Source organism: Negadavirga shengliensis (genome assembly GCF_042652345.1).
Taxonomy (GTDB): domain Bacteria; phylum Bacteroidota; class Bacteroidia; order Cytophagales; family Cyclobacteriaceae; genus Negadavirga; species Negadavirga shengliensis.
Genome location: NZ_JBHSJJ010000011.1, coordinates 115343 through 173013, shown reverse-complemented (window position 1 = coordinate 173013; position 57671 = coordinate 115343). Strand labels below are relative to the sequence as shown.

At 43.4% G+C, this 57671-nt stretch carries 51 protein-coding genes (2 of these 51 running past the window's edge); 38 read left to right on the top strand and 13 right to left on the bottom strand.

What is annotated here, in order from left to right:
• From ACFPFU_RS18155 to ACFPFU_RS18145, 3 genes are all read right to left on the bottom strand, one after another.
• On the bottom strand, positions 1–1783 hold the 5' portion of the coding sequence (locus ACFPFU_RS18155; RefSeq protein ID WP_377066679.1) for a right-handed parallel beta-helix repeat-containing protein. The gene continues 701 nt to the left of window position 1, outside the view; only the first 1783 of its 2484 coding nucleotides appear in the window; the start codon lies at positions 1781–1783; its stop codon lies beyond the left edge, outside the window.
• A 66-nt stretch (positions 1784–1849) separates the two neighbouring features.
• The gene (locus ACFPFU_RS18150; protein WP_377066677.1) at positions 1850–5638 is read right to left on the bottom strand and encodes a malectin domain-containing carbohydrate-binding protein; all 3789 of its coding nucleotides are present in this window, start codon (positions 5636–5638) and stop codon (positions 1850–1852) included.
• A 1485-nt stretch (positions 5639–7123) separates the two neighbouring features.
• On the bottom strand, positions 7124–7921 hold the full coding sequence (locus ACFPFU_RS18145) for an MOSC domain-containing protein (protein WP_377066675.1): 798 nt from the start codon (positions 7919–7921) through the stop codon (positions 7124–7126).
• A gap of 441 nt (positions 7922–8362) precedes the next feature.
• Here ACFPFU_RS18145 and dnaK point away from each other — a divergent pair, with 441 nt between their 5' ends.
• The 3 genes from dnaK (at position 8363) to ACFPFU_RS18130 (ending at position 12069) form a co-directional block, all read left to right on the top strand.
• The gene (dnaK, locus tag ACFPFU_RS18140; RefSeq protein ID WP_377066673.1) at positions 8363–10288 is read left to right on the top strand and encodes a molecular chaperone DnaK; all 1926 of its coding nucleotides are present in this window, start codon (positions 8363–8365) and stop codon (positions 10286–10288) included.
• Between the two features lie 127 nt (positions 10289–10415).
• The gene (locus tag ACFPFU_RS18135; RefSeq protein WP_377066671.1) at positions 10416–10790 is read left to right on the top strand and encodes a co-chaperone GroES; all 375 of its coding nucleotides are present in this window, start codon (positions 10416–10418) and stop codon (positions 10788–10790) included.
• Positions 10791–11310: 520 nt separating this feature from the next.
• Positions 11311–12069, top strand: coding sequence for a DUF6733 family protein (locus ACFPFU_RS18130; protein ID WP_377066669.1), 759 nt, complete (start codon positions 11311–11313; stop codon positions 12067–12069).
• Between the two features lie 82 nt (positions 12070–12151).
• Here ACFPFU_RS18130 and ACFPFU_RS18125 read toward each other — a convergent pair whose 3' ends face one another.
• From ACFPFU_RS18125 to ACFPFU_RS18100, 6 genes are all read right to left on the bottom strand, one after another.
• Positions 12152–12643, bottom strand: coding sequence for a Dps family protein (locus tag ACFPFU_RS18125; protein ID WP_377066667.1), 492 nt, complete (start codon positions 12641–12643; stop codon positions 12152–12154).
• A gap of 170 nt (positions 12644–12813) precedes the next feature.
• A complete protein-coding gene (locus ACFPFU_RS18120; protein WP_377066693.1) occupies positions 12814–13836 on the bottom strand; it encodes a hypothetical protein in 1023 nt (340 codons plus the stop codon).
• 11 nt (positions 13837–13847) lie between these two features.
• A complete protein-coding gene (locus ACFPFU_RS18115; protein ID WP_377066665.1) occupies positions 13848–14171 on the bottom strand; it encodes a DUF3817 domain-containing protein in 324 nt (107 codons plus the stop codon).
• Positions 14172–14190: 19 nt separating this feature from the next.
• Positions 14191–14775: a hypothetical protein gene (locus ACFPFU_RS18110; protein WP_377066663.1), complete on the bottom strand. Its 585-nt coding sequence runs from the start codon at positions 14773–14775 to the stop codon at positions 14191–14193.
• 25 nt (positions 14776–14800) lie between these two features.
• Positions 14801–15337, bottom strand: a complete 537-nt coding sequence (locus tag ACFPFU_RS18105) for an acyl-CoA thioesterase (protein ID WP_377066661.1) — start codon at positions 15335–15337, stop codon at positions 14801–14803.
• Between the two features lie 11 nt (positions 15338–15348).
• Positions 15349–16005: a protein-L-isoaspartate(D-aspartate) O-methyltransferase gene (locus ACFPFU_RS18100; RefSeq protein WP_377066691.1), complete on the bottom strand. Its 657-nt coding sequence runs from the start codon at positions 16003–16005 to the stop codon at positions 15349–15351.
• Between the two features lie 126 nt (positions 16006–16131).
• Between ACFPFU_RS18100 and ACFPFU_RS18095 the strand changes: the two genes are divergently transcribed.
• The 4 genes from ACFPFU_RS18095 to ACFPFU_RS18080 all read left to right on the top strand — a co-directional run bounded on the left by ACFPFU_RS18095 (position 16132) and on the right by ACFPFU_RS18080 (position 18931).
• Positions 16132–16719 carry a riboflavin synthase gene (locus tag ACFPFU_RS18095; RefSeq protein WP_377066659.1) on the top strand — a complete coding sequence of 196 codons (588 nt, stop codon included), beginning with the start codon at positions 16132–16134 and terminating at the stop codon, positions 16717–16719.
• 124 nt (positions 16720–16843) lie between these two features.
• Positions 16844–17224: a (deoxy)nucleoside triphosphate pyrophosphohydrolase gene (locus ACFPFU_RS18090; protein WP_377066657.1), complete on the top strand. Its 381-nt coding sequence runs from the start codon at positions 16844–16846 to the stop codon at positions 17222–17224.
• Positions 17225–17356: 132 nt separating this feature from the next.
• Complete coding sequence (locus ACFPFU_RS18085; RefSeq protein WP_377066655.1) at positions 17357–18661, top strand: S8 family serine peptidase; 1305 nt, start codon at positions 17357–17359, stop codon at positions 18659–18661.
• A 30-nt stretch (positions 18662–18691) separates the two neighbouring features.
• Entirely contained in the window at positions 18692–18931 is a 240-nt protein-coding gene (locus tag ACFPFU_RS18080; protein WP_377066653.1) for a hypothetical protein, read from the top strand.
• A 70-nt stretch (positions 18932–19001) separates the two neighbouring features.
• Here the strand turns inward: ACFPFU_RS18080 and ACFPFU_RS18075 are convergent, their stop codons facing one another.
• Entirely contained in the window at positions 19002–19823 is an 822-nt protein-coding gene (locus ACFPFU_RS18075; protein WP_377066651.1) for a mechanosensitive ion channel family protein, read from the bottom strand.
• A gap of 319 nt (positions 19824–20142) precedes the next feature.
• Here ACFPFU_RS18075 and ku point away from each other — a divergent pair, with 319 nt between their 5' ends.
• Genes ku through ACFPFU_RS18060 form a run of 3 tightly spaced genes read left to right on the top strand, consistent with a single transcriptional unit; the run spans position 20143 to position 24720 of the window.
• On the top strand, positions 20143–20916 hold the full coding sequence (ku, locus tag ACFPFU_RS18070; RefSeq protein ID WP_377066649.1) for a non-homologous end joining protein Ku: 774 nt from the start codon (positions 20143–20145) through the stop codon (positions 20914–20916).
• Entirely contained in the window at positions 20916–23339 is a 2424-nt protein-coding gene (gene ligD, locus ACFPFU_RS18065; RefSeq protein WP_377066647.1) for a DNA ligase D, read from the top strand. Before ku ends, ligD begins: the two co-directional genes overlap by 1 nt.
• Before the next feature lie 40 nt (positions 23340–23379).
• Complete coding sequence (locus ACFPFU_RS18060) at positions 23380–24720, top strand: polysaccharide deacetylase family protein (protein WP_377066645.1); 1341 nt, start codon at positions 23380–23382, stop codon at positions 24718–24720.
• A gap of 1107 nt (positions 24721–25827) precedes the next feature.
• Here ACFPFU_RS18060 and ACFPFU_RS18055 read toward each other — a convergent pair.
• On the bottom strand, positions 25828–26934 hold the full coding sequence (locus ACFPFU_RS18055) for a glycoside hydrolase family 43 protein (protein WP_377066643.1): 1107 nt from the start codon (positions 26932–26934) through the stop codon (positions 25828–25830).
• Between the two features lie 1556 nt (positions 26935–28490).
• Here ACFPFU_RS18055 and ACFPFU_RS18050 point away from each other — a divergent pair.
• The 26 genes from ACFPFU_RS18050 to ACFPFU_RS17925 all read left to right on the top strand — a co-directional run bounded on the left by ACFPFU_RS18050 (position 28491) and on the right by ACFPFU_RS17925 (position 52713).
• Entirely contained in the window at positions 28491–29003 is a 513-nt protein-coding gene (locus tag ACFPFU_RS18050; RefSeq protein ID WP_377066641.1) for an ArsR family transcriptional regulator, read from the top strand.
• Positions 29000–29935 (top strand): glycosyltransferase family 2 protein, encoded by a 936-nt coding sequence (locus tag ACFPFU_RS18045; RefSeq protein WP_377066639.1) that lies wholly within the window; start codon positions 29000–29002, stop codon positions 29933–29935. Before ACFPFU_RS18050 ends, ACFPFU_RS18045 begins: the two co-directional genes overlap by 4 nt.
• The gene (locus tag ACFPFU_RS18040) at positions 29932–30648 is read left to right on the top strand and encodes a GNAT family N-acetyltransferase (RefSeq protein WP_377066637.1); all 717 of its coding nucleotides are present in this window, start codon (positions 29932–29934) and stop codon (positions 30646–30648) included. The genes ACFPFU_RS18045 and ACFPFU_RS18040 overlap by 4 nt, the downstream gene beginning before the upstream one ends.
• 9 nt (positions 30649–30657) lie before the next feature.
• Complete coding sequence (locus tag ACFPFU_RS18035) at positions 30658–31614, top strand: GNAT family N-acetyltransferase (protein ID WP_377066635.1); 957 nt, start codon at positions 30658–30660, stop codon at positions 31612–31614.
• Positions 31615–31725: 111 nt separating this feature from the next.
• Complete coding sequence (locus ACFPFU_RS18030; protein ID WP_377066633.1) at positions 31726–32907, top strand: hypothetical protein; 1182 nt, start codon at positions 31726–31728, stop codon at positions 32905–32907.
• Between the two features lie 208 nt (positions 32908–33115).
• On the top strand, positions 33116–33331 hold the full coding sequence (locus tag ACFPFU_RS18025) for a hypothetical protein (protein WP_377066631.1): 216 nt from the start codon (positions 33116–33118) through the stop codon (positions 33329–33331).
• A complete protein-coding gene (locus ACFPFU_RS18020; RefSeq protein ID WP_377066629.1) occupies positions 33325–33702 on the top strand; it encodes a type II toxin-antitoxin system VapC family toxin in 378 nt (125 codons plus the stop codon). Before ACFPFU_RS18025 ends, ACFPFU_RS18020 begins: the two co-directional genes overlap by 7 nt.
• Before the next feature lie 172 nt (positions 33703–33874).
• Entirely contained in the window at positions 33875–34699 is an 825-nt protein-coding gene (locus tag ACFPFU_RS18015) for an ABC transporter permease (RefSeq protein WP_377066627.1), read from the top strand.
• 983 nt (positions 34700–35682) lie between these two features.
• Positions 35683–36267 (top strand): FkbM family methyltransferase, encoded by a 585-nt coding sequence (locus tag ACFPFU_RS18010; RefSeq protein WP_377066625.1) that lies wholly within the window; start codon positions 35683–35685, stop codon positions 36265–36267.
• Positions 36251–36985, top strand: coding sequence for a hypothetical protein (locus ACFPFU_RS18005; RefSeq protein WP_377066623.1), 735 nt, complete (start codon positions 36251–36253; stop codon positions 36983–36985). The genes ACFPFU_RS18010 and ACFPFU_RS18005 overlap by 17 nt, the downstream gene beginning before the upstream one ends.
• Positions 36986–37049: 64 nt before the next feature.
• Complete coding sequence (locus tag ACFPFU_RS18000) at positions 37050–38300, top strand: ABC transporter ATP-binding protein (protein ID WP_377066621.1); 1251 nt, start codon at positions 37050–37052, stop codon at positions 38298–38300.
• Entirely contained in the window at positions 38297–38962 is a 666-nt protein-coding gene (locus tag ACFPFU_RS17995) for a class I SAM-dependent methyltransferase (protein WP_377066619.1), read from the top strand. Before ACFPFU_RS18000 ends, ACFPFU_RS17995 begins: the two co-directional genes overlap by 4 nt.
• Complete coding sequence (locus ACFPFU_RS17990; protein ID WP_377066617.1) at positions 38955–39812, top strand: glycosyltransferase family 2 protein; 858 nt, start codon at positions 38955–38957, stop codon at positions 39810–39812. The genes ACFPFU_RS17995 and ACFPFU_RS17990 overlap by 8 nt, the downstream gene beginning before the upstream one ends.
• Positions 39805–40515 carry a class I SAM-dependent methyltransferase gene (locus ACFPFU_RS17985; protein WP_377066615.1) on the top strand — a complete coding sequence of 237 codons (711 nt, stop codon included), beginning with the start codon at positions 39805–39807 and terminating at the stop codon, positions 40513–40515. The genes ACFPFU_RS17990 and ACFPFU_RS17985 overlap by 8 nt, the downstream gene beginning before the upstream one ends.
• A 2-nt stretch (positions 40516–40517) precedes the next feature.
• Positions 40518–41408, top strand: a complete 891-nt coding sequence (locus tag ACFPFU_RS17980; protein WP_377066613.1) for a glycosyltransferase family 2 protein — start codon at positions 40518–40520, stop codon at positions 41406–41408.
• A 16-nt stretch (positions 41409–41424) separates the two neighbouring features.
• Positions 41425–42516, top strand: a complete 1092-nt coding sequence (locus ACFPFU_RS17975) for a glycosyltransferase family 2 protein (protein ID WP_377066611.1) — start codon at positions 41425–41427, stop codon at positions 42514–42516.
• Positions 42517–42785: 269 nt separating this feature from the next.
• Positions 42786–43649, top strand: a complete 864-nt coding sequence (locus ACFPFU_RS17970; protein ID WP_377066609.1) for a glycosyltransferase family 4 protein — start codon at positions 42786–42788, stop codon at positions 43647–43649.
• Positions 43650–43697: 48 nt separating this feature from the next.
• On the top strand, positions 43698–44459 hold the full coding sequence (locus ACFPFU_RS17965) for a class I SAM-dependent methyltransferase (RefSeq protein WP_377066607.1): 762 nt from the start codon (positions 43698–43700) through the stop codon (positions 44457–44459).
• 4 nt (positions 44460–44463) lie between these two features.
• Entirely contained in the window at positions 44464–45315 is an 852-nt protein-coding gene (locus ACFPFU_RS17960) for a glycosyltransferase family 2 protein (protein WP_377066605.1), read from the top strand.
• A complete protein-coding gene (locus ACFPFU_RS17955; protein ID WP_377066603.1) occupies positions 45312–46199 on the top strand; it encodes a glycosyltransferase in 888 nt (295 codons plus the stop codon). The genes ACFPFU_RS17960 and ACFPFU_RS17955 overlap by 4 nt, the downstream gene beginning before the upstream one ends.
• Positions 46121–47107, top strand: coding sequence for a glycosyltransferase family 2 protein (locus ACFPFU_RS17950; protein ID WP_377066601.1), 987 nt, complete (start codon positions 46121–46123; stop codon positions 47105–47107). The genes ACFPFU_RS17955 and ACFPFU_RS17950 overlap by 79 nt, the downstream gene beginning before the upstream one ends.
• A 10-nt stretch (positions 47108–47117) precedes the next feature.
• Complete coding sequence (locus tag ACFPFU_RS17945) at positions 47118–47894, top strand: class I SAM-dependent methyltransferase (RefSeq protein WP_377066599.1); 777 nt, start codon at positions 47118–47120, stop codon at positions 47892–47894.
• On the top strand, positions 47891–49216 hold the full coding sequence (locus tag ACFPFU_RS17940) for a glycosyltransferase family 4 protein (RefSeq protein WP_377066597.1): 1326 nt from the start codon (positions 47891–47893) through the stop codon (positions 49214–49216). Before ACFPFU_RS17945 ends, ACFPFU_RS17940 begins: the two co-directional genes overlap by 4 nt.
• A gap of 251 nt (positions 49217–49467) precedes the next feature.
• Entirely contained in the window at positions 49468–50562 is a 1095-nt protein-coding gene (locus tag ACFPFU_RS17935; RefSeq protein WP_377066595.1) for a glycosyltransferase, read from the top strand.
• A 227-nt stretch (positions 50563–50789) separates the two neighbouring features.
• Entirely contained in the window at positions 50790–51347 is a 558-nt protein-coding gene (locus tag ACFPFU_RS17930) for a transposase (RefSeq protein ID WP_377066593.1), read from the top strand.
• Between the two features lie 157 nt (positions 51348–51504).
• Positions 51505–52713: a glycosyltransferase gene (locus ACFPFU_RS17925; protein WP_377066591.1), complete on the top strand. Its 1209-nt coding sequence runs from the start codon at positions 51505–51507 to the stop codon at positions 52711–52713.
• On the opposite strand, the gene ACFPFU_RS17920 is transcribed toward ACFPFU_RS17925, so the two are convergent.
• The gene (locus ACFPFU_RS17920) at positions 52706–53914 is read right to left on the bottom strand and encodes a hypothetical protein (RefSeq protein ID WP_377066589.1); all 1209 of its coding nucleotides are present in this window, start codon (positions 53912–53914) and stop codon (positions 52706–52708) included. The two genes, ACFPFU_RS17925 and ACFPFU_RS17920, sit on opposite strands and share 8 nt — an antisense overlap.
• A gap of 24 nt (positions 53915–53938) precedes the next feature.
• Here ACFPFU_RS17920 and ACFPFU_RS17915 point away from each other — a divergent pair, with 24 nt between their 5' ends.
• Both ACFPFU_RS17915 and ACFPFU_RS17910 read left to right on the top strand, forming a co-directional pair.
• A complete protein-coding gene (locus ACFPFU_RS17915; RefSeq protein WP_377066587.1) occupies positions 53939–54928 on the top strand; it encodes a polysaccharide deacetylase family protein in 990 nt (329 codons plus the stop codon).
• 973 nt (positions 54929–55901) lie between these two features.
• On the top strand, positions 55902–56285 hold the full coding sequence (locus tag ACFPFU_RS17910) for a four helix bundle protein (protein WP_377066585.1): 384 nt from the start codon (positions 55902–55904) through the stop codon (positions 56283–56285).
• Positions 56286–57068: 783 nt separating this feature from the next.
• Here the strand turns inward: ACFPFU_RS17910 and ACFPFU_RS17905 are convergent.
• Positions 57069–57671, bottom strand: partial view of a penicillin acylase family protein gene (locus tag ACFPFU_RS17905; RefSeq protein WP_377066583.1) — the 3' end only. The gene runs 1788 nt beyond the window's last position; the window shows 603 of its 2391 coding nt (coding positions 1789–2391); the start codon falls outside the window, past its right edge; its stop codon occupies positions 57069–57071.

Here is a 57671-nt window from a genome sequence, read left to right as displayed (position 1 = left end):
TGTAATTGATTTCGAATATGTGATCTTGGTTCTCCGGATAGACATACATATTGTTCTTAAGTTTAACCATATCAGGTATGTCATCTTTTATTGATGAAATTTTTAATATTTTTTGATATTCTGATAATGCACAAAATCGATTGCCTTCAATATGGATATTTCTTACAGGATCAGCTAACTGGTCATGTGAAGCGTTTAATTGGTTGGTGCCGTTAATTACTAGGTTGTCGATTATAGATATATTCCTGGCATTATGGAGATTTATTGAACTCCTGGATACGTTGAAAACAGTATTGCCCTTGATAAGAATATTTGAAGCATTATCATCAATATATATTCCATCAGCTTGAGGATGGGTTAATTTGGAGGAATAACGATTTCCTAATCTAGTTCCGATTCCGTTAAGTATTATATTGTTCGAGATAATTCTCTGGCTATAATTTTTATTTTGTTTACCTTCAAAAGTATATATCCCTCCGCCGTCGTTTTTAACTAAGCAAAAATTTTTCACAATATTTTCAGATACTTCTACATTATTCCCGTTAAAAGTTATTCCTGAATAGCCAATATTCTTTAATTTATTACGGTAAATTATTCCTCCATCGGATCTACAAAAAATTCCCATTCCATTTCCATCACCATTTTGGCCCATTCCGTGAAATAGGTGAACATTTTGAATGTTATTATAGCTTACATTGGCGTTTGGTACACCATACCTCAGGTATATACCGCTATTAAGAATGTTGTCTATTTGATTGTTTGTTATTTTTATATTGGGAACGGTCATGGCTGTTATCGCATTCTCCCCTGAAAAATCAATTGAACAATTTTTAATTTCAATATTTTCCGCTTCAATAAGTTGAATAGAAGTTTTGTTTGAGCCGGAAAATTTTATTTTTTCAATTTTTATATTCCGTGTTTTTGGAGTATTGATTAACAAGTTGTTTTGCGAACTAACTTTGATGTCATAGGAATTGGGGGCTTTGTCACCAAAGTAGACAAAAATTTTACCGTCTTTTTCGTCATGAAACCATTCTCCAAATCGATCCAGGGTTTTTATATGGTCTTGAAGAAAGAATCCATACCCGTTAGAAGGAAAGTAACTGTTATCAGCTTTGTATGTGATTTTATTATTTTCAAGTGAGATTATTTGATGGGTGTCTATCACCCATTCATTTTTGCGAATTGCAATTGAAGCATTTTTCCATTCGTGACCCAAGCTACTACTAAGTGGGTTAATTTCATTTTCGGATATTGCTTCATATTCGATATAATCTTCATTGGGAAATCTACCAAGTTCATGGATTTTCCCGTTTATAATTAAAAGATGAGTTTTATGCTTTAACTCGTCCAGTTTATTACAGTATATCCCGTTTCCTACATGAGTCCATTTGCTTAAAGTGGTCCATCCTGAAACTATAGGGGGCTCACCGGAACCATATGAACTTATTACTATCGGTCGCGTTAGCGTACCTCCTCCCTTTAATATTAACATACCATCAAAAACTTCATTGCTTTTTAGCAATACTGTATCTCCTCCTCCTAGATTTACTAATATTGAATTAAGTTTATCTAAAGTTTTCCACGGCGTTTCCGGATTTCTGGCTTCAATCGCTGATCTGGAATCATCTCCCTCCCGATCCGAAAAATAATATGTTGCGGACGAAGCAGTTGTGGTGAAGGTGGCCCAAAAAACAAGGGACAAAAGTACCTTGCAAATAAGGTGGAAATGGAAATGAAAATACATCGTTATGTTGAGAGCTGAGACGTTTGGTTGTTTCATATTCATGTAAAATCAAAAAACCCATAATATTCTATTACGGGTTTTTTGATCTTGGAGTTTAATGGTTTATGGATTTACCATAAGTTTTAACCTTTCAATGCCCCCTTTTTCAGGCGATATTGTTATGATGTAGATCCCTTTTTGTAATTGGTTGACATGGAATTTGTATTCTCCGTTACCATCGTAGATCGTATTTGAATCGTGATATTGTATCATTTGCCCGCTTGCATTGTGAATAAATAGCGTGAATTTTCCTATGTCCTTTTGGATTTTAACGGTTGCGATTTCACTTGCGGGATTTGGATAGATCGTGAAGTCTTGTAACTGTCCAAAAGGGGTTACTTCATTTATTTCTGGATCATCCGAGCTATCCTCTTCAATGATTTCTCTTAAGTTGGCGGAGCTTGCCAGGATTTTATTGGAACTATCTATGATCGCAATACCTGAAATCGTGGCATTGTTTGCAGAAGCGACCATGTCAATGTTCATTTTTCCATCGGCCACTTTTACATCCGTGAATTCCAATGCAATGGGCTTGTTTCCAGACTCCCTATATAAGTCCAGTTTGGTTTTTACCCGTTCACCTTCAATGAAAATGTCGAAAACTCTTCTGCCAGGGCCTGTGTCTGATATCCTTTTTCCGAAATAAGTTTCATTGTGGTAGGTTATTACGGTATATGTTCCGTTTGGAACAGGTATAGCATATTTTAGTTCGTTGGCAAATCGATGCGATTGGAAGATTTTTTCTGAACTGGCATTCGGATAAGATATATAATTTGAATTGGAATAAAAATTGTTATCCGTATCCGACTGAAAAGATATGCCCTTAAATGTGGCTGTTTCATTGCTTCCTGCATTGATGAATATTGACGTTGAACTTGATTTTTCAGAAATAGTATTGTTATCCAACGGGATGACGGCTATTCCTGATAAAGTGGCATTGTTGGCAGACGCTACAAGTTTAATTTCCATTTCGCCATCACGTACCTGGATATTTTCGAAGGCCAAAGTCGTCTCTTTATTTTGGTTTTCCACAAACATATCCAAGCCCTTTTTTACGGTTTTGTTTTCTATAAGAATATCGAAAACCCTTTGTCCTTTTTTGGCAGTTCTGCCCCCGGTGCCAAAATAACTTTCCTTGTGATATGTAATTACCTTGTAATTCCCATTCGGCACGGGAATCTTATAGGTGAGGGTATTGGCAAATCTGTAGGTCTGGAAAAGGGGGCTGCTACTTAAGTTATTGTTTTCACTATTGTTTGAATTGGATGAAAAATATCCTGTGCCGGTGTCGGAAACAAAATTGACTCCTTCATGGGAAACTTGGTTTGTACCTCCCACATTAATGAATATGCCTTCATCACTTAAGGAATTTTTCGCTGATTCAGATTCTATTTTTCCCGATGTTTTAATTAATAATACAGAGGAGTAGGGAGGGATTTCTATTTTTCCTGAATAAGGCTTGTTCCTGCCATCTACATAATTGCCATCCAATGAGACGGTTTTAGGTGATTTTGAATGGTTATATTCAAATAGAAACACTTCTTCGGGTTTAGTGATGTTAACCTTTGCTTCTTTCAGTTCAAAATCATCTATCCAATATGTCCAGTTTCCCTCATCCGAAACCAACATTACCGCCGGTTTTTCAACATTCGTATAGGGCTGAATCAGCACGGAGTATTCTTTTGCGCTTGTGGATATATTTAAAGTTGTACTTGGAGAAACCTGTTGCCATGGGGAGCCAGTGTGTCGCAGAAAAACCCTCAATGTGCCTTGTTTACTCGCAACGGCTTTAAATTTTAATACGTAATTTTTGTCCTTGTTTACCGATCCAACAGATACAGCTGCTGATGAATAGGAGGGGCTTTCAACTTTCAAAGACCCCCCATTTAATTTTCCGGTGACCCAGGATGATTGACAATCATTACACCAAAAACCTGTAATGTTGCGCAGAAAATTAATATTTTCATAAAGGGATTTCCCAATTAGTTCCGTTACTTCAAATGGGGAAACCGGGCTTGGCAAAGTCTTGGAGTTCACATCTTTGTTGTAGGATTTTTGCCAACGTTTAAGATCCAGATATTTCTCTACTTGGCTGCTTCCACTATCGCCATATCTCAAATAAATTGAGTGATTGTCCCCCAAGGGCCGTACAAAGTGATTGTTGTCGAAGCTTCCTATATCTGGAATGTCTTTCTGATTTGACCTAAAAGTGTAAGCCATCTGGTCAGGATGTTTTGAGAAATATACGTTGTTTTTTAGACTGATATTCCGGGTGTCTCCGCCATTATTGCTGTTCCCTAATAGTACATGAGAGTCAGTGTCATAGAAAAGGTTGTTCCTTACGTTGATATTTTTCGCATTGGCTATTTTGATTCCGCTGTATTCTGTGTGTGCGATGGTGTTGTTTATGATATCAACACCATCGACGTTGTCATCCAGGAAAATACCACTGGAATGAGGCTTGGAACTGAATAATTCAGCCCGTGGGGTGCCGTGATTTGTGGCTCTACCATTCAGAATAATATTGTTTTCGACTTTCCTAAATTTTCCACTGGTGTTACCTCCAAATGAGTATATACCCCCTCCATCATTTTTTAACAAACAGTAGCCATCTACAAGATTGTTTTTTATAATGGTTTCATTTCCCATGAAGAAGATACCATTAAATCCTGTGTTCCGAACGATATTGTTTTCTACCAATGCATTATCCGAACGCGTAAAAATACCTACTCCGTTATTGTCTCCGTTTTGGGCTCCCCCCTGAAAGGGAAATGTGTTTTCTACTTTACTGTTGGTAACTTTTGCTCCGACATTTCCATACCTTAAATAAATACCGTTATTTAGCGAATAGGAAACATTACAATTATCTATTTCAAGACGGGTGACGCTCATGGCTATCACTCCATTTTCACCGGCATAATTGATATCGGTATTTATAATTTTAAATCCGTCCCCTCCGGCCAGATGAAGCGCATCCTTATTGGATCCCCTGAAATTTATATTTTCAATCAATATATGGCTTGCATTGTAGGATTTTGTTAACAAATGATCAGCAGTACTCATGAAAACCTTGTTTGCGCCAGGCCCACTGGATCCAAAGAACACGTTGAGCTTCTTGGAAGCCTTACTATAAAACCACTCCCCAAACCGGTCGAGTGTTCCCAAATGTCCCTGAATAAAAAAGCCATAGCCTTTTGAAGGAGAAAACGGTCCGGACCCCGCATAGTTAATGGTGTTCCCTGAATGGGAAGATATAGGATGCCTGTCTATTATCCACTGAATTTTCCTGATGACAACCTCTCCCCCGGAAAAACTTGGGGAAGACGGGAGGTCCTTACTTGTTACCGCACTGTTGCCCGAATTAGAATCAATAGTAAGGTAGCCTCCGTTGGCCGCATCCCTGTTAGGATACCGGCCTTTTTCTTGGATTTTGTCATCCAAAAGTACCACACTTACCTCTGATGGCGAATAACTATTTGTACTCTCATATATCCCATTACCGATTGATTTCCATCCTTTTATTTCTTCCAGCGAGGTGATTATCGGCTTGCTTCCACTGCCATACGCGCCAATTTTAATGGGGTTCCCACTTGATCCCGACGCATTAATATGTATCGTTCCATAGAAAGTCTCTCCTCTACGAAATAACACCGCATCCCCCGGTTTGAGGGTGGAAAATACCGCATTGAGCTTGTTGATGGACTTCCAGGGAGTGCTGGGGTTCTGTGCCTGGGAGGCACTCCTGGAGTCATCGCCGGTTTCGTTGGAAAAGTAATAGTTTGCCGCTTCTGCTTGGAGTCCTGATACTAATAATGCACAGCACAAGATTAGTTTGGATAAAATTGTGTTCATTTAAATTGAATTTAGTTGGTGATTTGATCTTATTATCTCTTTTGGGGATTAAGCAAATCAGTATTTTGTCCCCGCTAGCGGGGATGACCAAGGATTTTGAGGAAATGTTCTGAAAGCCCCCAAGCGCCGGTTGGGGGATATATTCATTCCAAATCCTTCTTCTTGCCAATTGGTGAAATCCGCGAACCAGGACCAGGCATTTTTATAATAAGCCGGCTACTGGATAAGTCGTGCTATGATCCCGTTCCCAACTTTTTCGAATTGATCCTCTTTTTGGCCGGCTGAATCAGTTTATAATGCACCCACAGACATATCCGGCGATGATGATAAGACATGTCAATAACAGCGGAGTTTGATGTGTTCACTCAAACCCCCTCTGAATCTCCCCTACGTAAAATGTGATTAAACCTGACCGCTTAAAATGTTGGGCAATTAAGTTGGCTTATTTCCGCGGTTTAACTTTTAAATTTTATGCCAATTGCCCTACGAAGGTGGGTGATTGGGAGCAAAACGAAGGCAGAAAACGCTTTAACAAATGACAAAGGAGTTGAAAATCTACATTCATGCTTTTAAAATTGTATATTGAATAATGAAAAATGCATTTAAAAATAGAGTCGATCAAAGCATAATTTTTGAGGTAAATTTCTCCTGATGAGTAAAAAAAATTGTTTTTATAAACCAATTAGCCTAAAAAATAAACATCATATGGGCAGTTTTTACACAATATGCGCAAACATTACACAACCAAACTCTTAATCCTGTTTTTTTTTATTGAATATCCTTCAACTTCTCTCAATTTTTAGGCCAGTTTCACCAAAAGATGTTTTCTCATCATTATTTGTTTACAAGTATTTGATTTTTAGAAACTTAAATATTCTTATTTAAGATGCAACCCGCCCGTCATTGCGATCCGCCGGGGCGGAGAAGCAATACCTTCACGATTTCGCTAAGAGATCGATACGACGCGGACAGCGATACGTTAAACCGGACGGACAGGTTCCCATTTCTCGTGACGAAAATCTTCGTCACTGCGAGGCTTAACATTTAGAAAATGCACAAATCAGGATGACGATTACCACCATGCGCAGCTGATATGGCTGTCCAAAACCATTGGAATAATGGTTTTCAAAACAGTTGAATATCAGTAAATTATACAACAAGTTATCGGTAGGAGTTTATCCCGGCCAACCAGGAAAGCAGTCTCTTTTTATACGGACCCGTCATGGGATCGCTTCGGCGCGGAGAACGTCTCCATCAATTAAACCGAAAGGTTGCCGCTTCTCGCGATGACGAAAAAAATCGTCACTGTAGCCCTTTTAGGGGATTGGCTGGCTGGAAAAGGACCTTTCGTAAAGGGATACCCACCGCCCCATCCCACAAGCCGCTCCTCGAAACAGCCTGTCCCGGACACTTTCGGAAACGGCTTTTTTACAAAAACTTCACCGAGTTTCGTTAATTTATTAACGAAAAAAACAGGACTTTTTACTAAGTAGAAACCAGCTGATCCCCCACGCTGACCGTCCCTGCATCCATGGCAATAAGGTTTTGGCCAAACAGGATTTTGTCGTGGGTTTTCCGGTAGGTGGATAAGGAGCGGAGCGGTTCTTTACCCTTTTTTCCGGTTTTTTGATCGATAGTAGTCATTACGCATCTCGCGCAGGGTTTAGATACCCTGAAAGTGACCTCCCCGATTTTCAGCCCCGACCAATCATCCTCTATAAAAGGCATGTCTGAAGAAAATACCAGATTGGGGCGGAACCGGTCCATCCCTATTTTTTTCTCCAGCCTTGTGTTTAAATCATCCAAAGATGCCTGTCCAATGAGCAAGTAAGGCATGCTGTCGGCAAAACTTACCTGCCCGTCATCAACGCGGTATTTTTTCCCGATTTTTCTTGTTGTTCCGGATTTGGGAAAAGCCACCAGCCTTGCATTAAATCCCAATACCTCCGAAAACCATCCGTCAGCATCCGGGCTGACCAGATCCGCTTCCAGGGTGTCATCCCAAATTCTCACCATCAGCTTTTTCCCACTGGTCTGGGAGAGGCCGAATTCAAACTCCAGAGTCTGGCATTGCTTATGAAAAACCTTTAAGGTATCACCGGTCAGCTCTGATTGTAAAAGAGCCATCCCGTGATGGGACCGCTGGCTGAGGAACCTTCCCGATCCGTCCACCAACATCCATCTTCTGTCATATTCAAAGCCCGCCGCCTCGGCTTTACATGCTGACAAGGAGATCCCTCCAAGTGATTTGATGGGGTAGATGTAAATATGGGTGATTTTCATATGATTATAATTTTTTTTTAATAGGCCATATGGAATCTCGCAATCTATAATCATCCCAGTTTATGACGATCCCGTCATGCTCGATTTCATAATTACAAATTTAAGGGTTTCACGGGAAATTATGATTCGAAAAATGCAAGGCCAAATTCCGCTTGTTCCAACATGGCAATGGACAGACGCTTTATAGGTAGGATGAAGGACTTGGTCAGTAGTGTGATGACAAAGGTTAATAATCGTAGGAGATTAGACAGTGCACCTGACATTTCCTGCCGTATATCCCCTGTCAACCTCTCTTTCTAATTAATCATACTGACACAAAACAATGAATTCCTGACACCGATTATGACAATGTGGCATTAAATCAGGCTCTGGTTTTATTGGCACATTGGTTGTTATCCTAGAACAGAAAGCAAAAAGAAAACGAATAAATATTATATAATCATGGGAAAAATTATTGGTATAGACTTGGGTACTACCAACTCTTGCGTAGCCGTAATGGAAGGGAGTGAACCCGTAGTAATTCAAAACAGTGAAGGTAGAAGGACCACGCCTTCTATCGTGGCATTTTTAGACAACGGAAGCGGAGAAAGGAAAGTTGGGGATCCAGCCAAAAGGCAGGCCATTACAAACCCGGCTAATACCATTTCTTCCGTCAAAAGATTCATGGGCAAGAAGTTTTCCGAGATATCAGAGGAACGTAAGCATGCCTCCTACAAAGTAGAGCAAGGCTCAAATGATACCGTAGCCATCAAAATCGGGGACAGGTCTTACACCCCTCAGGAAATTTCGGCCATGATCCTGCAGAAGATGAAGTCCACCGCGGAGGATTTTCTAGGACAGGAAATTACGGAGGCGGTCATCACGGTGCCTGCTTATTTCAATGATTCCGAACGTCAGGCAACCAAGGAAGCAGGACAAATTGCGGGATTGGATGTGAAAAGAATCATCAACGAACCTACTGCCGCCGCCCTTGCCTACGGGTTGGACAAGAAAAACAAGGACATGAAAATAGCGGTGTATGACCTTGGTGGCGGTACATTTGACATCTCTGTCCTGGAATTGGGTGACGGCGTGTTTGAAGTAAAATCCACTAACGGTGATGTTCACCTCGGAGGTGACGATTTCGATCAGGTGATCATCGATTGGTTGGCGGCTGAATTCAAAGCTGAGGAAGACATCGATCTGAGAAAGGACCCCATGGCACTCCAGCGGCTTAAAGAGGCGGCGGAAAAAGCCAAGATCGAATTGTCCAGTTCTTCAGGCACGGAAATCAACCTGCCTTATATCACCGCGACACAAACCGGTCCCAAGCACTTGGTGAGGAGTCTGTCAAGGTCCAAATTTGAGCAATTGGCCGATACGCTGATCAAGAGGTCAATGGCGCCTGTTAAAAAAGCCATGGACGATGCAGGTTTGAACCCCTCAGATATTGACGAGGTGATCCTGGTGGGCGGGTCTACCAGAATCCCCAAAATTCAGGAGGAAGTGGAAAAATTCTTCGGAAAAAAACCTTCCAAGGGCGTTAACCCTGATGAGGTAGTGGCCATAGGTGCCGCCATCCAGGGTGGGGTGCTTACAGGAGAAGTTAAAGATGTCCTGTTGCTGGACGTTACCCCTTTGTCTTTGGGCATAGAAACCATGGGAGGGGTGTTTACCAAGTTGATAGAATCCAACACGACCATCCCGACCAAGAAGTCTGAAGTGTTCTCCACTGCGGCAGACAATCAACCTGCTGTGGATATCCACGTGCTTCAGGGAGAGCGGTCGTTGGCGAAGGACAACAGGAGTATAGGAAGGTTCCAGCTGACGGATATTCCTCCCGCGCCCCGCGGTGTGCCTCAGATTGAGGTAACTTTCGATATCGATGCCAACGGGATTTTGAGCGTGTCAGCCAAGGACAAAGGCACCGGAAAAGAGCAAAAGATTAAAATCGAGGCTTCTTCCGGCCTTTCTCAGGACGAAATCGATAGAATGAAAAAAGAGGCTGAAGCCAATGCCGCTTCTGATAAGGCGGAAAAAGAAAAAATCGATAAGTTGAATCAGGCCGATAGTCTGATTTTCCAAACAGAAAAGCAGCTCAAGGAATTTGGGGACAAGCTTTCTGAAGGCAACAAGACAGCCGTGAACGGTGCTTTGGAAAAACTGAAGGGAGCTCACAAAAGCCAGGATATTGCGGGGATTGATGCAGCCATGCAGGAACTTAACAATGCCTGGAGTGCGGCTTCTCAGGAAATGTACAATGCCACACAAGGCGCGGAAGGCCAGGGAGAAGCTTCCGGCGCTGCCGGCAGTGACGCAGGTGCTTCTTCCGGAGACGGTGTGTCCGATGTGGACTACGAAGAAGTAAACGAAGAAGACAAGAAGTAATGCGTTAGGAAATCAGAAAATGGAGAAATTGGCGTCCCTGAACAGCGAAGGGATGCCTTTCTTTTTTTCTGAAGCACGGATGGGATTGTGAACATAGCTGTGTAGGTACATTTAACTGGATAAAGTCATGCAGTTGACATCTGACAATAAATTAAAAAAACTGATAATAGTAGGGGACAGGCTTTTGATAAAACTCAAGAAGCCCGATCAGAAAACCTCCAGCGGACTTTATCTCCCGCCAGGCGTGCAGGAGAAAGAAAAAGTCCAGCAAGGATATATTATCAAGGCGGGCCCCGGATACCCCATTCCCATTCCTGTGGAGGAGGACGAGCCATGGAAAGAACATGGAGAAAGTATAAAGTACATCCCTCTGCAGGCAAAAGAGGGCGATCTGGCGGTCTTCCTCCTTAATGGGGCATATGAAGTAATATATGAAGGTGAAAAATATTATATCGTACCCCAAAATGCTATCCTGATGCTGGAACGGGAAGAAGATTTATAGATAAGCATTTTTTTTAATGCAAAAGAGCCGAGGGGATAACATTCCCTCGGCTCTTCGTATTTACAGCCCAACTGTTTTGTGCTCCAGGCGTTTTGGGGAGAAATCCCTTCTTAAATACTTTTAGGCAAAAGGTGTATACGTACCTCTTTTATTATCATAATTACTAATAATCATATTTTCTCGTAGTTTTTTTCATTAATTTAATATATATATAATATTTCGTATAATATTAATATTTCAGATTTTTATTTCAAATATATGTCCATACTTAGCTATGTCAGTGTATTTTTAAGCGATTTGTTATTGTGTTTATATTTTCATATAAGATAAATAAATAACGTATATGATTAAATAATTAACGGTAGTTTTTATTTTTGATATAAATTTGAACCAATATTTTAATAATTTTTGCAAATTAAATAAATTACTGTTAATATTGAATTGTTAAAAAAACGAATCATTGTAGAATAATATTTTGATTGAGTTATAGTTTAAAAATTAACCTAAATTTTCAAAAAACATGAGAAAAATTGACGTTCCAACTTTGTTTAAAGGTATCATTGCTTTAGGGCTGTTTTTGATAGTTGCGGTTTCACCGGTGTTTTCACAGACAGAAGACAAGTTCAGTTTCGATATTACGGTGAACTCAGATCAGTTTTTTGGGTTTTACCCTTTCTTCGCCGGATCCTATGAGGTGAGCGAAACATCTGCATTTACCTTTTACGGTATCTTATGGTCAGGTGGTACCGGAGGTGTGCAGGGCGCCGGCGGCGGCGGATGGGGCAACTGGACCGAATTTGGTGTAGGTATGAATTTTGATGTTGCAGACGGTCTTAGCATCAATCCCCAGGTGGGCATAACCGGAGGTAATTTGCTGTCTTCCGGTACTGCGGGGCCAAGTATATTTGGAGATGGAATAGTCCCGAACCTCACCATTGGCCTGGACAAAGCCAGAACGGAAGGCGAAATCTACTTTGGATTTTATTCGCCCCTTAGAAATAAAGCTCCTGAAGGAGGAACCACCTTATCCTATATTCACTACTGGGCGAATTTTGGCGTAAAGGCCTCGGATTTCTTCTCGATAGGCCTACATTATGAGCAACTGACGAATGCCGGAGGATCCAATGTGACTTCATCCACTGATGTTTACCAATGGTTAGGACCGTATATCCAATTCTCAGACCCAAAAGGAAAAGCGTTTGCAAGATTGTCTGCCGGAGGCGATTTGGTAGAAGGTAATGACTCTTTCTTTAAAGTAACGACAGGGTTGAGTTTTTAATTTGAGCGATGATCACATAATAAAAAAAGCCTCTTTGTCTAACAAAGAGGCTTTTTTTATTATCAGCGTTTCCGTTTGATATTTATTCCTTGATAAAAGAGGTTAGCATCCAGTGATGGAGCTCCACGCTTTTGATAAATGCGATAAGCATATCTTCGGTTGCTATATCGCCAAGATCAGCCACCTTTTCGGCACATTCATTCATGTTGTCGACTAAGATCTGGAAGTCTTTCAGTACTTCCTTGACCATCTCTTTGGAAGAAAGGCCGGTCCCAACCTCTTCAATGTCGGAATGTTCAAGGTAATCCTTCATCAGGCTATAAGGCGTCATGCCAAATACCCTGATTCTTTCTGCGATAAGGTCAATATTGGCGAAAGCCTCATTATACAGTTCTTCAAATTTTTCATGAAGATCAAAGAAATCACCACCGGTCACATTCCAGTGAAAATTCCTTAATTTTTGATAATGGACATGGTAATTGGCCAATAATTTATTCAGTGAACCTACGATCTTCTCTGATTCATTTTTATTATACCCTAACTTTTTAAAAACTCTTTTTTCACTTACACTCATAACGTTGTTATTTGGTGGATTAATGAATAATTTAAAAGATCTTTTTCTGCTTTAAAAGCTCATAAATTATGCCAAACCTGCCTCAGGCAGACACAATAATAATACATCTAAAACGGGGAAAATGTTTCGGTAAAATCCATCTTGCGCCCGATAGATCTGCCTAGTAAGGCCTATTTGCGAAGTACCAAATTAAGGCTTAATCTCAATATTTCCCCCATATTCCGGCATTTAATGAATTTGTCGTTTTTATAATGGCGGGCCAGTTCGTGTTTGAGGGTATAGGTGTTTTCGGGAGTGGACAGATTGTCCCTTTCCATGCTGTCCAATATGTCGGCAATCTCATTGGGAGAACTTTTCAGGCGGGTGGCAATCAAAGCCCTTTCCTCCCGTTGATATTGAGCCATTGATTCAGATGTGATGTGTTTGATGCCCAGTTGGATCAGGGCGTTGTTCTGTTTAAAATACTGGGGGAGATAAATGGATTTTTTCCCCTCATAGGATTGCTGGTCAAAGTCAATCGACCTGATCCGATAGTGGGTTTCCTCAAAATCAGGGGTCACGTCGATAACAAAGTTGGAAGAATGCATGTCGCCCAATAACCGGACAAAGCAGCGTTCGTTGAACTTGACAAACTCCTTGGACAACCGGATGGGATTGAGGAGCGGATCATGGATCTGCTGCTTCATGAATTGCTCACCGGGTATCCCCGCAATATGCTCCTCGATCAGGGAATCCCTATATACGAGGTAACTGATCCTATTGGGGGAAAGCAGGTGTTCCAGTTCCAGGCCACAAACCCTGGAGGCATCCGCGTTTTTGATATAGAAGTAGTCAAAGTTGTCATTGATGCGGTTGACAATCCTTACCCGGAAGGGCTGCGTATTGCCATATATGCAGAGATCAATCCTATCCACATACAGATGTTGCATCACGGACATGTCGCCGTCTGCCTTTAACAGGGCATAGATTTTTTTGACCTTATAATGGATTTCGTTCCTGTCGGATTCGTCATAAAATACCGTTTCCCATAAAGTATCATTGCCTTTGAAGTCATACAGGGCGATGGAATTGCTATAGCGCAGTAAATCCTGATAGTGGATGGGAATGTCCACCTCTCTTCCATATTTCAGGAGATATCCCCGCAAATTTTCACTGATGGGGTAGATGATTTTCTTTTTACTGATAACCGCCATCATTACCTTGTTTAAGACCGTGCTTCGATTAACCGCTCCTGTTTTTTAAGCTTCCTATCAAATAAAAACGGCCCAAAGGGCAAAACGGATGCAATCACGCCAAACATGGCGGTTTGAAAGGACCACCTCAGTTTTCGGCTGGTAGGATAAAGCACCAGCATGTACAAAATAAAAAGGATGCCATGTATCCAGCCAACATAAGTTACCATGGCGGGCAGCTCAAATACCCATTTTAATGGCATGGCAATGAATACCAATACCACCAGGGAAATACCTTCTGAGATACTGACCCATCGGAACCTCCGGAGTATGGCCAATCTTTCCTCGTTTGTCATTTAATTCTTTTTTTAATGCTTATTTTTTGATATTGAAAAACCGCTGCAAGGTCGCCCAGAGTTCTTTTTTAAGAGATACATTGTTTTCCAGATCAGATAGCTCATCGGCAAAGAAACATTCAACATCCTCTTGTATGATGTGGTAGTTTTCCTTTTTTCTCCCCATGACAGGATGGTGAAGCGTGCCGAAGACAATCATTTTCTGAGGGTTAAGCTGTAGCAAATGCGCTTCACCGGTGTCTCTTACGGCTTCCTCGGATAGGAGAGCGATGTCTTTAAGCGAGCAGTTGACAGCGTTTAAGACCTTCATAAGAAACGCCCGGCTGCTTTCGGCCAAACCTTCCCCCTGATAGAGCACCAACACATTTTTTTGATATTCGCCTTCATATTCCACCGGAATGGCGTCTTCTTCCTTACTTGTCACGGGTTCAGGCGGAAGCCCGGGAGCGGCTGTGTCCAGGTCCCTGTCCTCAGGTTCGGAGACAATCATATCTTCAAGGCCATGTTTTTGTGAGATCCTTTCGGACAGTAGCCTTTGTTGGATTTCATCCTTGATCACGTAAATGTCTTCGGTTATTAACAAGCCCAGTTCATTTAAGTTCATAACTGTCTGATTGAATGTGGATTATTTATTGGTTTTTTGACGTATCTTCCAGGTCAAACAATGATTTTAGCTCAGCAGCATCTTTTGGATCCATTCTTTTGCCTAAAATCAAACGCAGTTGTCTCCTCCGAAGTGCCCCTTCAAACAACTCTTTTTCTTCCTCTGTGATGGGTTTCAATGCAGGGACCTGGACAGGTTTTCCTTTTTCGTCCACAGCCACAAAAGTGAAAAATGCCCTATGGGTAGTTATTTTGCTGTTGGCAGGAATATCTTCAGCAAATACTTCTATATATACTTCCATCGACGTGTTAAACGCGCGGGTTACCTGGGCCTTCAAAGTCACCACGTTACCCAACGCGATGGGGTTCTTAAAAGAGATGCTGTCTGCTGACGCGGTCACGACAATGCTGTTGGAATGCCGTTGGGCAGATATGGCGGCCACGATATCCATCCAATGCATCAGTTTGCCTCCCATCAGGTTATTCAAGGTGTTGGTATCATTGGGAAGGACCATTTCGGTCATGGTCGCCTCAGAATCTTTCACGGTTTTTTGTCGCTTCATGTCATACAGTATTATTTCCAGCCTTCCTGGCCGAGCAGGGGGACAAAGGAAAAATTGTCAAAAGTTTCTTTGAGTATTTTTTTTTCAGTCTGTTTGGTAAGTCTAAGCATTTTTTGGGTTTTACGGTCTCCCACGGGAATGACCAGCCGGCCACCCACGTCAAGCTGTTTCAGCAGGGATGTAGGTACTACCGGGGCTCCTGCAGTCACCAGTATTTTGTCAAACGGTGCCTGTTCGGGCAGTCCCTGGCTGCCATCGCCGCAGTAATGTTTCACCTTTATACCGATTTTCGGAAGGAATTTTTTCGTCCGCTCATAAAGGTTGCTGTTGTACTCGATGGTATGGACTTTGGCACCCAAAAGGTAAAGTATTCCTGCTTGGTATCCCGACCCCGTACCGATTTCCAGTACTTTCTCACCTGGACGAATATCCAATAGTTCGGTTTGGAAAGCTACCGTGTAGGGCTGTGAAATGGTTTGCCCCTCGCCAATGGGAAAGGCCTTGTCCTGATAGGCATGGCTAAGCAGCGCGGAATCAAAGAAAAAGTGCCTTGGCAAGGTGTTTATAGCATCCAATACTGCCTGGTTCTTTATTCCCTTTTCCTGTAGTTTTTTGACCAGTTCCTTTCTTTGCCCTTTATGTAAATAGGTGTCTTCCGGTTTCAACATCATGGTGGAAAAATCATTATAGGATGATAGTGCGAAGTTAATGCTAAAAATGGCTTAATTTGGCATCATATTACCAATAATCTGATCCGTAGGAATATTTGATCACCATAAGTATTTGATAAAGATATGTTTACCGGAATCGTTGAAGCCGTAGGGGAAATCAAAGCCTTGCAAAAGGAAGGCAGCAATGTGCATTTTGAAATCGAGTCTGGCCTGGCAGCGGAGCTTAAAGTGGACCAGTCTGTAAGCCATAATGGGGTTTGTCTCACTGTCGTGGAAACAAAAGGAAACCGGTACCGGGTCACAGCGATCGATGAGACCTTAAAAAAAACAAGTCTCGGCGAATGGAAAACAGGCGATAAAGTGAATCTGGAACGCTGTATGCCTGCCAACGGCCGGTTTGATGGACATATCGTACAGGGACATGTAGACCAGGTAGGCACGGTGATATCCAAAAAAGAACAGGACGGCAGCTGGGTGTTTAACTTTCAATACGACCCATCCCAGGGAAATATTACCGTCGAAAAGGGGTCAATATGCGTGAACGGAACCAGCCTCACCTGTTTTGATTCCAGGGAGGGAAGTTTTTCAGTGGCGATCATACCTTTTACCTATGAGCATACCAATTTCCACGGTTTGCAGGTGGGGGATAAAGTGAACCTGGAATTTGACATATTGGGCAAATACATTCAGCGGATCTTAAAAGGATACTGATCAAGCGGAGCGGTTTTGAGGGCATCAAACAGATTTTTTTGCCCCGGCTCTTTTAAACGTTCATACTCTGAACCCACGTTACTACAGCAAAACATTTTAACTTTATATTCCTAAATCTTTTTCAATGCTTGAGGTTACCTGTGCGGTCATTATAAAAAGAAACCTGGTGCTGGCGGTCCAGCGGTCCCACACCATGGCCCTGCCCCTAAAATGGGAGTTTCCGGGGGGTAAAGTGGAACCCGGTGAGACAGAAGAAACCTGCCTGATGCGGGAGATTCAGGAAGAGCTCGGCGTGGAGATTGAACTGAATAGGAAACTGGAATCCGTCGAGCATGATTATGGGGATTTTGCCATTCGCCTGATCCCCTTTCTTGCTACAATCCGGTCGGGAGAAATTCAGCTGAAGGAACACCGGGATTTTTGCTGGCTATCTTTAAGCAATCTCCGGAAGTTGGATTGGGCAGCTGCGGATTTGCCGGTCGTCAGCCAAGTGGAGAAGTTGTAAGTGAATTAAGCAAATAAAAACGGCCCCTGCGTGATTTATCTGCCCCATTTTATGTAAATTCAAGTGATTGGAATAACATCCGCAAAAATAGTCCTGGTATTTTGTTTATTTCCTAACCAAACATTCACCGACATGGAACCTTACAAAAGTGATTCGGTACCTTCGGGAGACCAGTTAAAATATACCGGCAAAAGATTGTTGATGCTGGACCAGACTGCCGGATACAAAAACATCACTGACCAAGCTTCAGGTGTATCCCTCCGGCTGGCTTTTTCCAGCGATTATAAGAGCCATGAGGAAGATTATGTCAAAGCTTTTTCGGAAGCTGACGGGATCGTGTTCGACCGCTTTGGTGTGGCCGTGGTCAATGAGGATCACGAGGACCAGATCAGTGCGCTTACCGCGGCAGAAAAGAGCTTTCGCTATTCGGAACCGGAAAGATATGTTTATGCCCTTGGTCAAAGGACAGGCATACGTTTTATTCCGGCAAATTTATGGCGGCTTATCTGCAAGCTGTTCAATATCAATCCGGGCAATCCTGCCCCTTCACCGCCCGTTGACAATCCTGTTTTCGAAGATGATACACAGGCTTTTTGGGGCATTCATGCCATCAATGCCCTGGCATCGTCCTTTACAGGAAAGGGAATCGGCCTGGCCATACTGGATACCGGGATGTATGAGGGTCACCCTGATTTTGCGGGCAGAGCCATCAAGTTAAAATCCTTTATAGAGGGGGAGAGCGTGGAGGATCAGCATGGCCATGGAACACATTGTGCGGGCATTGCTGCCGGCCACATCCATATGGATACAGCCATCCGGTACGGCACAGCGCGTGAAGCGGACCTGTATATAGGCAAAGTCCTGTCAAATTCCGGCGTGGGGAGTGACAGCGGCATCCTGGCGGGAATGGATTGGGCTATCGGAAACGGATGCAAAGTTATCTCCATGTCTTTAGGGGCTTCCGTAGGGGAAGGAGATCGTTATTCGGATATCTACAATGATCTGGCAAAAAAAGCCATGGATATGGGTACACTGATCATCGCTGCGGCCGGGAATGATAGCCGGCGGCGTCAGGGCATCATCCGGCCGGTAAACCATCCTGCCAATTGCCCCGCTATTCTGGCAGTAGGTGCATTGGATAATAGATCCGGGGTGGCCGACTTTTCCTGTGGTGGGATTAATCCAGACGGCGGGAAAGTGGATATTGCCGCGCCCGGTGTGGAGATTTACAGTACTTGGAGAGAACCCCATCAGCATGCCGTTCTCAGTGGTACCAGTATGGCCACTCCATTTGCAGCAGGAGTAGCGGCCATGCTTTGGGAAGCCCATCCTGATGCGGAAGCATCCGAAATATGGGAGAAGTTGACCGAGAGTGCAAGACAACTGCGGCACCCTGCCCGGGATGTTGGAGCCGGACTCCTGCAAGCCCCGATGTGAAAGAAGGGTGTCATTAAATTCCTGACTACGATGAGTATAACCCCAAAAAATTTTATTGCCTCCGTAGAGGACGGTCAAATCAAGAAAATAGACGCAATTGTCCAGCAATTGGAAGACAAGGGCTGTAAAATTACCGGCGTTCTCTCTACACTGGGAATCATCACCGGCTGCAGTTCAGGGATGGAATCCAGTTTGGATGAACTCAAAGTCAAAGGGATCAAACACATAGAAGAAGACAGAACGTTAAGGGCATTGGAAGAAGAAGACTGACCTGGGCCTTCGTTGTTTTACCTTCTTTTGCAGGCTGATCCTGATAATATTTAATATACCTTGACCGTTTTTAGGTTAGTTTGAATCCTGCGTTTTTCAATGCAGCCACTACGGCTATGATGGCACCGGACCGAACTTTGGAGTCGGGCTGTGCCCGGTTATGGGTGTTTACCCAATAAGTGACGGTGATTTTTAAAGTGTTTGCAGCCAGCTCGGACACGTTGACCACCGGTTTTTTATTGCCGCTCAAAATTCCGGGCACATTTTTAATGGTTTCCTCCGCGAGCAAGAGGGCTTTCGGGTAATCCGAACCATAATCAAGGCCGAAGGTAAAGTTATAGCTTAGATAACCATCAATTGTAAAATTGATCAAGGGGCTTTTAATGATATTGGCATTGGGAAGAAATACATCTTTGCCATCCCCTGTTTTGATTTGGGTATCCCGGAGATTCAATGCCAGCACCCGCCCTCTCATGCCATTGATCTCCACCGTGTCCCCGACCCTGAAAGGCCTTTTGAAAGCCAGCAGGATCCCCGCCAGAAAGTTTTCACCGATATCCTTCAAGGCAAATCCAATGATAAAAGCCGTAATCCCTGCTCCTGCCAGAATGCCACTGACCACACCGGTGAGTCCGAGAAAGCGGAAAAGCAGGGTGAAGCCGAATATCAAAATAAGCCCCCTGATAGCGGCAGCTATGAAATCTGCCAGTAGAGGGTCTTTTGTGGTTTTGCTGAGTCGCCGGCTTGCCACATTTTTGATCCATTTGGAAAAAAAGATGAAAAAAAGCAGAATCAGAAGGCCCAGAACAACCGCAATGGCCAGTCTTTCCATATCTTCAAGATCACCCATAAGGATCTCCTTAAGCTTTTGAAAGGATTCATGTAAGTTCATTTACATCGGGTTTGGAAAATAAAATGATGGCTGCATAGGATAACAACGGTTAATAGAGGCATTCAGGCATCAATCAGGGGTTTATTCAATGAAAATACCCATGCCCTGGCCACCGCTGCCTTGGTGTTAGCCTGATGTTATTTTTTACTGTAAGCAATTTTTTTGCCGACTGTTAACAAGATACCCGATAAAACGGGAAATAATAAGAGTAAATCATTGGGGAATATATATCGTTTGGGAAATAAGTGGTATAAATTTAGCGGATAATTTTGATGTCGTATAGTTGAATAAAGCTTTTGCTTTAAAACAGATTAGGTTTATGAGATCAATATGGAATGGCTCCATCAGCTTTGGGTTGGTAAATATCCCCATTAAAATGTATTCCGCTTCTGAGAAGAGAAGGTTGGAACTGGACATGCTGGACCGTCATGACCATGCGAGGATCAGGTACAAGCGGGTGAATGAGGAAACCGGAAAGGAAGTAGCCTGGAAAGATATTGTTAAAGGTTATAAGAAGGGCGACGAGTATATCATCCTCGAAGACGAGGACTTTGAGCAGGCTAACGTAAAAAAAAGCAAAACCCTGGATATAGAGGCTTTTGTGAAGGAGGATGAGGTGGCGGAGGTACTTTTCAAGAAGCCCTATTTTATCGAACCTCAAAAGGGTGGGGGAAAATCCTACAACCTTCTCAAGAATGCTTTAAAAAAAACCAAAAAACTTGGGCTCGCTACTTTTGTGATGCGACAGAAAGAGCATTTAAGTCTTATTGGGGTTTATAAAGATATCCTGGTCTTGCACATCATCCGGTTTGCAGAGGAAATCCGGGATGGTTCTGACCTAAAACTGCCCACGACGAAAGTGTCCAAAAAAGAGGTGGATATGGCGCTTTCTCTGATTGACCAGTATACCGAAAAATTTAAATTTTCCAAGTATAAGGATGTATACAACAATCAGTTGATGAAGATCATTGAGGCCAAATCAGGAGGCAAGAAGCCTAAGGTGAGGCGATTTGAAAGTAAGGCTACCCCGGCGAAAGATCTTATGGCCCAGTTGAAAGCCAGTTTGGAGAAGAAAAAGAAAAAAGCTTCCTGATGGGACTGGATGACTATAGCAAAAAGAGGGACTTTGCTAAGACCCCGGAACCAGCCGGGAGCAAAGAAGCCCCGGGCGGGACCCTTCGCTTCGTGGTTCAACGGCATGATGCCAGAAGGCTGCACTATGACCTGCGGTTGGAAATGGACGGGGTGCTGAAAAGTTGGGCGGTACCCAAAGGGCCTTCCATGAACCCCAAAGACAAACGGTTGGCCATCCAGACCGAAGATCATCCTGTGAAGTACCTGGATTTTGAGGGGACCATTCCCGAAGGGAATTACGGAGCCGGTAGGATGGACATTTGGGACAAGGGGACTTACAAGCCCCTGAAAGGCGGCGAAAAGGAGCTTATCCGTGCTTTGGATAAGGGAGACCTTAAAATACAACTACATGGGACCAAACTTCGCGGGACCTTTGCCTTGGTCAGGATGGATAAAGAAGACAAAAAAGACCAATGGCTGCTGATTAAAAAAAAAGATGAATTTGCTACAGAGCTGGGGTATGACGCTGAGGATATTCAGGACGATGAGGACGAAGAGGCGGGCTCCGTAAGCCTCAATAAACTTGTAAAACCCATGTTGGCGATGAAAACTTCCGCCATTTTCAGCAAGGCGGGTTGGGTTTATGAAATCAAGTGGGATGGTTACCGGGTAATGGCCAATATCCAGAACGGAACGGTGCACCTGTACTCCCGTAACGGCATTACCTACAACCAAAAATACCCCTCGTTGGTGACGCAGTTACAGGCCGTCCCCCATGATGCGTTGCTGGATGGGGAGGTAGTGGTCGTGAATGAAGAAGGCATCCCCGATTTTCAGAAGCTGCAGCATTATTCTGAAGAAATTGATGGCGAGTTGCGGTATTATGTGTTTGACATACTGTACCTCAACGGCCATGACACCACATCCTTGCCGCTGTTGGAGAGGAAAAGCCTGATTCCGGAAGTCATTGAAGATATCCCGCAGGTGTATTATTGTGATCATGTGGAGGGGATGGGCAAAGCTTTTTACGAAAAAACCATCAAAAAGGGCCTTGAAGGAGTGATCGCCAAAAAAGCCGATTCTTTGTATTGGAGCGGGGCGAGGACTGAAAACTGGCTAAAAATCAAATCCAAAGAAAGCCAGGAAGCCTTGATCTGTGGTTATACCACATCGCAGGGAAATCTTTTCGGCTCCCTGATACTGGGACTATATGAAAATGAAAAGCTCATTTATATAGGCAATTGTGGCTCGGGGTTTAACCGGGAAAGCCAACGGCAGCTCCTGAACCAGTTTAAACCCTTGATCATCAAATCGCCCCCTTTTGAAGACAAGATTAACCTAAAGGGAAGAAAAGCCATCTGGCTAAACCCTGAACTGGTATGTGAAGTACAGTTTAGCCAATGGACCAAAATGGGTTTACTGAGGCATCCTGTTTTCAAAGGACTAAGAACGGACAAGATGCCTCCGGAAATACATAAAGAAACCGAAACCGATCCTTCTGCCATGAAAAAAAAGACAGCTCCAAAAAAAACACCCAAAACAGATACCTTGGAAATCAATGGGTTTGATGTTCCGGTAAGCAATTTGGAAAAGGTATACTGGCCCGACGAAAAAATCAACAAGTACCAGTTGATTTCCTATTACATAGAAATATCCGATTATATACTGCCTTTCTTAAAGAACAGGCCGCAAAACCTGCATAGACATCCAAACGGGATAAAAAAGGAATCATTTTATCAAAAAGACATGGCTGAGACCATTCCGGAATGGATTGAGACGGTATCCATTTATTCGGAATCCACAGAGAAGGATATTGACTATATGCTTTGCCAAAATGAGGCGACTCTGGTATATATGGCCAACCTGGGTTGCATAGAAATCAACCCGTGGAATTCCAAAAAAGACAGCCTTGACCGTCCCGATTATGCGGTAATTGATTTGGATCCTTCTGACAAGAACACTTTTGAAGAAGTCATTGAGGTGGCCCAGGTGGCCCATGAAATACTGGATACTGCCAAGATCAAACATTTTTGTAAAACCTCAGGCTCTACCGGCTTGCATATTTACATCCCTATGGGTTCGGGATACAGCTATGCGGAGGCCAGGGATTTTGTCAAAATTATCTGCCACCTGATCCATGATAATTTACCCAAATTAACCAGCATGGAAAGGGCAAAAGACAGCCGGAAGGGGAAGATTTATCTGGATTATCTTCAGAACGCCAGGGGGCAGACATTGGCGGCTCCTTACTGTGTCAGGCCAAAGCCCGGCGCGCCCGTTTCAGCTCCGCTGGAATGGAAGGAAGTAAAAAAAGGCCTTGCCATTCAGGATTTCACTTTGCTCAATATGGCCGAGAGGGTCAAAAAAAAACCCGACCTTTTCTTGGAAGTGTTGGGAAAGGGGATAGATATGAAGCAGGCTTTGGAGAGACTAGGTGATTGATTGTCGAGGTTAAATGAATAATTTGTTTATTTTTGTTAGGATGAAATACCTACAAGCAAAACGTTATCTATTGTTGCCGGGCCTGTTTTTCGGCCTGCTTTTCAGTTGTACAGAACGGACCGAATCAGGAGATTCAGTCGGGGAAACAATGATCCTGCCTTGGCAGGGGGGCAAAAAACTGGCTGTCTCTGTTACCTACGATGATGGGACCGTCAACCAGTTTAAGAAGGCCATTCCCATCATGAACGACCTGGGGATGAAAGGGACATTTTATATCAATACCGGCGAAATCCCCGGTTCCCAATATCCGGCCAGGTTTATCGGCAGAGATATCCTGGAAATCATCAAAGAAACCGGACAGACGCCCACCAACGCGGACAACCTGTTTGAGAGAGCGTCCGCCATCCGGATGGTGGATACGGAGGGATCGGTGGAAATCCATAACCAGGCGGGAGCCCTGTATGAGCAGGGCAAGGTGCGGGAGGCCTGTGAACTGATTGATGAAGCATATGCCAAGATAAAAGCAATTCCCAATATTCAGCTGCGCGCTCCTAAAGTGCTTGATGGTGAAAGAACAACCTGGGAAGAGATACGGGACTATGCGGTACAGGGACATGAATTTGGTGTTCATACCATTTCCCATCCGAGATTGGCCGTCATGGATGAAGAAAACCTCCTGTATGAGTTGGTTAAATGCCGTGAAGACATTGAAAGGGAATTGGGACCGGAACATACCTTTTCGGCCGAATGCCCTTTTGGTACCGAAGATGAGCGGGTGATGGAATACGCCCTGGAGGAATTTGAAGCCCTGCGCAACCGCATGCCGGAGGAATATCTTCATGAGGTGAACCGTTGGGGTGATTTTGATCCGGCTTATGACCGGAAGCCCTATACCCAATGGCAACGGGGGCCCTTGAGCAAAACTACCCTGGCTCAGAAAAAGGAATGGATAGATGAAGCGCTTACTTCTGTTAACAGCCCGTGGTTGGTGTTGGTATATCACGGTATCGACGGTATCGGCTGGGAAGCCCAGTCCAGTGACAGTATCCAGTCTTATTTCGAATATATACATGATCTTGACGATAAGGTTTGGGTAGGAACTTTTAAAGAAGTGACCCAATATATGCGGGAAAGAATGGCAGCCAACCTCACGGTGGATGTTGATGACAACGGTATTCGGGTAAATCTGAGCCATGACTTGGGGGACCGGTATGATTTCCCCCTGACCCTGCAAACGAGGGTGCCCGGTCATTGGACCTCCGTAACCATCCTGCAGGATGGAACAGAACAAACCTTGCCGGTGGACGGAAAGGACGGAGCGTTTTATGTGGTTTATTCCGGCGTGCCCAACCGCGGGGAGATTATGATTGTGGGACAATAACGGGGCATCGGGAAAGCCAGCGGGCTTCCGTCCGTTGCCCATTGATTCCATTAATTGATACCGATGGACCTCTACATGCTATTTTTAAAATGTTGTTTCAAAAAAGCACTTCCTGTAAAGTAGATAAAGCATAGTTTTTGTATCACTCCGGGGTAAGCCTGTCCGGAACTTGTTCCTGGATTTGTGGATATTTTATGGGACCGGCGGGAACAAGCGGGTACCTCAAATATCATGATTCACAGGACGGATTTTCTGAAGTGTGATTTAGAAGAAATAAAGATTGACCGGGCAAATGCCCCTTTATCATTTATTTTGACCGGGGATGGAAACATTTTATACCCTAATCAATAACATTTGCATCCCATGGGTGTACAGGGGATTGTTTAACTTTGAGATATTAATAAAAAAGGGCGACTTAAGACATCAAACTTATCAACCTATTTGCCTAACCTGATAAACCACTGGTCCATGGAAAAAGGCCGGTGGTTTTTTTTTGGGGAAAGTTTCCGATCGATTTTCTATTCACTGTTTCTCATTCTCTGGTCCTGAATACCGAGTGAATAGGGAAAAGGGAATGGGAGTTTTTGACCGATTTCCTGTTCCCTGTTCCCGATTCCCTATCCCCTGAATATTGAGTGAATAGGGAAAAGAGAACAGGAGGTTCCGTCCGATTCCCTGTTTCCTGGATATTCCCTGAAAAGAGAATGGGAGGTTGCGACCGAATTTCTGTTCCCCGTTCCCTGTTCCCCATTTCCTGAATACTTAGTGAATAGGGAAAAGGGAATGGGAGTTTTTGACCGATTTCCTGTTCCCTGTTCCCGATTCCCTATCCCCTGAATATTGAGTGAATAGGGAAAAGAGAACAGGAGGTTCCGTCCGATTCCCTGTTTCCTGGATATTCCCTGAAAAGAGAATGGGAGGTTGCGACCGAATTTCTGTTCCCCGTTCCCTGTTCCCCATTTCCTGAATACTTAGTGAATAGGGAAAAGGGAATGGGAGTTTTTGACCGATTCCCTGTTCCCCGTTCCCTATTCCCTATTTCCTGAATACTTAGTGAATAGGGAAAAGGGAATGGGAGTTTTTGACCGATTCCCTGTTCCCCGTTCCCTATTCCCTATTTCCTGAATACTGCTGCATAGAATCGATTGTTTTAATAGTCCCGTCCGGCAAGTGTTCCAATGGAGCCATTTTGATATTTCTCAGGTGCGTTTCGCCCGAAAGCTCTGTGTCATGATAGAATAAGTACCATTGCCCTTCAAATTCCGTAATAGAATGGTGGTTGGTCCAGCCTTGGACGGGATTGAGGATCACCCCCTGATAAGTAAAGGGCCCATAAGGGTTATCCCCTGTGCCATAGGCAATATAGTGTGTGTCGCCAGTGGAATAGGAAAAGTAATAGGTGCCGTTATGCTTATGTACCCACGCAGCCTCAAAAAACCTTTTATCATGGTCCCCTGCTTTGATAGCACTTCCGTCATTATTTAGCAAGATAACGTCTTTAGGAGTCTCCGCGAGAGACAGCATATCTTCTGAAAGCCGGGCTATCTTTGGTGCAAGGGCCGGTTGTTCGGGATCTGGTTCTCCATCTGTGGGTTGATCTCCTACAGAAGTATAGGTTTCATCTTTCCACTTTTGCAGTTGACCTCCCCAGATACCTCCCCAGTACAGATAATATTCGCCGTTATCATCTGTAAATACGGCGGGGTCTATGCTGTAGGTTCCGGCAATAGGCTCAGGCTGTGGCACAAAAGGACCCTCTGGCCGATCTGCCACGGCCACCCCAATTTTAAACAGGTCTTGTTCATCTTTGGCGGGAAAATAGAGGTAATATTTTCCGTTCTTCTCCGCTGCATCCGGCGCCCATAGTTGTCTTTTGGCCCAGGGGATATCATCCACATGTAATATCCGCCCATGATCTGTTACAGGACCATCGGGACCTTCCATGGAATAAACCCTGTAATCCTGCATGTCAAAATGGGATCCCCAGTCATCTTGCGGCACTTCTGAAGGCAGGTCGTGGGAGGGATAAATATAGATTTTGCCCTCAAAAACATGGGCGGAAGGATCGGCGGTGTAGCGGTCGGTGACCAGTGGGGGATGAGAAAATTTATTGTCGGTATCCTCTACAACATGTTCTTCATTTTTGCCCGATTCTTTGCAGGCAAGCGAAGTTGCTGAAATAAGGAGAATGACAAGTAGTCTTTTTATTATCATGGCCAATAAGTTTAAATGGGAACTATACAACTGAACCTAAAATTACGAAAAATGAAACTGATTTCAATTTTAGGTTGCGCCCGATTTCCTGTCCCCGTTCTCTGTTCCCTGAATATTCCGTGAAAAGTGAATAGGGAAAAGAGAACAGGAAGTTTCCGCTCGATTCCCTATTCCCTGTTCCCCGCTCCCTATTTCCTGAATACTTTGTGAATAGGGAAAAGAGAACAGGAGGTTTTCGCTCGATTCCCGGTTCCCTGTTCCCAGTTCCCTATTTCCTGAATACTTAGTGAATAGGGAAAAGAGAACAGGAGGTTTCCGCCCGATTCCCTGTTCCCGGTTCTCTATTCCCTGTTTCCTGAATATTCCGTGAAAAGTGAATAGGGAAAAGAGAACAGGAGGTTGTCGCCCGATTCCCTATTCCCTGTTCCCCGCTCCCTATTTCCTGAATACTTAGTGAATAGGGAAAAGAGAACAGGAGGTTGTCGCCCGATTCCCGATTCCCGGTTCTCTATTCCCTGTTCCCTGAATATTCCGTGAAAAGTGAATAGGGAAAAGAGAACAGGAGGTTTCCGCTCGATTCCCTGTTCCCTGTTCCCCGCTCCCTATTTCCTGAATACTTTGTGAATAGGGAAAAGAGAACAGGAGGTTGTCGCCCGATTCCCTGTTCCCGGTTCTCTATTCCCTGTTTCCTGAATACTTAGTGAATAGGGAAAAGAGAACAGGAGGTTGTCGCCCGATTCCCTGTTCCCGGTCCTCTATTCCCTGTTTCCTGAATATTCCGTGAAAAGTGAATAGGGAAAAGAGAACAGGAAGTTTCCGCTCGATTCCCTATTCCCTGTTCCCCGCTCCCTATTTCCTGAATATTCCGTGAAAAGTGAATAGGGAAAAGAGAACAGGAAGTTTTCGCCCGATTCCCTATTCCCTGTTCCCCGTTCCCTATTTCCTGAATACTTAGTGAATAGGGAAAAGAGAACAGGAGGTTGTCGCCCGATTCCCTGTTCCCGGTTCTCTATTCCCTGTTTCCTGAATATTCCGTGAAAAGTGAATAGGGAAAAGAGAACAGGAGGTTTCCGCTCGATTCCCTATTCCCTGTTCCCCGTTCCCTATTTCCTGAATACTTTGTGAATAGGGAAAAGAGAACAGGAGGTTGTCGCCCTATTCCCTGTTCCCCGCTCCCTATTTCCTGAATACTTAGTGAATAGGGAAAAGAGAACAGGAAGTTTTCACCCACCCAAAAAATTTTATTCCCTGCCAAAACTTGCAAATCTAAAACCATCGAGTAATTTTGTTACTCACTGGACAACCGGCCGGTGGGATTGAAGTGGCGAAGCTGTGAATTGATTATCAGTTAGTTACGTACGTGCTTTCAAAAAAGTATTTGCTTGTTCCAAAAAAGTATTTGGAAAAGACTGAGAACCCGGCAAGGTCAGCCATTTTCGAGTGGCATTGGGAATTCAGCTTCGTGACCTAATGAACATTCGTCATCAAGATTGCCGGATGATTTTTTTCCATTCCAATATTATATAGACAGTTAACCCAAAAGAGGGAAATAAAGCATGCTTGACTCCTTAATTACCTCCAAAACCCGGGTAAAGCTTTTGATCAAGTTTTTCTCGAACAAAGGCAACAAGGGCTACCTCAGAGGGTTGGCGGAGGAATTCAGCGAATCCACGAATTCCGTACGGGTGGAACTCAACAGGCTTTCTGAAGCGGGGCTGTTGCTGTCCAGCAATTTTGGGAAAACCAAAAGCTATGAGGCTAACCAGGGCCATCCTTTTTATGAAGAAATCAGAAGCATCGTCACCAAATACCTGGGATTTGATAATCTTATCGAGGTGGTGATCAAAAAACTGGGTAATGTGAAAAAAGCGATGATTACCGGCGATTATGCCAAAGGTATTGATTCAGGTACCATTGAACTGCTGTTGATAGGAAAAGACATCAATTTTGAATACCTGGATTTTTTGATTAAGAAAGCAGAAAAGAAAATCCAGAGGGCGGTCAAGGTTAAGGTAATCATGGAGGAGCCCCGGGAAGGAATTGAGGGATGGGTGGTTTATAACATGTGAAATTGGCAAATTCGACTCTATATATTTCTGTGGTGGTACCGCTGTTTCAGGCTGAAAAGACGGTAAAGGAACTGGTGGGCCGGCTGGATGCCATTTTAAAAAAGACTTGTGCAACATATGAAATTATCCTTGTTGACGACCATAGTGAGGACGGGACATGGGAAAGCGTTGTTTCCATAGCGAGGGGGATGACATCCCTCAAAGGCATCAGGCTAAGCAGGAATTTTGGACAGCACCATGCGATTACCGCCGGACTGGATTTGGCCAGGGGCGAATGGGTGGTGGTCATGGACGGAGATCTGCAGGATCTTCCTGAAGAGATTCCAAACCTGGTTTCCAAAGCCAACCATGGATATGACGTGGTGTTGGCCAGACGGAAAGATCGCCGGGACAGTTGGATCGTTAAGACGGGATCCACGGTGTTTTATAGGCTCTTGGCCTATTTGTCAGGTTCCCCGCAGGATGCCGCAGTCGGGAATTTCGGAATTTACCACCGCACCGTGATAGCCGAGTTGATGAGAATGAAGGAAAGCATCCGCTATTTTCCAGCCATGGTGAAATGGGTGGGGTTCAAACAGACTACTTATGATGTCAAACATGCCCCGGCTGGAGACGGCATAAGCCGCTATAATTTCAGAAAGCGTTTTCATCTGGCGCTGAATACGCTTCTAGCCTATTCGGACAAACCCCTTCGGATGGTAATAAAAATGGGCTTTTGGATTGCGTTTTTGGGCTTTATATATGCGCTGATCACATTTTTCAGATACCTTTTCGGTGCCATTTTGGTACCGGGTTATGCCAGTATCATTGTATCGATTTGGGTATTGTCCGGCCTGGTCCTGATGACCTTGGGAGTGGTAGGATTGTATGTGGGCAAAATTTTTGAAGGCGTTAAGAACAGGCCGCTCTATATCGTTGAAAAAAGCACATGATCCGTAGCCTCTCATTTGATTCCCGGTTGTTTGGATACGCTGTGGGCAGTGTGGAGGTAAGTTCACCGCAGGAATTTGAAGCCTATCTGGCTACGGGGAAGCCGGGGGATTATGATCTGGTTTACGTTTTTTCTTCCGTCGCCTTGGGACCCAACGACAAGCTTTTCGAAGCAGGAGTGAGGGCCAGTATGGTACATGAGAATAATGATTCGGGAAAAAAAAGCAGCACATCCTTACCTCCCCCTTCGGGAGTGATGCTAAATGAATTGGGTACGTCGGCATTGGATAATGAAGCTCAGGCTGAGATGAATAATCTTTCATTACACTGCGGACATCATTCCCGCTTCAAAAAAGATCCGGGGTTTGTTTGTGGGGAATACAATAAACTCTATGGTAACTGGTGGCGCGAAAGCCTCCATAAAGGTTATCGTATGATCATGGCCAAACAACGCGGCCATATCGTAGGGATGGCCTCATGCGGTATCGCCGAAACTTCAGCCTACATCGATCTCTTTTCGGTTCTGCCCGATTTGAGGAGGCAGGGAATAGGAAGGAGCTTGCTGAATAAAGTCATGTCCCTGGCCGGAGATAGAAAAGTAGGTCTGTCTACCCAAAAGGAAAACCTTGCCGCAATGTCATTTTATGAACAGGCGGGGTTTGTCATAGAGAAAGAGACCTGGATATACCACTGGAGGCCCAAGTCTGATGCCTAAGATTGGCTTATGACGATTTTCACGGTGCAGCGGTATCATTCGGGTTTGGAGGACCAATGGGAAAGCGTATTAGAAAGGAGCATCAATGGGACTTTCATGCACAGCAGAAAATTTATCTCGTACCACGGGGACAGGTTTGAGGATTTTTCACTGTTGATTTATAGAGGCGGGGATTTGGTGGCGCTGCTGCCGGCTGAAAAGGAGGGCAAAAAGGTTTTTTCCCACCGGGGCCTGACTTATGCCGGATGGATCGTTGCTCCCGGGTTGGATGAAGCTGATTCAGAAGGGATGATCGGGGCTACCCTGGCCTATCTGGGAAGCCACAAGCTGGAAACACTGATGATAAAATCCGTACCTGAGTTCTATTATACCACATTTTCCCAAGCCCTGTCCCGGGCTTTTCAGCGCCAAAACCCCGAGGTGCTGAAAACCCAGAAGCACTATACCACCTCCTTGCCCTTCAGGATAAAGGACCGGGGTAAGCTTTGGGGAAGGAAAAAAGCCATAGCCCATGGTTTACGGGTGGGGCGATCGGATGATTTTAAGGTGTTCTGGGAAAATATTCTCATTCCCAACCTGCAGGAAAGGCACGCCACCCGGCCTGTACATAAGCTGGAGGAGATCATGCTGCTGCGGGAGCGTTTTCCCGAAAACATTCAGTTGTATCTGGTATTTGACAGGGAGGGGGCCGTGGGAGGATCAGTCCTTTTTGTGACACCGGAAGTGGCCCACACCCAATACATCGCCTCTACACCGGCGGGCCGAAACATGCGGGCCCTGGATCTGCTGATGACCACCTTGCTGGAAGAAACTTTTTCGGAGAAAAAGTACTTCAGCATGGGCATATCCGATGAACCGGATACAGGTTTGCCCAATGAAGGGCTGGTGAAATGGAAAGAAAGTTTGGGTGCCAAGACGTACGGGCAGTGGTTTTATGAATTTGACCTCAACCCCGGACCCCTCTAAAAAGAGAGGGGAGATGATCCTTCAAGGAATTGGGATATGGGAATTAAAAGTTTTTTGTGAAGAACAAGAAAGTTATGAAGCGGATTTCCATTTCTTTTTGTTTGAACTGATTTGAAGGTTTTTCAGAACAACATACCGGCTTTTGGTTTTCAGAGGCTGCCGCTTTGGATGTTTTCCACAAAGGTGCATTTGGCATTTCTTACGGCTTCATTTGCTTTGCTGAACACTTTTTTGTTCCGGCAACTGGGGATTAGGGTGGTAAACGATTCTCCCAGGTACCTCGAGTATGCCGCTAATATGGGCACAAACGGCTTTTACATTGATCCCCACAATATCTGGTACATCGGATATTCTTTTTTCATCCTGGGGGTGAGAAGTGTTCACGATTCTTTGGGAGCTATCGTATTGGCACAGTACCTATTCAGTTTTATGGGGTTGATTGCCGTTTATTTTGCTGCTGGGAAAGTTACGGCGAACTGGCTGATGGCATTGGCTACGGCCATGCTCTATCTGGTGTTTTTTGAAATTTCCATATACAATTCCTATATCCTCTGTGAATCCCTGTTTGTCAGTATGAATGCCATTTGCCTTTATTTTCTGGTCAACTGGTACAGGGGAAATCGGCAGTGGTTTTATTTGGTGCCGGGGGCGTTGGTGCTGATATATACGGTTAGCATTAAACCAACCGGTATCGCCTTGATGGGGGCGATGTTGGCGTTATTTATATTTTTCTTATGGAGGCGTTTGGGGAGTGCGGTTCTGAAAACCGCTTTTGTTGGGCTGGTTGCGATAGGGTTCTTGGTGTTGGTCAACAGGATGTTGGCTACCTATGGGATGATGAATGATTATCGCCTGGGTGAGATAGTATATGGCGTAAGTGGTTTCGACCAAAGCAACTTCTATCCATTATTGACCGTGGAGCGCCCGGAGCAACTGTACCTCCCGGGCCGGTCTTATGGGCCGTTGGCACAGATAGTTCTGTTCATAGGACATCACCCTTTATATTGGTCAAAACTGTTCTTTGGCAAACTGTTTTATTACTTTGCCCATATCAGGCCCTATTGGTCGTTGTGGCACAATGTGTATTCGGTCTTATTGCTGGTCCCGTTGTATGGCTTTGCCATAAAGGGTATGATTTCCTTTTCACCGACGGCCAGGATATTCGTGTTGGCGTTTATCTGTATCCATGCACTGAGTATAGGACTTACGACGGTGGACTGGGACGGCAGGTTTTTGTTGCCCCTGTTGCCGCTGTTGTTTGTATTGGCGGGGAAAGGGGTGAAGGGAGGATGAGGAGATGTTGTGAGGGTTGTCGTGGTTGTCATTGTTGTCGTGGTTAAAGGGTTAGTTGTATTTTAGGTTTTATAAATTCCTTTTTTTATGAAGAGTTACCTTGATTTTGAAGTTTATCAGCTGGCTTTTAGGTGATAAAGAAAGACCTTTGAGTTGCACGTTATTTTTATAATTTTGGTTAATATTATGTAACGAAGTAAAAACGGATATGGAAAAACTGATCATCAATATACCTTCTGGAAAAATAGATTTGGTTAAACAAATCCTTAAAGAACTCGGTGTGTCTTCACAACCCTATGAAAAATCAAAGCTTAGAGCCGATAAAAATAAACTGAAGGGTGTTTCGATATGGACAGAAAAGGATCTGGAAAGCTTTGACGAAGCTAAAAAATCATTTGGTGGACTTACTCCTCAGGAATGGTAGCGGATACAAGCATATTTATCGAACACCTTCGGGCGAGAAAAAAGACCTCGACATTGCTTTATAAATATTTTGATCAAACTCAGTTATTCTTGTCTGCTGTTACAATGTACGAATTATTGATGGGGGCTACAACTGATGAAAAAAAGAATGACGTCAAGATAATCACGGAAGACCTTATTGTTTTGCCTTTTTCAGCTGAAGTAGCTTCCGAGGCAGCAAAAATTTATCACGATTTGAAGAAAAGAAACAAACTGATAGAATTCAGGGACATTTTTATAGCGGCTACCAGTCTGGCGAATGATTTACCTCTGCTTACACTGAACGAGAAGCATTTTAAAAGAATAAAGGGCCTGGATATCCTTCCAGTCTGAAAAAGGGTGGAAGAAAACAACTGTATCCCTCAAAAAATATACCTTTATTACATTTCAGAAGACATTGCTAAAGACCCTATCCCGTTCTGTGTTTCACAATCAGTCGTCGTCGTTTCCCCCCTCCAACCACGACAACCACGACAACAATGACAACCCCGACAACATTTCCACAATGACAACCAAACCAACCAAAATCATTGAACCCAAGTCGGGGTGGCAGCTGGTGGACTTTGAGGAGCTTTGGCGGTACAAAGACCTTCTGTACTTCCTGACCCTGAGAGGGATCAAGGCCCGGTATGCGCAGAGCATTTTGGGGGTCTCCTGGGCGATCATCCAGCCCCTGTTCACCACCATTGTCTTCACCATCGTGTTTGGGGGACTGGCCAAGGTGGATTCGGATGGCATGCCTTATATCCTGTTTTCCTACCTGGCCCTCTGGCCCTGGAATTATTTTTCCGGAACCCTCACCGAGTCGGCCAACAGCCTGATACAGAACGCCAATATGATCACCAAGGTATATTTTCCCCGTATGGTGCTGCCGTTGTCTTCGATCCTTTCGAAACTGTTGGATTTTATCATTGCCTTTGTCGTGGTGGTTGGGCTGATGGGTTATTTCCGGATCAGTCCTGGATGGGGCCTATTGGTTTTGCCGCTGTTGATTGTCCAGTTGCTGATGTGTTCCCTGGGGATAGGCATGGTGCTGTCGGCCATGGCGGTCAAGTACCGGGACGTAAAGCATGCCCTGACCTTTGTGGTGCAGATCCTGTTGTATGCCGCCCCGGTGGTGTACAGTACCACCGCCGTTCCGGAGGTTTACCGGCCTTTTTATATCCTGAATCCGATGGTAGGGGTGATAGAAGGCTTTCGCGCGGCCTTCCTTGACCGGCCCATGCCTTGGGAATGGATCTGGCCGGGGAGCATAGTGGCGGTTTTGGTATTCGTGTTCGGGATGCTGTATTTCCGCCGAATGGAAAGGATATTCGCGGATGTGGCGTGATTTCAACCATGAGGCGGTCCCGATTATCTATTTTTTTTAATCAATCGGGACGGAGGATGGAAAGGATATTTGCAGATGTGGCGTGACCTTCCCCCATCCCCCTCCTGAAGGAGGGGGCGTACGTAGATCATGTGGAACAAGGTATCATCTATTTGAGATAAAGCCGGAATAATCATTGAAAGGAAATCATCCAGGTATAGTCAGATTATATCTGTCCACTATACAAAACTCCCCTTTAGGGGGTATGCACTACGGAGCTTCTCTATCACCGTGGCTTGTGTCTCCACAGGCCACTCATTTCGGTAGGGTACAGATCTGTGGGGACACGGTACTGGTCTGTGAAGACACAGACCAGTGGAAAAAGAAACAAAACTGATCAACATGCTTTCTTCCAAAAAAGGGTAATATATCTCCGTACGACGAGATCAAAACGCCCCGCCTGTGGGGGACTCCGGGTGTGGTTCGATCCGGTTTTATTACAATCAAAAGGCTTCTCTGAAGCCCCAGCACGGTAGGTGTGTTATGATTGTAGCATCGGATGATAACACCGGATGTGCATTTTGATGGCAGAAAATTATCGGTTTATTGGAGACCAGAGCCCCAGCGGGGCGATTTGATTGTATATGACCAAATCTGTAATCAAAGCAGAAAACTATTTGGACACCAGGTGAAACTGTATGATTTATTTTATGTTTCTTTATAATATCAGAGTTAAAATTTATAATTTTAGGAAGAAAAAAAGATATAAAAGATTACTCCATTCTATATTGGAATTTTATAAATCTGAGCAAGGGAAAGAATATAGCAGAGAGATTGAATATATTACCGAGAACGGACTTTGCGTATTTCCTTATTCTTTTTCGTTAAATTATGTCAGGTCAAATATTCAATTTTTTTGGGAGAATGGGTTGCCGTACACGAAATACAGAGGGAAGAATTTATTTCTTTTAAGTGGAAAATCAGAAGATTACTTAAAATCTTATATGAACACAATTTTAATAGAGCAAGATTTTAATTCGCCTCATAGATACATAGACGAAGAATTTAATGTTGACCAGGATGAAACTGTGTTTGATATAGGGGCTGCAGACGGGAATTTTTCGTTGGAAGTTGTTGACAGATGCGATAAAATTTTTTTGTTTGAAAGCAATACCCAGTGGATTAGTCCTCTGAGCAAAACGTTTGAAAACTATGGTGACAAAGTAGAAATAATAAATAAGAAGGCAGGTGATAAAAATGACAAAAGTACCGTTAAAATAGATAGTATAGTAGGTGAAGTAAAAAACAATTTATTTTTTAAAATAGATGTAGATGGATTCGAGAGAGAAGTTTTAAAAGGAATGTGTAATATTTTAAGATCAGCTGTTGGATTAAAAATAGCTATTTGTACTTATCATAATCAAGATGACGCTGTTGAATTTGAAATTTTTTTTAAAAATCTAGGTTTTGAAACAAGTTTTACCCCAGGGGTAATGTTATTTCATTATGATAAGAAAATTAGGAAACCGTTCTTTAGAAAAGGTGTACTAAAGGCCTATAAACCCGAAAATCGTGATAAAAAATCATAAAGTAAGTTTCTGTATTCTATTAACTGCTACAATTTCTCCTGGGGACTTCGACTTTGTTGCTGTAAGATCTTCCCAAGAAAGAGAAATACAATATTTAGAAAGTGTTAAATTTTACAAAAGATTCAACTTGCCAATAGTGTTTATTGATAATTCCAATTTTATATCAAAATCTATCGCAAATGAATTAAATGAAAACGAAGGACATGAGTATCTCACTTTTGAAAGTCAAGAAAGTATAAAGGGCAAAGGTCACGGAGAGATTGAAATAATTACTTATGCTATATCTAAATCGAAAGTCATAAAAGAAAAGGAATTCTTTATTAAAATTTCCGGCCGGTATATCATCGAAAATTTCAAAAATGTACCTCCTTCGAATTGGACAAATTCAGAAGTGGTTATTTGCAATCTTACTAGAAGATTTTCATGGGCAGATACCAGAATAATGTTCGTATCCAAACACTTTTATTTTAACTACTTGCTTCCCACGGCGGAAATAATGCTAAATGAGAAACAAGGAGTATATTTGGAAAAGGTTTATGCAATGAGTGTGCATTTTTTTTTATCTAAAGGAGGAAGATTTAGTTTTTGGAGATCATATCCTTATTATTCGGGTGTCAATGGGACCAACGGGAAAATTATTAAGTTTTCACCTCAAAAAAGAATAAAATATTCAATGTTTTTGAGAATGAAAAAATGGATCCACAATCAAACTATATAAAACTAGAGTTTTGTTTTGGAATGTCCTCGATCAGGGCGCATTTGACAAAGTAAAAATGTATTAAATGCTCAAGCCAGTAATCAAAGTTGAAAACCTCTCCAAACGCTACCGCTTGGGGCTAAAAGAAAAACAAGCCAAAACCCTGGCGGGACAATTGGGGAATATCATCAAATCCCCTTGGGATAATTTTCAGCGTTTGCGAAGGCTGAGTCGGTTTGGGGAAGAAGACCAATCTGTTTTCTGGGCCCTGAAGGATGTTTCTTTTGAGGTAAAGGAAGGAGAGGTGCTGGGCATTATCGGGAAAAACGGAGCGGGGAAATCGACCTTGCTGAAAATTCTTTCTCAAATCACTGAGCCTACATCCGGACGCGTGGAGCTTCATGGGCGGGTGGCGTCCCTGCTGGAGGTGGGCACGGGTTTTCACCCGGAACTGACGGGCCGGGAAAATATCTATATGAACGGCACCATCCTGGGGATGACCAGGAAAGAAATCGACCAGAAACTGGAGGAGATCATTGACTTTTCCGGGGTGGAGAAATTTATCGATACGCCCGTGAAGTTTTATTCTTCCGGGATGAAAGTGCGGCTTGGTTTTTCCGTGGCGGCCCACCTGGAACCGGAAATCCTGATCATCGATGAAGTCCTGGCCGTGGGGGATTATGAGTTTCAGCAAAAATGCCTGGGCAAAATGGAGGATGTCAGTAAAAACCAGGGTAGGACGGTGTTGTTTGTGAGTCATAATATGGGGGCGGTTAAAAACCTCTGTAATAGAGTAATCTGCTTATCCGGTGGGCAGCTGACTTATAATGGGGATTCGAAGACCACAGTTGAATTGTATTTAAGAGGAAAACCCAGCGGAATAGAGAGTGTGCACAAAAGGAATTTTATTCAAAATAGAATCTCAGAGAAGGAAATATACCTAAGAGAATTAAGTATTGAATCAGCCGTAGAAACAGGCCAGCAATTTAAAGTAAAGACAAATATTTTTTCAACTATTAAATCAAGCATTCAATTCTCTTTTACCTTCAAAACTCTTGATCTCCAGCCAGTGTTTCAAATTTATTCAGGACATACAGGGGATAATTTTCAGGTTAAGGAAGGAGAAAATCAATTAAGCTTAGAAATACCTTCATTACCCTTGTCTCAAGGGGATTATAAATGCAATGTTTGGATTGGGTCAAACTGCCAGGTGTATGATTTTATTGAAGGGGAAGTTTTACTTTCAGTAAAGGAAGGAGCTATAGGTGAAAATGGACCGATAAGCACTTATAATGGATATCCCGTAATTTCAAAGGCAAATTGGGAATTAATATGATTAAAAAGGAATACGTAACCCACAAGAGAGAGCCGTTTTTTCAGATTGCGCTTGACTATATCAAAGATGATAGTAAGGTATTGGACATAGGTGCAGGGAATGGCGATTTTTCTAAATATTGCGACAGGGATGATTTCTATCTATACGATGGGAATATCAAAACAGTTGAATACTTAAAGAAGTATCACAAAAATGTTTTTCATGGGATGCTTCCGGTTTTGCCTTTTGAAAATGAGTTTTTTGATGTCATTCATTGCAGCCATGTTGTAGAACACCTACAGCCACAAGACATGTATGATTTTCTGGTTAATGTTGATAAAGTTCTCAAAACGGGTGGGTATCTTGTCATTTCTACCCCATTGTTGTGGTCTGGATTTTACAATGACCTGTCCCATGTTAAACCGTATAGGCCATTTGTATTTGAAAAGTATCTGTGTGGGATACATCTTGAATCTTTGACGAGGTCTCCCGTTTCCATCAACTACAAAAAAGAAAGATTGGAATTCAGGTATTTGAATACCAGTAAAGAATTGGAGTTTTATAGCTTTGATAAAAACATATTTGTCAGAGTTTTTTTGAGTTGTTTTTACCGTTTGAAAAAGAGAGGATTGGGTATTTATAGCAAAACGGGCTACACGATTGTATTAAAGAAAAATGGCTAACTCGTCTTTAGTTTCCATCCTTATCCCCAATTACAACAAGGCTCCTTATCTCCAGGAGACTTTGGAGTCTGTATTGTCCCAGACTTATCCGCATTGGGAATGTATTATTGTGGATGATCATAGCACGGATAATTCCTGGGAGATTTTGCAAGAATATACTGAAATGGATTCCCGGTTTAAGATTTATCGAAGACCTGATAATTTACCAAAAGGGGGGAATGTTTGTAGGAATTATGCTTTTGAATTGTCAGAAGGTGAGTATATAAATTGGTTTGACAGTGATGATGTGATGAAGTCTGATTTTATACAGACCAAAATTTCTTCATTTAGGGATCGATCTGTTGATGCTGTTATTTCCCGAATGTATAGATTTGAAAACGGAAGTGAAATTGAGACAAATTGGATTCCTTTTTTTGAAAATGTTATAGAGGAGTATTTGGTTAAAGATATTCATTTTCACACAGCTGGACCAATGTTCTTAAGAACTTTTCTGATTGGTAAAAAGCTTTTTAATTCTAAGGTGAAAGTTGGACAAGAAAAGGAATTTTACTTTAGGCTGCTCTGTCAGGGAATGAGGTTTGTTGTTTTAGATCAATATTTGATGCTTTATTTTGATAGGGATAATTCAGTATTAGATACTTTCAGGAAAAAGAAGGTGTCATTTGAACACTGGAGGTATCGTTATTGTTTGATTGATTCCCTGGTTAGTTATAAGGTTAATATAAGTAATTTCAAGTCACTGGTAAATTTATGGTCGTACAAGATTTTTGTATTAGCATTGAGAGAGGGGAAAGTAAAATATAGTGTAAGGATGCTTTATGTGTTGATTCGGAATAAAATATATGTATAAGTATTCGGAATTGGTACATAATACTGAGGCGGCTGAGGTGGTTTTGCCGATTTTATTTTCCATAATTGATAAGCCGGAGTCAGTTCTGGATGTCGGTTGTGGAATCGGAACTTGGCTACATGTGTTTAAGAATCAAGGTGTTCAGGAGGTATTTGGTATAGATGGGGATTATGTGGATGGAGAGATGCTATCTAAATATATCGACCAAAATGAGTTTCAGGCTTTGGATCTGGAGAAGTCTTTTGATCTTGACAAAAAGTTTGATCTGGTCATATCCCTGGAAGTTGCGGAACACCTTAATGAATATACCGCACATATTTTTGTGGATAGCATATGCAGGCACTCGGACATCATACTTTTTTCCGCTGCTATTCCAGGTCAAGGTGGACAAAATCATATCAATGAACAATGGCCAGAATATTGGGCAAGAATCTTTCAAAAACACGGTTACGTCTTTTTAGATCCAATAAGGCCACTAATCTGGGAGGATTCCCGGGTTGATTTCTGGTACCGACAGAATATTTTTCTTGTCGTGAAGGAAGAACACTTGCTTTCCAAACGGTTTCCGGTATCCCATAAGGCATTAGTTCATCCCGAATTGCTTGGCAAGTTGGTGGAGAGTTATGGGAAACAGTTGGATATATTAAACAAGCGGTTGGAAATCCATCCGCTCAAGCGTTGGATTAAGTTATTAATTTCTTAAAGATGCCAAGAATCATAAATATAGCCCCCTTTGAACCCCTGAAAAATTACGACTTGTCGGGGATTAAAGATATAAGCATTTTGATCAAGACACTGGAGCGTGAAACGCACCTCAGCCAGTTACTGGATTCGATCAATAGGTATGGATTTCGAGGCCCAGTGATCATAGCAGATGATAGTAAGATACCTTATAAATCCAGTATTTTGGAAAAGTACATGGACTTGAATATAACTTACTTGGAGCTTCCCTATGATACAGGAACCGCGGAGGGAAGAAACCGCATGTTGGAATTGGTCAATACTCCCTTTTTTTTACTCTGCGATGATGATTTTGTTTTTGATAACCGAACCAGGATCCCGGTAATGCGAGACTTTCTTGTGGGAAATGAGTTGGATATTTTGGGAGGGGTTTTTCGGCAACATAACCGAAAGACAAGGCTAGGAAAATGGTTGCTAAGCATAAATCGCCGGCTAGGAGATAAAGGGTACGTCTTACCATCATTTCAGATATATGAATACCATGCGGGATTGGAAGTCCATCCCGATAGGATTTCGCTGACGTCAATTCCGTATTCTGATCCGTTTACCCGCTGTGATCTGATACATAATTTTTTTTTGGCAAGGACAGAAAAAGTAAAATCATTCGGAGCTTGGAATCCGATTTTGAAGGGAGGAGAGCATCAGAATTTCTTTATTCGGGCCAAACTAGCTGGCCTTAAAGTGGCTACAACAAGACGATGTGGAGTGATCCATGACCAGTGGACTCCCAATTCTTTAGCCTATCAGCAATTGAGGGATAGAGGAAATGAGTATCAAATGCTTGCGCTGAAGGAGTTCGGTGTAGACAGATTGGAAAACTATCGAGAAGTTTTGGGAGGTTCTTTTGGAATTTAAAAATCCCCTATTTTCCTTGATTATCCCCTGTTTCAATCAAGGTTCCTATCTTCAGGATTGCCTGAAGTCGATATTACTTCAGGATTTTCCCAATTGGCAGGCAATTGTCGTAAACGACGGAAGTACAGACAATACAGCAGAAGTGGGTACTAGTTTTTCAAAAGAAGACTCCCGTATTCAGACAATTAGCCAGGGGAACTTAGGACTGTCAGAAGCGCGAAATACGGGGATGAGATATGCACTCGGTGATTTCTTGATTTTTCTGGATGCGGATGATTGGTTGGAGCCTCATTGCCTGAGAACATATTCAAATTATGCCCAATCTTCTTCAGGCCAGGTTTTATATAGATGTGGTTATTCCTATTCGGATCAGCCCGATGGTAGAAAATTTCATTCGCATATCCCCACTGGCAATGGTGAGATTTATCCAAAAGTCCTGGAGCAAAATCTCGGGCCTTGTCATTCTCTGTTGATTTCGAAAGAATTTTCTACCTTAATAGGGGGATTTGACCCTTCACTGAAGAGTTGTGAAGACTGGGACTTTTGGATTCGGGCAGGCAAGATGGGCGCTTCTATTGAGTCGATTCCAGAGGTGTTGGTGGCATATAGATATATTTCTAGTAGCATGAGCAGAAACCCGTTGGTGATGTATGAGTCTTTAACAGCGGTTTCTATAAAAGGAGCCGGTTTTGATTCCAGATTGCCAAAAGAGGCTGTTTATAACCAAGAATATCCACTCGATACCTCTTCTGTACAAAAGCATCATTTGATCCGTGTATTGGGGATACTTTTGCACAAGGGGAGTGTGGATGAAGCGGTACATTGGTATATGCAAGAAAAGGGAACATGGAAATGGAATATTAAAACAAAAGATTGGAATGGTTTAAGTAGCTATTTGACATGGAGGTATTTTCTTGATAAGGAAGATTGTATGTTCATTAAAAAGAATACTTTATCCACGGTTCGTTTGTTTTTAGAAGAATTGAACTATTCCCCCCGCGAAGTCAGAGCTATCTTGCGCTCTGTATTCGCACCTCAATTAAAAAAAATGAATCATTATCGCTATGGTCCACTATTCGGGCGAATAGTTAACAGAATTGTATATTGAGTAGGTCACGAGTTCTATTTCTAGCAGATTTTGTTCCACTATCTATTAATGATGGGAAAAGACAACGGACTTACGGATGGCTGAAAGGGCTTTCAAGATATTTTGATATAGATTATTTGGTATTGGGAAATAGAACTGATTATGAATTGGCGTTAAATAACTCTGATTTTTTTCCTTCTTGTTCTTTTTTCTTAATAGAATCTCATGTGTCCCGTTGGACAGAAAGGATTGGTTGGAGTTGGAGGCCGAATCCTAAGGTGAAAAAAAAGATGAATGAGTTTCTTAGAGGGAAGGACTATAGGTGGATAATTGCCCGATATGCATCCGCAGCAAGGGATTTACCTTCGGTTCCTAATTTGATTGTAGATGTAGATGACGAATATCCCGAAGTAATGGCTTCCAAAATACAGGCAGCTAAATCATCCTGGAAAAAGCTACGCTTAACTCAAATTTATTTTTTCAATGTTTTTTATTATCGATCTATTTTAGCTAAATCAAAAATGCGGGTATTTGTTAAATTTAATAACAGATCTGATAGCTATGTTTTGCCAAACATACCTTTTCAATCGGTAATGTTATTCGAAAAAGATGGAGTATATAATCCGGATTCTAAAAAACTTCTTTATATAGGGAAGTTGAGCTATTCTCCGAACACGATGGGGATTGTTTGGTTTCTAAAGAACGTTTGGCCAAAATTGCTCCAATTTGATAGCGTTTTATCCCTTACGATAGTTTCTTCTACATATCCGGAAAGTGAACTGGAACAAATAATCCAGAAAGTGGGGAATGTAAATTTGATGATCAACCCTTCAGAGGTGGAGTCATTGTATGGAAAACATAAATTGGTGGTGAATCCTGTTTTTTCAGGTGGAGGGTCAAATATTAAAGTAAGTGAGGCACTATGGAATCGTAGGAAGGTTATTTCATCCGAATTTGGCATAAGAGGCTTTGAAAAATGGCGAGAAAAAGGAATCATATTAGTTCCTGAGGCAACGAGTCAATGGCCCGAAATTATAAGGAAACAACTTTGTTCTGATAGTTCCAGTGATTCCGAGGATTTCGACCTGTTCCGAGCGGAAAATTCCTGGGAAGCATGGGAGGAAAAACTTAAAAGAATACTTGATGTCTATTGATTTTTAATTAGACCTGGGATGTAAAGGATTTCTGAAAATATATCGAATATGAATATAATAGAGCAGATTTTTGAAAGTAGAAAAGTGGAGAGTCTTAGTGGAGAATGGGTTGATTTGGATTCAAATATTGATAGGAGAGAAGGGGCTGCAATTGAAAGGATACTTTTGGATAATCCGGATTTTAAAAGAACCATTGAAATTGGATTTGCTCAAGGCATCTCTAGCTTATTTATATGTAATGCTTTAAACGGAAGAAATGATCCTTGTCACACGGTTATTGATCCTAATCAAACCTCGCATTGGAAAGGAATAGGGATAAATAATATGAAGAAGCTTGGGTTTGATAATTTCAGGTTATTTGAAGAGGGATCTGAAACCGCTTTGGCTAAGCTTCTCGATTCAGGTGAAACTTTCGATTTCGGGTTGATTGATGGTTGGCATACGTTTGACCATACTTTGCTGGATTTTTTTTATTTAGAGAAATTGGTTCGTGTTGGAGGAATTATTTGCGTAGACGACGTTACGAAGCCAGGTGTGAATAAGGCAATGAGGCATTTCATGACATACCCAAATTTAAGACTTATTGATAGGGTCAGGGTAAATACAAGCTTGAAGGCTAAGTTCAGAGACGGATTTATAAACGGGGCTATAGGAAGTTTGAAATATTTTATACCAAAAAAGTATCACTGGAGAGTGTTCTCATTTAAGTTACTTTTCCCTGATAAAGCCATTGGACTGGACTCTTCCATGGTGTTTTTTGAAAAAACAGATGAAGATAGACGACCATGGAACTGGTTTGAACATTTTTAAATAGATGGGGGGGATCTCAGTAATTATACCGACCTATAATAGGTGTCGAGTATTGTCAACTGCCATTAAGTCAATTCTTAAGCAGTCTGTTGCCGGTTGGGAATTGATCATTGTCGATGATGGAAGTATGGACGGTACCGAGGAACTCATGAAATCCTTACTTCAGGATTCTCGGATACATTACGTTTTTCAGGAAAACCTTGGAGTTTCTGCTGCCCGAAACCGGGGGGCGGAAATGGCGATGGGAAAATGGTTGGTGTTTTTGGATAGTGATGACCAATTGCAGCCCAACGCATTGGAGGATTTTACGACAATTGCTGCGGAAAATCCCAACGCAGACGTTTGGGTAGCAAGCTATTTTCGAAATAAGGAGGGTAGTGTCAGTGAACATTTAGCAAAAGAAGATGCGTATAATGTTACCCTTCCCGGCACCTTTATGATCCGTAAAGCCTTTTTTGAAGACATAGGTGGCTACGATCCCCAATTAAAATATGCGGAGAATACCGAGTTGTTTTATAGGATAGCGCAAGAAAAAGGACGAATCGAGGTGATGGATTCCTTTACCCTGGAATATTTTGACTCTACAACCGGAGGCAGTAAGAATAACAAAAACAAAATTGATTCCCTCCGTTTGATTTTGGCCAAGCATCAGGAAAGTCTAAGCCCTCACGTACGGTTTTTATACTTGCAGATCGTTGGGGTTTCACTGATGCGGGAGGGGCGGTATCGGGAAGCCTCGGATTCCCTCCGGGAGGCGTATAGGGTAAAGCCTTATCAGCTGAAAACCTTGATCCGATGGGGGATTGCGAGGCTTCCTTTTTTGGCCAAACGCTTTTATCCGGTAGTTCAGGCATGAATAATTTTTTCGCGGGTTTTATCATTACCTATCAGCGCCCGGATGTGCTGTTGGAGACCGTCTCCCGGGTGTTTTCGCAGACGGTTCCCCCCGAAAGGCTTTGGATTATCGACAACTCGGAAGATGATCGAACCCAAATCGCCGTTCGGGATTCAAAAGATCCCCGTTTGGAATATGTCCGGGTGGGCTATAATGGAGGGCCGGCTCTGGGAGCCAGGATGGGATTGGAACTGACAGCAAAAGCGGGATACCGATGGATTTACTGGGGAGATGACAATGATCCTCCAGGATACCAAGATACCTTTGAAAAACTGGTAAAGTTGGGAGAAAAGCGCCCCCAATGTGGGGTGTTGGGAGCTGTAGGTCAATATTTTGACCGGAAAAACGGACAGGTCCGGCGGGTGCCAAGCGAGGTTTTGGAACAGGAGGAATATTTGGAAGTAGATTTTGTAGCAGGAGGGATGTCAATGATTGTCAATGCATCCATGGTGGAATCAGGAATTTTACCAGATCCCGGCTTGTTTTTCGGATTTGAAGAATTGGATTTTTGTATAAGGGTGAAGAACAGGGGTTATACCGTTTTGGCCCATTCAGGGCTTTTTTTGGACTTAAGGAAAAAATATAATCGAATAGTTATAGAACAAGTCTCTTATAAAAAAAAGCTGAACCTCAAGCGGGAATACTTTAGCTTTAGAAATTTATTGTATATCGCTGATCGAAATCGCTTGAAACGAATGAAAATACGGCTTATCGGGAAATGGGCGCTGAAATCTATTTATGGGTTTAAGTTTGGGGTGTCTTATGGATGCCTGAACGCAAGAATGATTTTGTTAGCTTTTTATCATTATTTAAGAGGTATAAAGGGCAATCCTGTCAAGCTGTGACACGTCCAAAAATTTCTGTCATAATTCCTGTTTATAATAGGGAACTATTAGTAAGAAATGCTGTTCAAAGTGTTTTGGATCAATCTTTTGTAGACTTTGAGTTGGTAGTTGTAGATGATGCATCAACGGATGAAACAGTGGGTGAAATCTTGTCTTTTCATGATGATAGGATCAGAGTTGTTAGAAAAAATCAGAATGGTGGAAATGCTTCAGCACGCAATATTGGGATTCAAGAGTCAAAGGCTGAATTGATTACTTTTTTGGATAGTGATGATTCTTTTGATAGGGATTTTCTTGAGAAGGTAGTATCAACAGCAGAACAGTTTCCGGATATTTTCTTTTTTTGGGCAGGAGTTCAGTTTGTAAATTCTGAACAGCAATTTCTGAGAAAGGAAACATGGACACCTAAAGGGCGCTTGCCGGGACTTACTTTTTTTGAGGAACTAAGGATTGGAACAAACAATGGACTGACGGTCAGAAGGGCTGTTACTGAAACGGTAGGATTTTTTGATGAAAACCTTAAAGCATCCGTTGACAGAGACTTTCTCTTGAGAATATCACAAAACTTTAAAGGGGATTTGGTCCGAGATGTATTTGTAAATGTACTTATTGGAACTCACGATTCGGTAAGAAAGAACTATTCGGATCAAGCTGAGGCATACAATCATTTGATCAAAAAATATAAATCAATTATATATTCGAAATCCAGATTGAAAGCATGGTGGCTTCACAAGGCTTTATGGCTCAATCTCTATTCAGGAAATAAAATGCAGGCGTTTAATTATCTTAAATCTTTGGGCTTTCCAATTAAATCGTCGATGGTTTTTTCGACTTTCCTGTTGTTACCTAACGAATCAGCAAGAAAGATTCACAAAATGTTTGCAAAAAAAGGTATTTCCAGAAGTTAATTAATACAGTTTGATTCAAAGATACGTAAATAGGTTCATAACCAAAAGCCTGGTAAACGACCAGAGTTTAATGTTAAGGGGTTGGGAAAAATCTGAGGAAGAAATTTTTTTAATTGAAAATTCTCCGGGAGGCTGGTCAATTGATAAAGATCTTTCCGAGGTATTACTTTGTCTGGTCAGAGAGTTTAAGTTATCTTCTATCGTGGAAATAGGAGCGGGTTATTCCACATTGATTTTGAACTATGCTCAATCACGTTTTTCTCCGGATTGTTCGAAGGTTTACTCCATTGAAGAGAATGTGGATTGGTTTAAAGTTCCAGAAAAACTAAAAAGTGTATTAAAAGATTTTTCATTTAATCTGTTGTCCAGTAGGCTTAGATTTAAGTTCGGCTATTTTGGTATATATGCGAAGTACCTTCCTTTGGAAAATATTAGGTTGGATCAGGTTGATATGGTTGTAGTTGATGGCCCTCCGTATTATTTTGGAAGAGAAGGAGGGTTAGATGAACTTTTTGATAAACTAAAACCCAGATCATTAATAATTTTAGATGATGCCGAACGGTATACAGAAAAGTGTGTGATTTTCAAGTGGTTGAAGGTCTATCATGGACTTGAATTAGTTTTTTATGAAGAGAGTTTTGGAACAAAAGGTTTGGCAATTTTAAGAGTGACAAAAGGTTTAAAAAGGAAGTTTTCTGTTTCGGCCTTTATTTTGGGATTCTATCAGGGGATGAAAAGAGTATTGAACTATAGAAATATAAGAAGGAAACAATTGGCGGTAAAATGAATGGAGGCCTAACGAAACTCATTCTTATCCAGGACACCCTCGCCAATGCCGGTGCGGAAAAAAGCCATTTGGAAATCTTTTCCAGATTAGCCGTAGATATAGAAATGGTCTTGGTGTATTTCTATCCAAATCACGACTTAATGGAAGCGTATCAACAAGCAGGTATCCGCACGGTATTTTTCGATATCCGGAAGAAATACGGCTTGTTTTTGGGGGCTCGCCGTCTGATCCGCCTGATCCGGAAGGAAAAACCCGACCTGCTGATCTCCTGTCTCTGGAGGTCAGATATCATCGCCCGCATGGCATCATTTTGGACTGGAGTCCCGCTGGTGGGTACTTTGGTCAACGACAGCTACGGCGAATATGCATGGAAGGAAAAGAAAGGCTTGAAACACAAGCTGGTGTTTTGGTTGGACAGGGCGACTGCTTTTATTCCCGTATATTGGATCGCGAATGCCCGCAGTTTGGCGGAAAGCCATATCAATACTTTGGGGATCGTTCGGGAAAAAGTTTCTGTGGTATATAGAGGTAGATCGGTAAAGAATGTGATCTGTCAACATCCTTCACAGATAAGGAATTTTATCTCCTACGGAAGATTGTTGGAGAGAAAAGGTTTCGGAGATCTAATTAGGGCATTTGATCAGGTGCTGAGAACACAACCAGATTGTACCCTGACGATTTATGGTGAAGGGCCTTTTAAGACCGAACTTGAAGAACTGATATGGAAACTGGGGCTGGAGGAAAAGGTCAGCCTACCAGGAGCGTTCGGGCCGACGCGCTATCCTTGGTCTGTGTCCCCACAGGCCAATCCTATACTCCTACCGACTAATCTACCTTGGTCTGTGTCCTCACAGACCAAGTACATGTCCTCGCAGACCAATAAACAAACAACGCTCCCTCTTCCCTGGTCTGTGTGTCCACAGACCAATCCACAGACCAACCCCGCGTCGTCACAGGCCAATAAACAAACAACCCCTTTAACAAACCCCACCGCCCACTGTTTCCTTTTTCCTTCTTGGTATGAAGGTTTCTCAGGGGCTCTGGTGGAAGCCATGATGGCAGGAATCCCTATAATCGCCTCAGATATCCCTATGAATTTGGAAGCTGTTACCCAGGGCAAAAATGCCCTGGTTTTCCCGGTTAAGAATGTGGAGGCATTGGCCCGGCAAATGATCTATGCTATCGAACACCCCGAAGAAATGGCCAGAATGGGACAGAATGCCCAGGAGGAAGCTGTCCGAAGGTTTGATATCCGAAAGATTGCCAGGAAATATGAGGAGGTGTTGAAGGATGTTTATCATAAGACCACCCGTCTAACTTAACCACCCCAGGTCTGTGTCCTCACAGACCTATGTTCTCACGGACCGGAACATTAATGTATATTTACCTTGGTCTGTGTCTTCACAGACCAGTTACCATGATTTGTGTTCTGTGAAGTGAAGACATAGGGCACGGGGAGTGTTACATGACGTGTCCTGTGAAGACACAGGACACGGGAAGGGTCACATGATGATATATTGCTGCATGTGAGGACACATGCAGCGGGAGTGAAAAGTTATTTAACCGCTATCATTTGAAAATCATCCAGCTTATTCAAAAACCGCAGCGTCGCGGCGCTGAAATATTTGCAGCCCAACTGGCGGAGGAATTGACGAAGAAGGGACATGAAGTCATGGTGGTCAGTATTTTCAAGGGAGACACCGAGCTTCGATTTTTGGACAATCAGGTAGATTTGAATCGTATGCCCAAACAAAGGTTTGTAGACATACGTGCATGGCACAAGTTCTCACAAATTATTAAAGAATTTGAGCCTCACTTGATCCAGGCGAATGCCGCGGATACGCTTAAATTCGCAGTTTTCTCCAAAAAGTTATTTCATTGGAAAACACCTATTGTTTACCGTAATGCAAATCAAATGGGGGATTTTATCCGGGGAAGGTTGCACAGGGCTCTTAACCAATGGCTGCTTAATGCTACCACCGCAGTTGTGTCCGTATCAGAATCGTCTCGCAGGGATTTTCATCACACATTTAAATACCAGAACCGGATATCAAGTATCATTTCGATTGGAATTGCGCCCGGGGAAATAAAGGATAAAATCGCCGAACCGATCCGAATCACCGGCTTACCTGAAAATTATCTTATCCAAATAGGGAGTTTGGTGCCTGAAAAAGACCCCTTGGGTTTGCTGGATCTTTTTTCCAAGATAATGAAAGAATTTTCTGATTTAAATCTCTTGTTTGTCGGATCGGGTCCCTTGGAGTTCCAGTTAAAAGTGGCTATTCGGAAAAAGGGGCTTGAAAACCAGGTGAAATTAGTTCCAAATCAGACAAATATATTTCCGGTCTTGGCCCGGGCAAAAGGCCTGCTTGTGCACTCTAGAATAGAAGGACTACCAGGGGTTATTTTGGAAGCCATGTATTGCCGCGTTCCTGTGGTGGCTTATGACGTAGGAGGGATAGGAGAGGTGTTGATTCACAAACAAACCGGATGGCTTGTTCCAAAAAATGATCAGTTCGAATTTATTCAAGCCATTAGGGAAATTTTGCAATCCACTCCAAATCAATTAGATGCTATCACTTCCCATGCGAGGTTTCTGGTCGAAAAGCACTACCACCTTAATACCATTGTCCAACGTTTTGAAGAACTGTATGAGAAAGTGATTTGAAATAGAGGCAAAAAATGTTCTTTTCATTCCCCTCCCCAGGTCTGTGTCCCCACAGACCTGTATGTATGTCCCCACAGACCAAATATTCAATCAACCGTATGAGTGTCCTGTGGAGACACAGGCCATGGTGATATATTGTGGCCTGTGTCTCCACAGGACACGGGAGGAAAAGATTTTGATCGTAAATTGTTATCTTTAACTTTTACAGTACTTTTAAATGTTAATATATGGGTTTACCGGAGAAAGCCCGTCGTAATTCAAGGATGGAATACGACCAGGTTTACTTTTGGACGGATACCGTTGTAGGTTGGAAAAGGCTACTCTATAAGAACAAGTATAAAGAGATTATTCTCTCTTCTTGGGGTGAACTGGTGTCAAGGGGGATGATTGCCGTGTACGGTTTTGTCATCATGCCCAATCACCTTCACGTAGTTTGGGAGATGAAGGAACCCAATGGCAAGGAAATGCCACACGCCAGTTTCAATAAATTCACCAGTCATTTGATAACGGGGGATATTAAAACCAATCATCCCAGAACATTTTCGGCGTTGAGGGTGAATGAACCGGACCGGAAAGTCAGGTTATGGCAGCGTGACCCTTTGGCGATCTTGATGGATGCAAGATGGAAAGTGGAGCAGAAACTGAAATACCTGCACGATAATCCCTTACAGAAGCATTGGAATTTGGCCAACCGTCCTGAAAGCTACCAATGGTCTTCATCCGCATTTTATGGGACAGGTGTGGATAAATTTGGTTTTTTGACACATTACATGGACCGCTTTTGAATCCGAATCCATGGTCTGTGTCCCCACAGACCAGTTAACGCGCATTATGTGTCCTGTGGAGACACAGGACACGGACACGGAGTTTTCGTTCGATTCCCCATTCCCCGTTCCCTTCATCCCAAACCTAAACCCCACCACCATGACAACCCCGACAACCATGACAACCCTAAAAACCGGCAACTCCAACAACTACCCCAACCACCCCACCATAATGCCCAAAAATAAAACCCGCATATTACACTTAATCAAATCCCTGGGCAGGGGAGGGGCGGAGAAGTTGCTTCCCGAGACCGCAGCGTTGCATAGCGATGGCTTTGAGTTTTTCTGCATGTATTTCTATCACAGGGAAAGCAATGTGGTGGGGGAACTGGAAGCGGCCGGGGTGCATGTGGTATATGTCCCCTCCGGCAATCTTGGGCTTTTATGGCAAGTGAAGAAGGTGAAGGAATTTATCTTGCAGCATGATATTGACCTGGTTCACAGCCACCTTCCCTGGGCGGGCATTTTGGGGAGACTGGTCAGAAGAAAAACAGGCATCCCCTTGATATATACTGAACACAATACCTGGGAACGGTACAACAGGATTTCCTACTGGGGCAACAGACTCACGTTTAAACTGCAGGACGCTGCCGTTTTTGTTTCCAACGAGGTGGCTTTGTCCACGCGTCTCAATCTGTTTTTTGCCCCCTTGACCGTGCCGCCTCCCTTGCTGCTGAAAACCATTCCCAACGGAGTGAATACGGAAAAGTTCAAAAAAGATCTAATGGCCCGGACCAGGGTGCGGCGGGAACTGGGCATTGCTGAACAGGCCATTGTGGTGGGGAAAGTGGCGGTGTTCCGGTCCCAAAAGCGGCTTTGGCTTTGGGTGGAACAGGCTTTGGAGATACTTCGGCATCATCCAGAAACCCATTTCCTCCTTGTGGGGGAGGGGGAGTGGAAGCAAAGGATAGAAAGGCAGATCGAAGATTCCGGACAGGCTGCCCGTTTTCACCTCATCGGGATGCAAAGGGAGATTGTCCCGTTTCTTTCTGCCATGGATATTTACATGAGCTCATCCGCTTATGAGGGCTTGCCGGTGGCCATGCTGGAAGCAATGTCCTGTGGCCTGCCTGTGGTGGCGACCAGGGCCGGAGGCATAGGGGAGGTCGTCAGGCATGGAATGGAAGGATACCTCTGTGAGATAGAAAACCATCGGGAATTGGCGCCATTGGTTTTGGATCTTGTCCGGGATAAGGAAAAACGCCGGGCATTTGGCGAAGCCTCCAGAAAAAGGGTGGAGGTGCATTTTAGCCTGGAAAAAATGGTGCAGGCCATAGAGGGGCTTTATGGTCAGGTGTTGGAGCGTAAAGGGGTGGCGGTCAAATAGACTTGAGCTTTTCCTTTTTGACCTGAAGGCGGCGGACTTTCACGAGGTACTGTTTATAGGCTTCTACTTTTTTCCAGTCCAGAAATGCCAACACCACAAACAGCATAAAATACATGATCTGGCTTTTTTGCCGGATGATGATGCCCAGGTTGGACATCATATAGGTCATGGAAATGGACACGGAAACAAAAACAAGCCCGGCCATTTTAACCATGGCCGGTGCTATCACAATGTACCGTAGGAAATCCTTTCGGAATAGCGTCAGAAACAGGAACAGATACAGCACATTTTCAAAGGAGACGGCCAGCCCAAGCACATTGGGAGAGTCGACAAACAGCGGCCGGAACCAGAATGTGAACAGCTTCATGGGAAGGCTATAGCCGCCCATATTTACGCCGGATCCGGCTGAGTACTGTAGCTCGCGGGCGATATGTACGTTTTGGTCCTCAAAAGATTCGATGAAGTTCTCAGGGTCATAGCCGAGGTAATTGATCACGTCACTGTAGAGGTAGAAACTCAACACGATGCCCACTGCGGCAACCAGGTATTTCTTGTACAGGGCGGTTTTTTCCCGGCCCAGAACGTAGCCGACACCCATCCCCAGCAGGATGGCAATAAGGATATGGGGCCTCACCATATAGATGAAAAATCCACCGGCTGCCAGTGCGGCCCACCTTTTGGAAGGAGCGGAGAGGCCGTACATGAACATGCCGATGCCAAAAAAGATGACAGCGCCTTTCCCGATGGATGCGGTCCAGAAATGCATGTTAGGCAAAAAAAGGATGAGGGGGAGCAGATCATAGCCAAACAGCCTTGGGGTGGTCCTGAGCTGTTCCTTAAAGAAAACATAAAAGCACACAAATCCCCAGAAGCCCATCCAGGTAAAAACCACCATACTCATCTCGAAATTAAAAAACAGAAAATTGGCCCAGGGATAGGCAAGCCATTCTATAAAACCGGTTCCTGTAAAAAAAGCATCGTGCCAGGAACCCCAGTGATTGGAGGCCATCTGGTAATATCGAATGGCATCGGAGCGGTTGAACAGCGTATAGGTATAATACACCAAACCAAAAAACATATGGTACCAAAACAGGTTCCGGATCAGCTTGACCTGAATCTTTTTGTTTTTCGCAGCCAGCTTGTTGATAATAGGCTGACTGGCCACAAATAGACAGCATACCAGAATGAGTGCACCAATCATGGCGAAAGATAAATAAATCCATACATGGAAACCAGTTTAGGCGATAAGAACAATGGAATTTTGACCATCAGCCTGGATTTTGAGCTGCTTTGGGGGCTTTTTGATAAAATTGGGGGCAGGGTAGACCGGGATTATTTTAGACGTACCAGAACCCTGATCCCGGGTTTGCTGGAACTTTTTCAGGCGTATGGTGTCGAGGTCACCTGGGCCACGGTGGGTATGCTTTTTGCCGATAATGAAGAAGAATGGAGGGCTTTTCAGCCGGAAATCTTACCGACCTACAGGGACGAAAAACTTTCTGCATACCATTGGGCTGGGAAATTTGGCTTGGATCCAGACTTGCACTTTGCTCCGGACCTGATCCGGCAGGTCATGGACTGTCCCGGCCAGGAAATCGGCAGCCATACTTTCGCCCACTACTACACGCTTTCTCCCGGTCAGTCTCCCGAGCAGTTCCGGGCAGATCTACAGGCCAGCCAGCACATTGCAAAAAGCAAATTCGGGATTTCCCTTGCCTCGTTGGTCTTTCCCCGAAACCATATCAACTTTCAGTACCTGGATATCTGTCTTGAGGAAGGTTTTTCGCAGGTTCGCGGTAATCCTGCCGACTGGTATTGGCAGGAGAACCAGCACGAAGGATGGGCAAAGAAGATTTTTCGCACCGCAGACTGCCTTGTGCCTTTGGGAAAGGACAAAACCTACGGTGGAAGCCAGGTTTACCAATATCGGGAAGGATTGTGGGTACTGCCTGCTTCGCGCTTTTTGAGGCCCATAAAATCCAGGAGTCCGATCAGCAACAGCCTTAAAGCGCATAGAATCAAAAGTGAAATGTCAGAGGCGGCCCAAAAAGGCAGGATATATCATCTTTGGTGGCATCCCCATAATTTTGCATTGACTCCCGAGGATTCCTTCCGGGAGCTGGAAACCTTGTTGCGCCATTACAAAAAGCTTCAGGAAGAATATGGAATGGCATCCCTTTCCATGAAAAATCTGGGACTAAGGTTGGGGGGGTAGGTTTTTTTCGTCGCATTTTCATCCGATTCCCTGTTCCCCGTTCCCTGTTCCCTATTTCCTGAATACTGCGTGAAAAGTGAATAGGGAAAAGAGAACAGGAGTTTTTCACCCGATTCCCTGTTCCCCGTTCCCTGTTCCCTATTTCCTGAATACTGCGTGAAAAGTGAATAGGGAAAAGAGAACAGGAAGTTTCCACCCGATTCCCTGTTTCCCGTTCCCTGTTCCCCATTTCCTGAACACTCCGCGAACGGTGAATAGTAAAAAGCGAATGGAAGGTTCACCCGATTCCCTGTTCCCTGTTCCCCATTTCCTGATTACTCCGTGAATAGTGAATAGGGAAAAGAGAACAGGAAGTTTTCAACCGATTCCCTGTTCCCTTGTTCCCCCGTTCCCTGTTCCCCATTTCCTGAACACTCCGCGAACGGTGAATAGTAAAAAGCGAATGGAAGGTTCACCCGATTCCCTGTTCCCGGTTCCCTATTTCCTGATTACTCCGTGAATAGGGAATAGGGAAAAGAGAACAGGAAGTTTCCAACCGATTCCCGATTCCCTGTTCTCTGTTCCCTTTTTCGGTGAATAGTTTAATAGTAAAAAGCGAATGGAAGGTTCACCCGATTCCCTGTTCCCGGTTCCCCATTTCCTGAACACTCCGCGAATAGGGAATAGGGAAAAGAGAACAGGAAGTTTCCGCCCGATTCCCGATTCCCTGTTCTCTGTTCCCTTTTTCGGTGAATAGTTTAATAGTAAAAAGCGAATGGAAGGTTCACCCGATTCCCTGTTCCCGGTTCCCTATTTCCTGAATACTCCGTGAATAGGGAATAGGGAAAAGAGAACAGGAAGTTTTCAACCGATTCCCTATTCCCTGTTCTCTGTTCCCTTTTTCGGTGAATAGTTTAATAGGAAAAAGCGAATGGAAGTTTGTCACCCGATTTCCTGTTTCCTGTTCCCTATTCCCGGATAAAACTAAATTGGTATGGATAAAACAGAAACTTTTGAAGATTTGAAATGTTGGCAAGCGGCCTATGGTTTAAAGCGGAGGCTTTGGAACGAGGTCATTAAGGCTATGCCTAAACAAGAAAGATTTGAACTGTACTCCCAAATACTAAGGGCGGCAAGATCCGCTACTTCTAATATAGCTGAGGGATGGGGTAGGTTTCATTTTTTGGACAGCAGAAGGTTTTACTATAACAGTAGAGGCTCTCTTTCGGAAATATTGGATCACCTTATTGAAGCTAGAGACCTTGAATATATTTCTGAAGAAAGTTATCAGTCTCTGCGCCTTGATACGATAAGAGCGATAAAAATTCTCAACGGCTACATCAGGTATCTTAAGAAAGAGGCGGAAGGAAGTGAATAGGGAATAGGAGGTTTTCGCCCGATTTCCTGTTCCCTTGTTCCCCCGTTCCCTGTTCCCCATTTCCTGAACACTCCGCGAACGGTGAATAGTAAAAAGCGAATGGAAGGTTCACCCGATTCCCTGTTCCCGGTTCCCTATTTCCTGAATACTCCGTGAATAGGGAATAGGGAAAAGAGAACAGGAAGTTTCCAACCGATTCCCGATTCCCTGTTCTCTGTTCCCTTTTTCGGTGAATAGTTTAATAGGAAAAAGCGAATGGAAGTTTGTCACCCGATTCCCTGTTCCCTTGTTCCCCCGTTCCCGGTTCCCTATTTCCTGATTACTCCGTGAAAAGTGAATAGGGAAAAGAGAACAGGAAGTTTCCGCCCGTGTTCCCGATTCCCTGTTCTCTGTTCCCTTTTTCGGTGAATAGTTTAATAGGAAAAAGCGAATGGAAGTTTGTCACCCGATTCCCTGTTCCCGGTTCCCTATTTCCTGAATACTCCGTGAAAAGTGAATAGGGAAAAGAGAACAGGAAGTTTTCAACCGATTCCCTGTTCCCTGTTCTCTGTTCCCTTTTTCGGTGAATAGTTTAATAGTAAAAAGCGAATGGAAGGTTCACCCGATTCCCTGTTCCCTATTTCCTGATTACTCCGTGAAAAGTGAATAGGGAAAAGAGAACAGGAAGTTTCCGCCCTGTTCCCGATTCCCTGTTCCCCGTTCCCTGTTCTCTATTTCCTGAATACTCCGTGAAAAGTGAATGGAAGTTTCCGCCCGACTCCCTGTTCCCGATCCCCATCCCCCCTATTTTTTCACAAACCGCAACACCCTTTCTGTACTTCTTTCAATAGCCGCTTTGTTCATGAGCTGGGGACGGTAGCGGCCTTGGGTGTAGTGTTTCGCCTGGTCCCGGTAGAAGGGGCTGAAGAGGTTGCCGCTTTGGCCGGTAGGAAGGATGCCTTCGGCATTTTCCACGTGGGCGAAATCCAGTATATTGCGCAGGGCCGGGCCGGCTTTTACCGCATACCTTCCTTCTTTATTTATCAGGAAAGACAACTTGTTTATGGATTCTTCATTGGCCGGAACGGGACCTGCCTTGACATTGAAAATTTTATCCAGCGGTTTTTTAGCTCCCAAAGCATGGGGATGTTCCAGGTAGGTGGCTTTTCCCCATTGCCACTGCCTGCTGTCTTTCCCCCACTGATCCGTCAGTTCCTGCAACGCCGTTTCCAGGGACCGCTTTACGATGTCATCCCGGTTTTCTTTGGTTTCCGTATGGATATTGTTCCACCAAGGCGAAGATGCTGCTCTTAAGAGGGAATGGGTACTGCGGATGTAAAGGAACGTATTGAGGTATTTTTGAAACCATTCTTCGCCTAACTCATCCGCCATCATGCCATGCAGGGT

Bases quoted from the DNA above. Each gene is read 5' to 3' on its own strand.
- ACFPFU_RS17950 (WP_377066601.1), top strand. From the start codon at position 46,121: ATGCCTGAACGCAAGAATGATTTTGTTAGCTTTTTATCATTATTTAAG.
- ACFPFU_RS18000 (WP_377066621.1), top strand. From the start codon at position 37,050: ATGCTCAAGCCAGTAATCAAAGTTGAAAACCTCTCCAAACGCTACCGC.
- ligD (WP_377066647.1), top strand. From the start codon at position 20,916: ATGGGACTGGATGACTATAGCAAAAAGAGGGACTTTGCTAAGACCCCG.
- ACFPFU_RS18025 (WP_377066631.1), top strand. From the start codon at position 33,116: ATGGAAAAACTGATCATCAATATACCTTCTGGAAAAATAGATTTGGTT.
- ACFPFU_RS17910 (WP_377066585.1), top strand. From the start codon at position 55,902: ATGGATAAAACAGAAACTTTTGAAGATTTGAAATGTTGGCAAGCGGCC.
- ACFPFU_RS18060 (WP_377066645.1), top strand. From the start codon at position 23,380: ATGAAATACCTACAAGCAAAACGTTATCTATTGTTGCCGGGCCTGTTT.
- ACFPFU_RS18130 (WP_377066669.1), top strand. From the start codon at position 11,311: ATGAGAAAAATTGACGTTCCAACTTTGTTTAAAGGTATCATTGCTTTA.
- ACFPFU_RS18075 (WP_377066651.1), bottom strand. From the start codon at position 19,823: ATGAACTTACATGAATCCTTTCAAAAGCTTAAGGAGATCCTTATGGGT.
- ACFPFU_RS17940 (WP_377066597.1), top strand. From the start codon at position 47,891: ATGAATGGAGGCCTAACGAAACTCATTCTTATCCAGGACACCCTCGCC.
- ACFPFU_RS18105 (WP_377066661.1), bottom strand. From the start codon at position 15,337: ATGAAGCGACAAAAAACCGTGAAAGATTCTGAGGCGACCATGACCGAA.
- ACFPFU_RS17965 (WP_377066607.1), top strand. From the start codon at position 43,698: ATGAATATAATAGAGCAGATTTTTGAAAGTAGAAAAGTGGAGAGTCTT.
- ACFPFU_RS17955 (WP_377066603.1), top strand. From the start codon at position 45,312: ATGAATAATTTTTTCGCGGGTTTTATCATTACCTATCAGCGCCCGGAT.
- ACFPFU_RS17915 (WP_377066587.1), top strand. From the start codon at position 53,939: ATGGAAACCAGTTTAGGCGATAAGAACAATGGAATTTTGACCATCAGC.
- ACFPFU_RS18020 (WP_377066629.1), top strand. From the start codon at position 33,325: ATGGTAGCGGATACAAGCATATTTATCGAACACCTTCGGGCGAGAAAA.
- ACFPFU_RS18085 (WP_377066655.1), top strand. From the start codon at position 17,357: ATGGAACCTTACAAAAGTGATTCGGTACCTTCGGGAGACCAGTTAAAA.
- ACFPFU_RS18015 (WP_377066627.1), top strand. From the start codon at position 33,875: ATGACAACCAAACCAACCAAAATCATTGAACCCAAGTCGGGGTGGCAG.
- ACFPFU_RS18050 (WP_377066641.1), top strand. From the start codon at position 28,491: ATGCTTGACTCCTTAATTACCTCCAAAACCCGGGTAAAGCTTTTGATC.
- ACFPFU_RS18150 (WP_377066677.1), bottom strand. From the start codon at position 5,638: ATGAACACAATTTTATCCAAACTAATCTTGTGCTGTGCATTATTAGTA.
- ACFPFU_RS17980 (WP_377066613.1), top strand. From the start codon at position 40,518: ATGCCAAGAATCATAAATATAGCCCCCTTTGAACCCCTGAAAAATTAC.
- ACFPFU_RS17925 (WP_377066591.1), top strand. From the start codon at position 51,505: ATGACAACCCTAAAAACCGGCAACTCCAACAACTACCCCAACCACCCC.
- ACFPFU_RS18110 (WP_377066663.1), bottom strand. From the start codon at position 14,775: ATGAACTTAAATGAACTGGGCTTGTTAATAACCGAAGACATTTACGTG.
- ACFPFU_RS18120 (WP_377066693.1), bottom strand. From the start codon at position 13,836: ATGGCGGTTATCAGTAAAAAGAAAATCATCTACCCCATCAGTGAAAAT.
- ACFPFU_RS18115 (WP_377066665.1), bottom strand. From the start codon at position 14,171: ATGACAAACGAGGAAAGATTGGCCATACTCCGGAGGTTCCGATGGGTC.
- ACFPFU_RS18125 (WP_377066667.1), bottom strand. From the start codon at position 12,643: ATGAGTGTAAGTGAAAAAAGAGTTTTTAAAAAGTTAGGGTATAATAAA.
- ACFPFU_RS17995 (WP_377066619.1), top strand. From the start codon at position 38,297: ATGATTAAAAAGGAATACGTAACCCACAAGAGAGAGCCGTTTTTTCAG.
- ACFPFU_RS17920 (WP_377066589.1), bottom strand. From the start codon at position 53,914: ATGATTGGTGCACTCATTCTGGTATGCTGTCTATTTGTGGCCAGTCAG.
- ku (WP_377066649.1), top strand. From the start codon at position 20,143: ATGAGATCAATATGGAATGGCTCCATCAGCTTTGGGTTGGTAAATATC.
- ACFPFU_RS18135 (WP_377066671.1), top strand. From the start codon at position 10,416: ATGCAGTTGACATCTGACAATAAATTAAAAAAACTGATAATAGTAGGG.
- ACFPFU_RS18090 (WP_377066657.1), top strand. From the start codon at position 16,844: ATGCTTGAGGTTACCTGTGCGGTCATTATAAAAAGAAACCTGGTGCTG.
- ACFPFU_RS18040 (WP_377066637.1), top strand. From the start codon at position 29,932: ATGATCCGTAGCCTCTCATTTGATTCCCGGTTGTTTGGATACGCTGTG.
- ACFPFU_RS18080 (WP_377066653.1), top strand. From the start codon at position 18,692: ATGAGTATAACCCCAAAAAATTTTATTGCCTCCGTAGAGGACGGTCAA.
- ACFPFU_RS18010 (WP_377066625.1), top strand. From the start codon at position 35,683: ATGAACACAATTTTAATAGAGCAAGATTTTAATTCGCCTCATAGATAC.
- ACFPFU_RS18055 (WP_377066643.1), bottom strand. From the start codon at position 26,934: ATGATAATAAAAAGACTACTTGTCATTCTCCTTATTTCAGCAACTTCG.
- ACFPFU_RS18145 (WP_377066675.1), bottom strand. From the start codon at position 7,921: ATGAAAATCACCCATATTTACATCTACCCCATCAAATCACTTGGAGGG.
- ACFPFU_RS18035 (WP_377066635.1), top strand. From the start codon at position 30,658: ATGACGATTTTCACGGTGCAGCGGTATCATTCGGGTTTGGAGGACCAA.
- ACFPFU_RS17985 (WP_377066615.1), top strand. From the start codon at position 39,805: ATGTATAAGTATTCGGAATTGGTACATAATACTGAGGCGGCTGAGGTG.
- ACFPFU_RS17990 (WP_377066617.1), top strand. From the start codon at position 38,955: ATGGCTAACTCGTCTTTAGTTTCCATCCTTATCCCCAATTACAACAAG.
- ACFPFU_RS17960 (WP_377066605.1), top strand. From the start codon at position 44,464: ATGGGGGGGATCTCAGTAATTATACCGACCTATAATAGGTGTCGAGTA.
- ACFPFU_RS18100 (WP_377066691.1), bottom strand. From the start codon at position 16,005: ATGTTGAAACCGGAAGACACCTATTTACATAAAGGGCAAAGAAAGGAA.
- dnaK (WP_377066673.1), top strand. From the start codon at position 8,363: ATGGGAAAAATTATTGGTATAGACTTGGGTACTACCAACTCTTGCGTA.
- ACFPFU_RS17970 (WP_377066609.1), top strand. From the start codon at position 42,786: ATGAATGAGTTTCTTAGAGGGAAGGACTATAGGTGGATAATTGCCCGA.
- ACFPFU_RS17930 (WP_377066593.1), top strand. From the start codon at position 50,790: ATGGGTTTACCGGAGAAAGCCCGTCGTAATTCAAGGATGGAATACGAC.
- ACFPFU_RS18095 (WP_377066659.1), top strand. From the start codon at position 16,132: ATGTTTACCGGAATCGTTGAAGCCGTAGGGGAAATCAAAGCCTTGCAA.